46 protein-coding genes and 3 tRNA genes (1 of these 49 running past the window's edge) are annotated in these 45,172 nt (G+C 60.9%); 12 read left to right on the top strand and 37 right to left on the bottom strand.

Going from position 1 to position 45,172, the window contains the following annotated elements; all coding sequences use genetic code 11:
* The coding region (locus INT40_RS20615) for a hypothetical protein (RefSeq protein WP_226831087.1) at positions 1-270 on the bottom strand (270 nt) is incomplete at its 3' end.
* Between the two features lie 320 nt (positions 271-590).
* Between INT40_RS20615 and INT40_RS10505 the strand changes: the two genes are divergently transcribed.
* From INT40_RS10505 to INT40_RS10495, 3 genes are all read left to right on the top strand, one after another.
* Positions 591-806 carry a hypothetical protein gene (locus tag INT40_RS10505; RefSeq protein ID WP_193096042.1) on the top strand — a complete coding sequence of 72 codons (216 nt, stop codon included), beginning with the start codon at positions 591-593 and terminating at the stop codon, positions 804-806.
* A gap of 341 nt (positions 807-1,147) precedes the next feature.
* The gene (locus tag INT40_RS10500; protein WP_193096041.1) at positions 1,148-2,182 is read left to right on the top strand and encodes a DUF7007 domain-containing protein; all 1,035 of its coding nucleotides are present in this window, start codon (positions 1,148-1,150) and stop codon (positions 2,180-2,182) included.
* A gap of 121 nt (positions 2,183-2,303) precedes the next feature.
* Positions 2,304-2,975, top strand: coding sequence for a DUF2637 domain-containing protein (locus INT40_RS10495; protein WP_193096040.1), 672 nt, complete (start codon positions 2,304-2,306; stop codon positions 2,973-2,975).
* Between the two features lie 16 nt (positions 2,976-2,991).
* On the opposite strand, the gene INT40_RS10490 is transcribed toward INT40_RS10495, so the two are convergent.
* From INT40_RS10490 to INT40_RS10480, 3 genes are all read right to left on the bottom strand, one after another.
* Positions 2,992-3,195: a DUF5808 domain-containing protein gene (locus INT40_RS10490; protein ID WP_193096039.1), complete on the bottom strand. Its 204-nt coding sequence runs from the start codon at positions 3,193-3,195 to the stop codon at positions 2,992-2,994.
* 107 nt (positions 3,196-3,302) lie between these two features.
* Complete coding sequence (locus INT40_RS10485; protein ID WP_193096038.1) at positions 3,303-4,490, bottom strand: tyrosine-type recombinase/integrase; 1,188 nt, start codon at positions 4,488-4,490, stop codon at positions 3,303-3,305.
* 95 nt (positions 4,491-4,585) lie between these two features.
* Positions 4,586-4,659, bottom strand: a tRNA-Gly gene (locus INT40_RS10480).
* Positions 4,660-4,837: 178 nt separating this feature from the next.
* On the opposite strand from INT40_RS10480, the gene INT40_RS10475 reads away from it, so the two are divergent.
* Positions 4,838-4,911, top strand: a tRNA-Pro gene (locus INT40_RS10475).
* A gap of 310 nt (positions 4,912-5,221) precedes the next feature.
* Positions 5,222-6,358 (top strand): PQQ-dependent sugar dehydrogenase, encoded by a 1,137-nt coding sequence (locus tag INT40_RS10470; RefSeq protein WP_193096037.1) that lies wholly within the window; start codon positions 5,222-5,224, stop codon positions 6,356-6,358.
* On the opposite strand, the gene INT40_RS10465 is transcribed toward INT40_RS10470, so the two are convergent.
* The 3 genes from INT40_RS10465 to INT40_RS10455 all read right to left on the bottom strand — a co-directional run bounded on the left by INT40_RS10465 (position 6,339) and on the right by INT40_RS10455 (position 8,706).
* The gene (locus INT40_RS10465) at positions 6,339-7,451 is read right to left on the bottom strand and encodes an alcohol dehydrogenase catalytic domain-containing protein (RefSeq protein ID WP_193096036.1); all 1,113 of its coding nucleotides are present in this window, start codon (positions 7,449-7,451) and stop codon (positions 6,339-6,341) included. The genes INT40_RS10470 and INT40_RS10465 overlap by 20 nt on opposite strands.
* A gap of 39 nt (positions 7,452-7,490) precedes the next feature.
* Positions 7,491-7,964 (bottom strand): ribose-5-phosphate isomerase, encoded by a 474-nt coding sequence (locus INT40_RS10460; RefSeq protein WP_193096035.1) that lies wholly within the window; start codon positions 7,962-7,964, stop codon positions 7,491-7,493.
* A gap of 136 nt (positions 7,965-8,100) precedes the next feature.
* Positions 8,101-8,706, bottom strand: coding sequence for a DsbA family protein (locus INT40_RS10455; protein ID WP_193096034.1), 606 nt, complete (start codon positions 8,704-8,706; stop codon positions 8,101-8,103).
* A gap of 104 nt (positions 8,707-8,810) precedes the next feature.
* Here INT40_RS10455 and pepN point away from each other — a divergent pair, with 104 nt between their 5' ends.
* Genes pepN through INT40_RS10440 form a run of 3 tightly spaced genes read left to right on the top strand, consistent with a single transcriptional unit; the run spans position 8,811 to position 13,048 of the window.
* On the top strand, positions 8,811-11,507 hold the full coding sequence (pepN, locus tag INT40_RS10450; protein WP_193096033.1) for an aminopeptidase N: 2,697 nt from the start codon (positions 8,811-8,813) through the stop codon (positions 11,505-11,507).
* A 12-nt stretch (positions 11,508-11,519) separates the two neighbouring features.
* Entirely contained in the window at positions 11,520-12,644 is a 1,125-nt protein-coding gene (locus tag INT40_RS10445) for a mechanosensitive ion channel family protein (protein ID WP_226831083.1), read from the top strand.
* A 2-nt stretch (positions 12,645-12,646) separates the two neighbouring features.
* Positions 12,647-13,048, top strand: a complete 402-nt coding sequence (locus tag INT40_RS10440) for a globin (RefSeq protein WP_101572376.1) — start codon at positions 12,647-12,649, stop codon at positions 13,046-13,048.
* Positions 13,049-13,167: 119 nt separating this feature from the next.
* Here the strand turns inward: INT40_RS10440 and INT40_RS10435 are convergent, their stop codons facing one another.
* Both INT40_RS10435 and INT40_RS10430 read right to left on the bottom strand, forming a co-directional pair.
* Positions 13,168-13,842: a hypothetical protein gene (locus INT40_RS10435; RefSeq protein ID WP_193096032.1), complete on the bottom strand. Its 675-nt coding sequence runs from the start codon at positions 13,840-13,842 to the stop codon at positions 13,168-13,170.
* Entirely contained in the window at positions 13,839-14,381 is a 543-nt protein-coding gene (locus INT40_RS10430; RefSeq protein ID WP_193070634.1) for an acyl-CoA thioesterase, read from the bottom strand. Before INT40_RS10430 ends, INT40_RS10435 begins: the two co-directional genes overlap by 4 nt.
* Positions 14,382-14,475: 94 nt before the next feature.
* Between INT40_RS10430 and INT40_RS10425 the strand changes: the two genes are divergently transcribed.
* On the top strand, positions 14,476-15,384 hold the full coding sequence (locus INT40_RS10425) for an acyl-CoA thioesterase (RefSeq protein ID WP_193070635.1): 909 nt from the start codon (positions 14,476-14,478) through the stop codon (positions 15,382-15,384).
* The gene (locus INT40_RS10420) at positions 15,381-15,638 is read left to right on the top strand and encodes a hypothetical protein (RefSeq protein ID WP_319020821.1); all 258 of its coding nucleotides are present in this window, start codon (positions 15,381-15,383) and stop codon (positions 15,636-15,638) included. Before INT40_RS10425 ends, INT40_RS10420 begins: the two co-directional genes overlap by 4 nt.
* Before the next feature lie 102 nt (positions 15,639-15,740).
* On the opposite strand, the gene ettA is transcribed toward INT40_RS10420, so the two are convergent.
* From ettA to INT40_RS10375, 9 genes are all read right to left on the bottom strand, one after another.
* Entirely contained in the window at positions 15,741-17,423 is a 1,683-nt protein-coding gene (gene ettA, locus INT40_RS10415) for an energy-dependent translational throttle protein EttA (RefSeq protein ID WP_101572384.1), read from the bottom strand.
* Positions 17,424-17,489: 66 nt separating this feature from the next.
* The gene (locus INT40_RS10410) at positions 17,490-18,173 is read right to left on the bottom strand and encodes a DUF6993 domain-containing protein (protein ID WP_193070636.1); all 684 of its coding nucleotides are present in this window, start codon (positions 18,171-18,173) and stop codon (positions 17,490-17,492) included.
* Positions 18,174-18,313: 140 nt separating this feature from the next.
* Positions 18,314-18,967 (bottom strand): single-stranded DNA-binding protein, encoded by a 654-nt coding sequence (locus INT40_RS10405; protein ID WP_193070637.1) that lies wholly within the window; start codon positions 18,965-18,967, stop codon positions 18,314-18,316.
* Between the two features lie 210 nt (positions 18,968-19,177).
* Positions 19,178-20,758: a GTPase gene (locus tag INT40_RS10400; RefSeq protein WP_193070638.1), complete on the bottom strand. Its 1,581-nt coding sequence runs from the start codon at positions 20,756-20,758 to the stop codon at positions 19,178-19,180.
* Positions 20,755-22,452: a dynamin family protein gene (locus tag INT40_RS10395; protein WP_226831139.1), complete on the bottom strand. Its 1,698-nt coding sequence runs from the start codon at positions 22,450-22,452 to the stop codon at positions 20,755-20,757. Before INT40_RS10395 ends, INT40_RS10400 begins: the two co-directional genes overlap by 4 nt.
* Before the next feature lie 118 nt (positions 22,453-22,570).
* Positions 22,571-22,644: transfer RNA gene (locus tag INT40_RS10390), tRNA-Arg, on the bottom strand.
* 143 nt (positions 22,645-22,787) lie between these two features.
* Positions 22,788-22,994 (bottom strand): hypothetical protein, encoded by a 207-nt coding sequence (locus tag INT40_RS10385; RefSeq protein ID WP_101572392.1) that lies wholly within the window; start codon positions 22,992-22,994, stop codon positions 22,788-22,790.
* 129 nt (positions 22,995-23,123) lie between these two features.
* The gene (locus INT40_RS10380) at positions 23,124-23,438 is read right to left on the bottom strand and encodes an MTH1187 family thiamine-binding protein (RefSeq protein WP_101572394.1); all 315 of its coding nucleotides are present in this window, start codon (positions 23,436-23,438) and stop codon (positions 23,124-23,126) included.
* A 39-nt stretch (positions 23,439-23,477) separates the two neighbouring features.
* Positions 23,478-24,668 (bottom strand): acetyl-CoA C-acetyltransferase, encoded by a 1,191-nt coding sequence (locus tag INT40_RS10375; RefSeq protein ID WP_193070639.1) that lies wholly within the window; start codon positions 24,666-24,668, stop codon positions 23,478-23,480.
* 228 nt (positions 24,669-24,896) lie between these two features.
* Between INT40_RS10375 and INT40_RS10370 the strand changes: the two genes are divergently transcribed.
* Positions 24,897-26,465, top strand: coding sequence for a cell division protein (locus INT40_RS10370; protein WP_193096031.1), 1,569 nt, complete (start codon positions 24,897-24,899; stop codon positions 26,463-26,465).
* A 472-nt stretch (positions 26,466-26,937) separates the two neighbouring features.
* Positions 26,938-27,633, top strand: coding sequence for an endonuclease NucS (gene nucS / locus INT40_RS10365; protein WP_101572399.1), 696 nt, complete (start codon positions 26,938-26,940; stop codon positions 27,631-27,633).
* 20 nt (positions 27,634-27,653) lie between these two features.
* Here the strand turns inward: nucS and murA are convergent, their stop codons facing one another.
* The 19 genes from murA to INT40_RS10270 all read right to left on the bottom strand — a co-directional run.
* Positions 27,654-28,967: a UDP-N-acetylglucosamine 1-carboxyvinyltransferase gene (murA, locus tag INT40_RS10360; RefSeq protein WP_193070641.1), complete on the bottom strand. Its 1,314-nt coding sequence runs from the start codon at positions 28,965-28,967 to the stop codon at positions 27,654-27,656.
* A complete protein-coding gene (locus tag INT40_RS10355) occupies positions 28,967-29,434 on the bottom strand; it encodes a DUF2550 domain-containing protein (protein ID WP_009884056.1) in 468 nt (155 codons plus the stop codon). Before INT40_RS10355 ends, murA begins: the two co-directional genes overlap by 1 nt.
* Before the next feature lie 22 nt (positions 29,435-29,456).
* Positions 29,457-29,717: a F0F1 ATP synthase subunit epsilon gene (locus INT40_RS10350; protein WP_101572403.1), complete on the bottom strand. Its 261-nt coding sequence runs from the start codon at positions 29,715-29,717 to the stop codon at positions 29,457-29,459.
* A 3-nt stretch (positions 29,718-29,720) separates the two neighbouring features.
* Complete coding sequence (gene atpD / locus INT40_RS10345) at positions 29,721-31,169, bottom strand: F0F1 ATP synthase subunit beta (RefSeq protein ID WP_101572405.1); 1,449 nt, start codon at positions 31,167-31,169, stop codon at positions 29,721-29,723.
* Between the two features lie 27 nt (positions 31,170-31,196).
* On the bottom strand, positions 31,197-32,129 hold the full coding sequence (locus INT40_RS10340) for a F0F1 ATP synthase subunit gamma (RefSeq protein WP_101572407.1): 933 nt from the start codon (positions 32,127-32,129) through the stop codon (positions 31,197-31,199).
* Between the two features lie 31 nt (positions 32,130-32,160).
* Positions 32,161-33,795 carry a F0F1 ATP synthase subunit alpha gene (gene atpA / locus INT40_RS10335; RefSeq protein ID WP_101572409.1) on the bottom strand — a complete coding sequence of 545 codons (1,635 nt, stop codon included), beginning with the start codon at positions 33,793-33,795 and terminating at the stop codon, positions 32,161-32,163.
* A gap of 84 nt (positions 33,796-33,879) precedes the next feature.
* Positions 33,880-34,686: a F0F1 ATP synthase subunit delta gene (locus INT40_RS10330; RefSeq protein WP_101572605.1), complete on the bottom strand. Its 807-nt coding sequence runs from the start codon at positions 34,684-34,686 to the stop codon at positions 33,880-33,882.
* Complete coding sequence (locus INT40_RS10325; protein ID WP_101572411.1) at positions 34,686-35,237, bottom strand: F0F1 ATP synthase subunit B; 552 nt, start codon at positions 35,235-35,237, stop codon at positions 34,686-34,688. Before INT40_RS10325 ends, INT40_RS10330 begins: the two co-directional genes overlap by 1 nt.
* Positions 35,238-35,256: 19 nt before the next feature.
* Entirely contained in the window at positions 35,257-35,481 is a 225-nt protein-coding gene (gene atpE, locus INT40_RS10320; RefSeq protein ID WP_101572413.1) for a F0F1 ATP synthase subunit C, read from the bottom strand.
* Between the two features lie 79 nt (positions 35,482-35,560).
* Complete coding sequence (atpB, locus tag INT40_RS10315) at positions 35,561-36,373, bottom strand: F0F1 ATP synthase subunit A (RefSeq protein ID WP_319020823.1); 813 nt, start codon at positions 36,371-36,373, stop codon at positions 35,561-35,563.
* A 206-nt stretch (positions 36,374-36,579) separates the two neighbouring features.
* Positions 36,580-37,026 carry a hypothetical protein gene (locus INT40_RS10310; RefSeq protein WP_101572415.1) on the bottom strand — a complete coding sequence of 149 codons (447 nt, stop codon included), beginning with the start codon at positions 37,024-37,026 and terminating at the stop codon, positions 36,580-36,582.
* The gene (locus INT40_RS10305; RefSeq protein ID WP_101572417.1) at positions 37,023-38,132 is read right to left on the bottom strand and encodes an MraY family glycosyltransferase; all 1,110 of its coding nucleotides are present in this window, start codon (positions 38,130-38,132) and stop codon (positions 37,023-37,025) included. Before INT40_RS10305 ends, INT40_RS10310 begins: the two co-directional genes overlap by 4 nt.
* A complete protein-coding gene (locus tag INT40_RS10300) occupies positions 38,133-38,783 on the bottom strand; it encodes an L-threonylcarbamoyladenylate synthase (protein ID WP_101572419.1) in 651 nt (216 codons plus the stop codon).
* 54 nt (positions 38,784-38,837) lie between these two features.
* Positions 38,838-39,725 (bottom strand): peptide chain release factor N(5)-glutamine methyltransferase, encoded by an 888-nt coding sequence (gene prmC, locus INT40_RS10295; RefSeq protein WP_101572609.1) that lies wholly within the window; start codon positions 39,723-39,725, stop codon positions 38,838-38,840.
* A gap of 34 nt (positions 39,726-39,759) precedes the next feature.
* Positions 39,760-40,839: a peptide chain release factor 1 gene (gene prfA / locus INT40_RS10290; protein ID WP_101572421.1), complete on the bottom strand. Its 1,080-nt coding sequence runs from the start codon at positions 40,837-40,839 to the stop codon at positions 39,760-39,762.
* Between the two features lies 1 nt (position 40,840).
* Positions 40,841-42,949 (bottom strand): transcription termination factor Rho, encoded by a 2,109-nt coding sequence (rho, locus tag INT40_RS10285; RefSeq protein ID WP_101572423.1) that lies wholly within the window; start codon positions 42,947-42,949, stop codon positions 40,841-40,843.
* A 225-nt stretch (positions 42,950-43,174) separates the two neighbouring features.
* On the bottom strand, positions 43,175-44,077 hold the full coding sequence (gene thrB / locus INT40_RS10280) for a homoserine kinase (RefSeq protein ID WP_101572426.1): 903 nt from the start codon (positions 44,075-44,077) through the stop codon (positions 43,175-43,177).
* A gap of 2 nt (positions 44,078-44,079) precedes the next feature.
* Positions 44,080-45,168 (bottom strand): threonine synthase, encoded by a 1,089-nt coding sequence (thrC, locus tag INT40_RS10275; protein WP_101572428.1) that lies wholly within the window; start codon positions 45,166-45,168, stop codon positions 44,080-44,082.
* Positions 45,169-45,170: 2 nt separating this feature from the next.
* Positions 45,171-45,172, bottom strand: a 2-nt sliver of a protein-coding gene (locus tag INT40_RS10270) for a homoserine dehydrogenase (RefSeq protein ID WP_101572430.1). It continues 1,306 nt past the right edge of the window; a 2-nt sliver of its 1,308-nt coding sequence is all that appears in the window; its start codon lies off the right edge, out of view; the stop codon is cut by the window's right edge — 2 of its three bases fall inside, at positions 45,171-45,172.

Below are 45,172 nucleotides of genomic sequence, written 5' to 3'. Positions count from 1 at the left end.
CCTGGCGGCGTAAGAGAAATCATCAACGAACTGTCTCAAAAACTTGACGAGCGCACCCAGACTCGAGAGCCAACGATGCGCCCGCCACCTGGGAATACCCTTGAACAGGGATATGCCGGGAATGAGCCGACGACGCCGAACTGAACTCAACCGCTGAATATCCAGCGTGCCCTTTCCCCAGTCCCAATCCACCATCTGGGAATCGAGACAGAACTTCCACGCCTTAACCCCAGGATCGGCAACGACGGCAGTGATGCCCTCATCAGTCAAGTCATCACAACCAATGACCAAATAGTGTTGTGGATCACTACACCATCGAACCATGGGCCCGCCCAGAGGTCGGCACCTCTAAACGCGCGTCAGGTCAAGCAACACAGGCCGTTTTCGTGAAGGTAATCTTCAGAACAGTTTGGGTAAAGTAGGGCGCATCTCTACAGTTCGCGAGGATTAGCCCTGACATTGATCGCGTCCGACTCCGTGGTCCTGAAAGCGTCTTCGCTGATACCCCTTACAGGCTCGATGCTGTCTTTGATGCTCAGGGGCGCCCAGCCGACATATCGTCGAACGACCGAGCGCAGATCGATACTGTGTTGGCTACTGATATTGGTCTCAACGCCGAAAAGGCGGGATCGTGGATGGTTGCCGGCTACCTCGATGACTCCGATGACATGGACAACCGCCCCCACGATGCGATCCTCAATCCGCACGCTGTACGCGATGCCGAGGCTGTCAGGCTCGGTCAACCCCACGCAGATGGGCGCAATGGCGAACAGTGGTCGCAGATGCGTGAGTTCATCCGCAATTGAGACTCCGACGACAGCTACCGCCATCGTGAGGCACTCAGGATCCAGATCACCTCGGCGCGAGCTGACGAACTCAATTCCGAACGCCGGCCAGTCGATGGTCTGGCTAAAGGTGATGAGATCCGTGTCGGATCTGGGTATGAAACTTGGACGGTCACGAACATCTCCGATGACGGACAGACTGTCATCGCTCAGTCTCACGGAGGCGTGATCCGGCGCGGACCGCTTCGCGAGTTTCACCGTCAGGAGCAGGACCTCACGCTCGCCGCCACGAGTGGATTGGCCCAAGCACGGGCCGAGGTAGCCAGGCACGAATCCCAGATCGAAAGAGAGGAGTTTCCCTCGTGAGTAATCAATCCCGAGTCCAAGCAGGCATTCCTGAAGGTGGTCAATGGTCAGAATCCGCCAAGGCCAGACCAACCGTCACTGGTCTTGGCGGATTCTATGATGCCCTCGACGATCCCAGCGACCCACAGGCTCAGACCTTTACCACGAACGTATATGTCCGCGAAGGCTCGCAGTCACCGTGGGGCAAGGTCCAACACGCCGATCAGATTGCCACAGGCATCGCGTCAGTCTCGACTGCCTCCCACGGAGGAATGAAGCTATCACCAGAGCGCAACCTCAAGATCCCACGCGAGCTCCGCCAAGCCCGCGACCGCTGGTACGAGGAAGACGCACAGTGGGCTGTCGTTGCTAAGACATTCCCAGAGGAGTTCGACGATCGACAAGTCGAAATGGCGGATCGGTCCTTGCGATATTGGTCACCGAACGAATACGAGTCGGCCTACGGTGAACACGTCCCCGACAACGAACGCAGCCCCGAGTTCCGAGCCGATGATGATCCTGACAAGATCCGACTCTATGGAACGCGCGCCGAGCGGGAGGCCAAAGCTGATGAGTCAGCTCTCAAGCGCGACGCCGAAGCTGAGACTCATCGGGCCCGCCCGAAATATGCCGGGTTCACGCCTAAACTCACGACCAAGCAGGCACAGAAGTTGTTGCGCACTGGCGTCAACATTGATGGCACATCGAAGTCGCTGTATGCAGTCATCAGCGAAGGAGTCCCAGGCAAGGTCGCGTATTTCAACGGACGTAAGGTCGAGCACTACATCGAACACCCGACTGAACCTGACCGAGTCATCCCGATCAGCAAGCAGGTCTGGGACAAGTTCGACGCCCCGGATATCCGAACTCCACGCGAGAGGATCGAGCTGGATATCAGTGTGGAGCAGCACAGGGTCGACCAGCTGGAGCGTCAAGCGAAGTCGTTGTCATCAGTGTCCTACGACCGCGGACTCCAGCCTCACGACGAGCTGAGAGAAGCCACCGCCAGGGTCAACGAGCTCCGAGAGCAGAGAGACTCGCTGTCCGACTAGTTCTGAGCCGCGTAGGCCACATAGCCCCTGTTCACGTGAAAAACCGCCTGATTCTGTCTCATGTCAGGCGGTTTTGCTATTGTCTGCACACGTGCGGCGGATTAGACCTGAATCAGACTCGATGGCGGCCTCAGCGCTCTTGCTGGCCGTGCTTGTCGCTGTGGCCTCATTTGCTGTCTCTTTCACTGGACTCAATGCCGCTGCCGGTTGGGCAGGAATCCCGCGCCCGTTGCGCCCGGCCGTACCGATCGTCGTTGATCTCTCAATCCTCGTCCTCACGGTCGCAGCTGTCGTTGCCAGAGCACGAGGCGAAGATGTTCGGCTCGCATGGTCATCAGTAGGATTCTTCACTGTCGTATCGATGGTCACCAACGCCACTCACGCACTCAGCGATGGAAATTCAACGGCGACGACGTTTCCTGCTCTCGTCGTTGGATCGTTCATCGCCAGTCTCATGCCCTTGGCCTGCCTCATATCCACTCACACGGCGGTATCAGTTGCCGTGGCTCCCCCGCAAGGCTCCAAGGCCGCACGGCGCCGTGCCGAACGTGCCCGAGTCGACCAATCAACTCTGCTTGCCCCTGAACCTTCTCCAGCGTCCACGGTGGCCGCAATGGGTTCGCCGCGCAAGGCACCGGCCATCAAGGCCGCGGCTGATTCGTCCAGACCCGTTGATGTCGATGTTGTCGTCGAAATGAAACAGGCCGGCAAATCTCACCGGGAGATCGCCGACACCCTGGGCACCTCGAAATCGACCATCCAGAGGCTATTGTCGAAGTCGGTCGTTGCATAGATACGGTGAGCCAGGACTAGAGGAAAATCCCCCATGCGAGTGCACCAACGATGACGGCTCCCACAAGCCACACCCATGGGCTGCCAAAGTTGATGGTCCAGCCCCACCCGTAGCGCTTGGGAATGAGCGGCGCCGGGTCTTCCTTTGAGGTGTAGAGCAGCCCAAGCTTCCAGTTCTTGTCATCCGATCGGAGTCCGTCGCGATCAACGTCATGTGCCATACAGCTGGTAGTCCTTCCACTGTGTCCGGCAGACAGTCACCGGAGAGTCCTGCCGCCACCCTTTCAGATGGCGACTCACTACTGCAACAGTGTGACTGCCAGACCTTCTAGCTGCCGTTGAGGATGCTGTCGAGGAATGCCGACGCGTCATCCGACTGAGCAGCAGCACCAGGATCCACCGGCTCATTGTTGTCGCCCCAGATGCCGTTGAGAGCTTGCAACGTCTCGAAATCGGCACCGGGACGAAGGTGAGAGTACCTGTTGAGCGTGATCGTTGTGTCAGTGTGCCCGAGGCGCTGAGCGACCTTAATGGGGTCGACACCGGCCGCCACCAAGACGCTGGCGTGATAGTGGCGGAATGAGTGGCAGCGAATCGTCGAATTGACGTCAACATCTTTTCGCTCGACTGTCGGGATGAGGTACTTCGAAGTGAAGCCGAGGTAGCTCATTTTCCCTCCGCGCTTCATCGTGAACATGTGATCGTCGAGTGAGCGCAGCTTCACGTGGTTGACCAGCGCTTCTGCCAGGTCATCGTCGAGCGCGATGCTGCGATCGGCTGCCGGCGTCTTCGGCGGTCCGGGGTGACGACCCTTGCCCGTGCCTTTCATTGCTTTCGACACCCGAATGTAGGTCACGCCGTTGCGGTGGTAGAGGTCCGAGCACAGGAGCGCTTCACTCTCCGACCAGCGCAGGCCGGTACCTGCCAGAGTGCGAATGAGAAGCGAGAAGTGAGGGTCGATCGCTTTCATGATGGCGTCGATGTCGCGCTGAGCAATGATGGGCGGCTCGGTCTTGATCAGAGTCGGCAGTCTTACGCCAGTGCAGGGGTTGGCCTGAACGCGGCGATCTTGGACAGCCAAGTTAAATGCGGCCGAGACGATGGTGAAGATATTGCGAATGGTCTTCGGCGAGAGTTTCTTCGCCAACAGTGTCTTCACGTACTTGCGCAGGTCTTTGGCCTCGACGCTCGCTGCCGACTTCCAACCGATCTCATTCGTGATGTGGTTGCGTTGAAGCGCCTGATAGTCCTTGAGTGTTCGTGAGTCACCACGCGACTGAAAGGCAATGTATTCGGTGACGAGATCTTCGATGGTTTCGTCTTGAGACTGAGCCGCGTTCCACCGGCGTCCGGCTTCGATGACGTCAGAACCAGTCTCATCGAGCATGGTCTTCCACATTCGAGCTTCAGCTTCTGTATCGAATGTCATCGACGCTTTGTCCCGAGAACCAGGCTTACGCCAATCGACGCGCCACTTGTTTGCCTTCGTCGTGGAGTACTTTCGGATGCTTGCCATGCCCCGATCATACGGGTTTCATGCGGCCAAAATCCGAATCCATGCGGCCAAATCACCTTCTCGGTGACGTTTGCCCTGGTGAGAGGGCTAAAACTTGGAGGGGATGACGGGAATCGAACCCGCACCATCAGTTTGGAAGACTGAGGCTCTACCATTGAGCTACATCCCCGTGTTGCGTTAATGACTATAGTCGACATCCGCACCGGCCGCCAAATCGACCGAAGATGAGCTGAGTCACACCGCCTACTGCAACTTCACGTGCCGCCTGTGACCTGAATCCCATTCGCAATGAGGGGCCGAATCGATGTGCATCTTGACCCCTGCCTGTGGTTAGATTGTCTACGTCGCGGGATGTGGCGCAGCTTGGTAGCGCATCTGTTTTGGGAACAGAGGGTCGCAGGTTCAAATCCTGTCATCCCGACGATGGTGAAGCCGTTCGGACTGAATGTCCGGGCGGCTTTCTTCGTACCATTGCCGGATGCTCCTCGTGCTGAACTCAGTCTCATGATTCTTTCGCCTCCCATCTTTCCTCAGCACAGGGGACAATGGGAGGGCAGGCTCGCAGATTGCCGAGGCCGAAAGGTGCGCCGCCGATGCCGATCCGACGACACGACAGACCCGTCCTACACAAGGTGCCACCACACCCGGGTGCGCAACACTTCGCGCCACGGATCGGAGACCGAGCTGCAGGCACCGCTCGTAGACGCGCCGCTATCGCGATGACCCTCGCGATGACACTCGTGCTGGCGCTGAGTGGCTGCGGCTCCGATCAGGGAGATTCGCCCCACACGGGTTCGCCCTCGGCAAGCTCGGCGGCTCCCACTTCGCAGAACGGCAACGGGGCCGATGAGGACAGTCGGCCCGATGCCCAATCGGAGGTAGTGGCGCAGAATCTGGAGGCCCCATGGTCGGTTGCCTTCTATGAGAAAACGGCTCTGGTCAGTGAACGGGATTCCGCTCGGATCCTCGAAATCGACTCTCAGCGCCCCGCAGACGTCCGGGAGGTCGCCACGGTTGCGGGCGTCTCCGCCTCGGGTGAGGGTGGTCTCCTAGGGCTCACCGTGCACGATGACAGCCTCTATGCGTACTTCACCGCCGAATCGGACAACCGAATCCAGCGCTTTCCGATCACGCGCGGTTCCGATGGGATCGAACTCGGCTCGCCGGAGACGATCGTCGACGGCATCGCCAAAGCCGGATTCCACAACGGTGGGCGCATGGCATTCGGCCCGGACGGGATGCTCTATGCAACGGTCGGCGACGCCGGCGACCAGAGTGCCGCACAGGATCGTGAGTCGCTCTCAGGTTCGATCCTGCGGCTGGAACCTGACGGCAGTGTGCCCGAGGACAACCCCTTCGACGATTCCCTCGTCTACTCCTATGGGCACCGCAATCCGCAGGGATTGGCCTGGGACGAGGACGGCACCATGTATGCCAGCGAGTTCGGCCAGGACACCTGGGATGAGCTCAACATCATCGAGGCCGGCGGCAACTACGGCTGGCCGGAGGTCGAAGGGATCGCCGGAGGCTCCGCGGACGGAGACAGCAACGACGATCAGGCAGACTTCATCGACCCGGTGCAGCAGTGGCGCCCGGACGAGGCGAGTCCGAGTGGGATCGCCGTCAGCGACGGTTCCATCTTCATCGCCAATCTACGCGGAGAGATCCTGCGGACAGTCCCCACAGCGGATGTCTCCGACGCCGAGCTTGCCTACGCCGGAGAGTTCGGCCGCCTGCGCGATGTCGTGACGACACCGAGTGGCGAGGTCTGGATCCTGACAAACAACACGGACGGGCGCGGCGATCCGGCCGACGGCGACGACCGGATCCTCCGCATTCCCTCCGACCTCAGCGCTGGAAGTCGATGACCTGCCGCACGACGGTGCCGTCGGCCAGGGCGTCGAAGGCCGCGTTGAGGTCCTCGAGACCGATGGTGTCGGAGACCAATTCCTCGACCGGCAGCTTCCCCTCACGCCACAGGTCTGCGTAGACCGGGATGTCACGGCTGGGCACCGCCGACCCCAGATAGGATCCGATGACGGTGCGTGCCTCAGCCGTGAGCGTCACCGGTGTGATATGTGACTGGGCATCGGGTGCGGGCAGTCCCACTGTGACGGTCGTCCCGCCGACTGCTGTCGCGGAGAACGCGGTTTCGAATGCGCGCGGATGGCCGACGCATTCGATGACAATCGGGGCCCGTCGCTGGCCCAGCTGCTCGGGAGTGTAGACCTCGGCGGCACCGAGTTCCTTGGCGCGGACCAATTTGTCGGGGTTCGCATCGACCCCGATCACGCCCGCAGTCTCGATGGACAGCGCTGTGATCAGAGCGGCCATACCGACTCCGCCGAGGCCGACGATCATGATCTCATCCTCGGGCCCCGGAGCTCCCGCATTGAGCACCGCTCCCCCGCCGGTGAGCACCGCGCAGCCGAGAACGGCCGCGATCGATGCGGGGACGTCGGAGGCCACCGGAACGACGGAGGCGCGATTGACCACGGCATGAGAGGCGAAGACCGATGCGCCGAGGTGGTGCAGCACCTCGGCGCCCGAATCGTCGTGCAACCGGACTTTGTGTCCGTCGAACGGCAGCGTTCCCGCCCCATTCGTCGCGCTGCCCGGTGTGCACGGGAGTTTGCCCTCGGTGCGGCAGTTCGCACATTGCCCGCAGCGAGGCAGGAAGACGGTCACGACCTGATCGCCGATCTCCAGATCATCGATACCTTCGCCGAGCTGCTCGACGATGCCGGCGCCTTCGTGTCCGAGCAGCATCGGCAGGGGTCGCGGGCGGTTGCCGTCGACGACGGACAGATCGGAATGGCACACCCCGGCAGCAGTCAGGCGAATGAGCACCTCACCGGGGCCGGGCCCATCGAGTTCGAGATCTTCGATCGACATCGGCTGCGTCTTCGCGAAGGGGCGCGCAGCGCCCATGTCCCGAAGCACGGCTCCACGGATCTTCACAGCGCCTCCCCTATCGTCACAGCGATTCCTTGTCGGGCGTCACAGTGCCGCCTGGCCCTCGGACTCGTAGGCGTCCATGATCCGAATCCGGCGTTCGTGACGCTCTTCGCCGGAGAAAGGCTCCGCCAGGAAGGCATCGACGATGGCCAGGGAATCGTCTTGCGAATGCTGTCGGGCACCCACGGATACGATCTGGGCGTTGTTGTGCTCGCGGGCGAGTTTGGCGATCTCCGGGTTCCACGCCAGCGCCGTGCGGGCGCCTTTGACCTTGTTCGCAGCGATCTGTTCGCCGTTGCCCGATCCCCCGATCACCACGCCGAGGGCTTCCACGCCCGCGGCCTGATCGTCGACGACGGCCTGGGCCGCAGCGATGCAGAATGCGGGATAGTCATCTTGTGCGTCGTATTCGAGCGCCCCGTGGTCGACGACCTCATAGCCCGCCTCGCCGAGGTGGGCCTTGAGAACCTCTTTGAATTCGAATCCTGCGTGGTCTGTGCCGAGGTGAACCTTCATATGATCATTCCTTCGAGTTGTCCGATACCGCGTGTCCGGGAAAATCGGGGCATGGGGTGGAGCATGTTGTCAGTGCGGTCTGGTGCCGGTGGTGACTCGGGTGAGAACCGGTGGTGACTCAGATGAGAACCGTGTCTCAGTCGAAGATCGGATCCTGATTGCGTGTGCGCTTGAGTTCGAAGAATCCTGGTGTCGAGGCGACCGCGAGGACTCCGTCGAAGAGGCGACCCGCGTCCTCTCCCTTCGGCGCCGGCGTGACGACGGGACCGAAGAAGGCGGTCCCGGCCACACGGCAGATGGGCGTGCCCACCTCGTCGCCGACGAGGGCCAGAGCTTCATCATGCGATTCCTGCAGTGCGGCGTCGTAGTCATCGCGTTCGCCGTACTTCATCAGATCCGCAGGCAGTCCTACCTCCTCGAGAGCTTCGGAGACAGCTTTCTCGAAGTCCTTCTCTCCACCGGGGTGGACCCGGGTGCCAATCGCGGTGTAGAGGGGTTCGGCGATCCCCTCACCGTGTTCGGCGATGGCAGCGGTGACGATGCGCATCGGGGCCAGCGCGCGATTCATGAGCTCCCGATAGTCGGCAGGAATGTCCTTATCCCGGTTGAGGATGTTCAGGCTCATGACGTGGAATTTCACATCGATGTCGCGGACCTTGGCGACTTCGAGGCCCCAGCGCGACGTCATCCATGCCCACGGGCAGGCCGTGTCGAACCACAGGTCAAGTGTCTCTCTGCTCAATTTCACTCCTCGTTAGGGTGGGCACCGGCACGGGCGAAACGCCCGCAATGTCCGAGGCCAATTTATCAAGCCTTGGCACCGAAGAGGAATGCGTCCATGAAAGAATGGCGAAGTACACCCGGACCCGAAGCGGAGGTCACCTCAAAGTGCCCCAATATAACCTCACTCGCGAGGAAGCTCGCAGACGTTCATCCCTCGTCGACGTCTCGAGCTACGAGAACACCCTGATTCTCTCCGGAGAGGGTGAGAGCTTCCGGGTTCGCTCCCGCATCCGCTTCACCGCAACGCCGGAGTCCACCACCTTCATCGATGCCATCACCGCCAGCGTCGAACGCATCCGGCTCAACGGACTCGATCTCGAGATCGCCGAGGTCGTCTCTGCCTCCCGGATCACCTTGCCCGGCCTCGCCGCTGAGAACGAGCTCATCATCGATGCTCACTTCTACTACATGAATACCGGTGAGGGCCTGCACCGTTTCGTCGATCCCATCGACGGTGAGGTCTACCTTTATTCACAGTTCGAGGTTCCCGACGCCAGACGCGTCTTCCCTGTCTTCGAACAGCCCGATCTCAAGGCCCCGTTCTCCTTCACCGTCGTGGCCCCTGCACGCTGGGCCATGGTGTCGAACTCCCCCACTCCGGCTCCCGGTGATCCCAGCGAAGTCTTCACCGAGCTCGACGAAGCCCCGATCGACGACACCGCGGTATGGCAGTTCGCCCCGACAACTCCGATCTCCTCCTACATAACTGCCATCGTGGCCGGACCCTACCGCAGTGTGCATTCAGAGCTGATCTCCTCCGACGGCTCACCCGTCCCGCTGGGCCTGTACTGCCGCGAGTCGCTCTTCGAACACCTCGATGCGGAGAACCTCTTCGCCATCACACGAGCAGGGTTCGAGTTCTACGAACGCGAGTTCGGTGTGTCCTATCCGTTCGAGAAATACGATCAGCTCTTCGTTCCCGAGTTCAATGCCGGTGCGATGGAAAACGCCGGCGCCGTGACCATTCTGGAGAACTACGTCTTCAGATCACGACCCACAGAGGCCCTTGTGGAGCGACGTGCTGTGACCGTGCTCCATGAGTTGGCGCACATGTGGTTCGGAGATCTGGTCACCATGAAATGGTGGAACGACCTGTGGCTCAACGAGTCCTTCGCCGAGTTCATGTCGACGCTGGCCACAGCCGAAGCCACCGAGTACTCCGACGCATGGACGACGTTCGCCACGATTGAGAAGTCGTGGGCCTACCGACAAGATCAGCTGCCGAGCACACACCCGATCGTCGCCAGCATCGAAGACCTGGCAGATGTCGAGGTCAACTTCGACGGCATCACCTACGCCAAGGGCGCTTCGGTGCTCAAACAGTTGGTGGCGTGGGTCGGTCGCGATGAGTTCTTCTCCGGGCTCAAACGCTATTTCGACAAACATGCGTGGTCGAACACAGAGCTGCCGGACCTCCTCGGTGAGCTCGAGGCGACCAGCGGACGAGACCTCGCCACCTGGTCGAAATTGTGGCTCGAGGAATCCGGAGTCAACCTCATCGAAGCCGAGGTCGACACCGCAACCGATGATGACACCGAGGTGGTGTCCGAGCTGCGCGTGACTCAGAAGCCCTGGATCATCGAAGGGCAGCCGGTTCCGTCGCTGCGTCCCCACCGTCTGGCCATCGGGTTCTACTCCGACAACGGACTGGGCCGACTGGTTCGGACCCACAGCTTCCCACTCGACATCGATTCGGAGTCGACCATCGTCGAGGAAGCTCGCGGTCTGCCGAAACCCGACGCCATCATCGTCAATGACGAGGACCTGACCTATGCGAAGGTCCGTTTCGATACCGAGAGCATGGACCTCGCATCCAAGCGTCTCGGTGACTTCGATGACTCCCTGACTCAGCTGCTCATCCTCGGCACTCTCTGGGACACTGTCCGCGACGGTCAGCGCCCGGTCCAGGACTACATCACCACGGTCTTGGACAACTGTGCGTCCGTGACACATTCCTCGGGACTGCTCACCCAGATGCGTCAACTCGACGCCGCTGTCGGAACCTATCTGGTCCCCGCGGCACGAGCAGAGGCTCATGCTGCTGTCGCCGACCGGTTCACACAGCTTCTCGACGCGGTTCCTGGCGGTACTGACCAGGCGTTCCAGTTCCTCCGCGGGTTCATCAAGCATGCGTCGACTCAAACGCAGATCTCAGTGCTGCAATCCTGGTTGGATGCGGCCGGTGACACGGTCTACGGAATCACCATCGACACCGATCTCACCTGGGAGATCATCATCGCACTCGCGGCACACGATGCGATCGACGACTCAGCAATCGAGGCCATGGCCAAAACGGACCCTTCGGCAACCGGAGCACGTCAGGCGGCGACGGCGCGCAGCGCACGCCCCACCTCGGCGGCGAAGTCGAAGGCATTCACTCGCATTCTCGACGAAGCCGACCTTCCGAACTCTGAACTCAGTGCTCTGGCTCTGGGCTTCGCCTCCGGTCTGCAGACGGACACCGGTGCGATCCTCGCCTCAGAAGCCCCCTTGCGAGACTTCTCCACCGAATACTTCCAGCGGGTCTCAGGATGGTGGGAGACCCGGACCCTGGAGATGGCACAGACCATGACGTTGCGACTGTTCCCCCCGGTCAGCGAGCACACCGTCAAGGCCACCCAGACATGGCTGAGCGATCATCCAGCGGCCCCCAAAGGACTGGTGCGCCTGATGCGGGAGAATCTTGCCGACGCCCAGCGGGCGCTGACCGCTCAGGAAGTGTCCAGCAATTCCAAGGGCACATTGACCTTCGGCAGTTAGGCTCGTGGCATCATGACTTTCGATGCTTTGCAGAACGACCTCTTGTCCGCACCCAAGATCGATTGGGACTTTCTCCTCGACGCTCCGCTGCGGATCGTCATCATCATCATCATCGCGATCGGGCTGAACATAGTGATGCGCTTGTTCATCCGACGATTCTCCACCGCGGTGGCCAAGGGCACCGTCGGCAGCGAGAAGGCGGAAGGGCACGGCAGCGGCAAGTTCTCGAGCTCTGTCATCGAGTCGCAGCGCACCGGCATCGAACCGGTCATCATCCGTGAACGTCGTGCTCAGCGTGCGAAGACCGTGGGGCGAATGCTGTCGTCGGTGACGACGATCATCATCAGCGTCATCGCCGTGCTCATGGTCCTTGACCAATTGAACTTCAACATCGCACCTATTCTGGCCTCAGCGGGCATCGTCGGTGTGGCACTGGCCTTCGGTGCCCAGGAACTCGTCAAGGACTACCTGTCCGGGTTCTTCATGGTCATCGAGGACCAGTACGGCATCGGAGACACCGTGGACCTGGGCGAAGCCGTCGGCGAGGTCGAGGACTTCGGTCTGCGCAAGACAGCGGTACGTGACCTCACGGGAACTCTCTGGCATGTGCGCAACGGCGAGATCATGCGCGTCGGCAACCTGTCGCAGGGATGGGCGCGTGCCGTCCTCGAGATCCCGGTCAACTACTCCACCGCAATGGACACCTACCGAGAGATCACCGAATCGGTGACGAACTCCATGCTGAAGGACAAAGAACTGGCATCCGCCATTCTCGAACGTCCCGAGATCGCAGGAGTCCAGTCCCTGTCAGCCGAGTACAGGGTCATCCGAACAATGATCAAAACCAAGCCCAACCTGCAGTGGATGGTCGAACGTGCCTTCCGTGCGGAACTCACGCACGAGTTCGACACGCGCGGCATCACTATCCCGATCATTCAGGAGACCATGCTCCGGACCCTGCCGGACACCTCCGATGCTCCCGGACCCGCCACGACGGGTGCGGCCCGCGATTCCGCTCGCCCCTCGGCTGCGGACCGGAGGAACAGCGACGAGTCGCCGTCACCGTTGCCCAGCGACGATGAGATCCGGGCGACGACCGATGAAGCCGGATCCGACACCACAGACGGAGAGAATTGACCATGACGCAGACATCGAACGAGACGATCTTCGACGCCGTCGGTGGCCATCCCACCTTCACCCGGCTCATCGATGTCTTCTACGATCATGTGGATCGGGATGAAGTGCTCATTGCCATGTACCCGGAAGGGCACGACCTGACAGGAGCCAAGCACCGCCTGCAGATGTTCCTGGAACAGTACTTCGGTGGTCCCACGACCTACCAACAGGAACGGGGGCACCCCCGGCTGCGGATGCGCCACTTTCCCTTCCCCGTCGACTTCGACGCACGTGACCGGTGGCTGGCCTCGATGCGGGCAGCTCTCGATGATGTGGCGCTCCCACCGCTCTATGACGAGATCTTCTGGGACTATTTCCAGCGGGCGGCCACGGCTATGGTCAACACGAACAGCAACCCGGTCTGAGAGACCGGCACTGACCGGTCAGGTGCGGGCAGTCAGCTCTGACCGGTCAGGTGTGCTCGGTCAGCTGTGATCGGTCAGTTGTGGGCCAGCACAGCTGTGGGCTCGCACCGCTGAGGGGTTCATCGTGCCCGGGTGAGCAGATGCCCGCCCGGCGTCGAAATTCGCAGCCATCCAGAGCTCGCGAAGACATCGTATTCCTCGTTCTCCGCAGCCGAGGCAGTCTCCGCTTCAGGTACGAACCGAAGTGCACTCGCCGCGAACCCGAGCCCACCGGGCAGCTCGGTGCCCCCTGTCGCGGTCATCGGCTTCGACCACACCCGCGATCGCATTGCTTTGACCGCATGCGAGCCGGCACCCTCAGGGGCGCCGTCGCTGATCTCTGCAACCCCCGCCTCGGCGGCGGAGCGCAGGACATCACCGGCGATTCTGTCGTGGGCAGTCCATTGTCCCTTTGGGGGCGCTATCCCGGTCCAGGACACCAGCACCGAGTTCGGCGGCACCGGCAGGCGTGTGGCATTCTCTGCTCTGGCGAACCGGTCCTTGAGGTTGGCCAAGGGAACGACCTCGTCGAGTCCATCCATTTCAGGGCCGTTGAGACGCAGCATGCGCATCGCTAACACCAGTGGTGTGGAGTCACCGATCCCATGCGGATACAAGGGGGCAATGGTGACGACAAGTACGGTCGATGACACGTGCAGGCGCATGGCTCCATCGGGATCCAATTTGTGAGCCAAAGAGGTGAACGCGGCCAGGTCCTTCATCGCCAGCGGATCGGCGATCTCAAGTTCGGTCATCGGCGACGCCCCCGCATCGGTACGGCAGGCCGAATGACGTCTTCCATTGCTGCTGTCTCCTCCTGGCTCATGCGCCGTGGTCGGGAACTGGTTCGGTCTACGAAGACGATGACCGTCTCTGCCAGCGTATAGGCGACCGCGCCGTCGGGTTCGGCGATGACGTAACCGATGGTCACAGACGCCGGTTTGACCTCGCTGATGACCAAGTCGATGGCGATGGGTCCCGCGCGGTAGAGAATCGGCCGACGATATTCGATCGCATGCGAGGCCACGAGCAACTCAGTGGTCTCCGAGGCTGCGCCGAAGATCGGGGGGATCCTAATTCCCGATATGGTGTCCGTTATTCCGAACTGCCCAGGCGTTGTGGGTGCGTCCACACTGTGTGTCGGTGACCCCAGTGCTCGGACACGCGCCTCTTCGAGCAGGCGCAGCTGGGTGACATTGTTGACGTGACCGTAGGCATCCATGTCACCCCATCTCAGCTCCAGCAGTACTCGCGTGAATTCGTCCAGCAGGGGGTTTGTGGTGCCATTGTGCATATGACCCATCATGCCACTTTCACTGCGGCAGTGACGGCCACGATAGAATCATGAACACACGCACGAGATTCATTGTCGCAGGCTGGAGGCCCATATGAGCGATGTAGAACCCACGACTGCAGAGGCGAACATCGACACCTTGCGCAGAGTGCTCGAACTCGAGAGCCTGAGCTTCACCTCGGATTCCCGAGAGAGCGACTATTTCGTCGGACAGAACCAATACAAACCCGACGGACGTGTCTTCGGCGGTCAGGTGGTGGCGCAGTCCGTTGTGGCTGCAGCAGCGACCCTGCCCGATGAACGCCTCATCCATTCACTTCACGGGTACTTCCTGCGCGCCGGGGATGTCAGCGAACCGATTGAGTTCGGTGTCGAACGACTCCGTGACGGACGCTCGTTCTCTGCCCGTCGTGTCCACGCCTATCAGAAGGGTGCGCCGATCCTGTCCCTGATCGCCTCGTTCCAGGTCGAACAGGAGGGCCTTGAACACGCTGAGGCCATGCCGTCCGGCCTGCCTGGACCGCTGGAGTGCCCGGAACTGCGCGAGATCCTGGCAGGACAGAACACACCTCAGGTCACCGAATGGCTGAATAAACGCCCTTTCGAGATTCGCCCAGTGGAGGAATCCCTGTACAGCTTGACCACCGATGATCGACAGCGCGAACAGCAGCACGTATGGTTCCGTGCCAGTTCGACCTTCGGCGATGATCCTGTACTCAATGCGGCGGCTCTGGCCTATGCCAGCGATTTCAACCTGTTGGAACCGGTGCTGCGCCGTCAGGGGCTGAGCTGGACGAGCCCGGGGCTACGGGTCGCGAGCCTGGATCATGCCATGTGGTGGCATCGTCGGGTCAGAGTCGATGAGTGGATGCTCTACGTTCAGGAATCGCCTGCAGCCCAGGGCGGCCGCGGTCTCGGGTACGGGCGCATCTTCGCCCAGACCGGCGAGTTGCTGGCCACAGTGGCGCAGGAGGGCATGGTCCGAATCAAGGCAACTCAGTGAACCAAGACACCGCGATGATCGAGATCCTCGGGAAGATCATCTCTCGACTGGTCAACGTCGCTCTCTTCATCATCATCACCATCCTTGCCCTGGTCTTCATTCGTGAAGGCGCAGACATGAACCTGGCCCTGATTGCGCTGATATCGATCATGATCGGGATCGTCGGCACCATCGTGTTGAGATATCTGTTGAAGCTTGTGCTGCGCATCGGCAATCTGTTCTCACCAGATCAGCATCAGCCGCCTGAAAGCTGATGCCCCCGCCAATAGCTGATGCCCCGGTCGACGACCGGGGCATCAGCTATTGGTATTCGGCTCTGTGCGCTGCGCTGACTGCACGCAGAGCACAGAACTCAATCAGTCACGGGTAAGGCGACGGTGGGTCACACGGTGAGGGCGAGCTGCGTCTTCACCGAGGCGGTCGACCTTGTTCTCCTCGTAGGACTCGAAGTTGCCTTCGAACCAATACCAGTTCGCAGGATTGTCTTCTGTGCCCTCCCACGCAAGGATGTGGGTCGCCACCCGGTCGAGGAACCAACGGTCGTGCGAGACGACCACGGCACAGCCGGGGAACTCGAGGAGGGCGTTTTCCAATGAACCCAAGGTTTCGACGTCGAGGTCGTTAGTCGGCTCATCGAGCAGCAGCAGGTTTCCGCCCTGTTTGAGTGTCAACGCCAGGTTGAGGCGGTTGCGCTCACCACCGGAGAGCACGCCGGCCTTCTTCTGCTGATCGGGACCCTTGAAACCGAAGGCGGAGACATATGCTCGTGAAGGCATCTCAACATTGCCCACCTGGATGAAGTCGAGTCCATCGGAGACGACCTCCCACAGATTCTTGTTCGAGTCGATACCGCCACGCGACTGGTCGACATATGAAGTCTTAACGCTGTCGCCGATCTTGAGATCTCCGCCGTCGAGCTCTTCCTGCCCGACGATGGTCTTGAACAGAGTCGACTTGCCGACACCGTTGGGGCCGATGACACCGACGATGCCGTTGCGCGGCAGGGAGAAGCTGAGACCGTCGATGAGGAGACGACCGTCGAAGCCCTTCTGCAGTTTGGAAGCCTCGATGACAATGTCGCCGAGGCGAGGACCGGCAGGAATCTGAATCTCTTCGAAATCCAGCTTCTTGGTCTTCTCGGCTTCTGCGGCCATCTCTTCATACCGAGCCAGACGAGCCTTCGACTTCGTCTGTTTGGCCTTCGGGTTCGACCGGACCCACTCGAGTTCGTCTTTGAGGCGCTTCGACAGCTTCGCGTCCTTCTTGCCCGCGACCTGCAGACGTTCCTGCTTCTTCTCCAGGTAGGTCGAGTAGTTGCCCTCGTAGGGGTAGAGGTGTCCGCGATCGATCTCGGCGATCCATTCGGCAACGTGGTCGAGGAAGTACCTATCGTGAGTGATCGCGATGACGGCGCCGGGGTAGGACCGCAGGTGCTGCTCCAACCACAGCACGGACTCGGCGTCCAGGTGGTTTGTGGGCTCATCGAGCAGGAGCAGATCGGGCTTTTCGAGGAGCAGCTTGCACAGCGCCACGCGGCGGCGCTCACCACCGGAGAGCACACTGACTTCGGCTTCTGGCGGTGGGCAGCGCAGAGCGTCCATCGCCTGCTCCAGCTGAGAGTCCAGATCCCAGGCATCGGCAGCATCGATGGCTTCCTGTAGCTTGCCCATCTCTTCCATCAGGGAATCGAAGTCCGCGTCAGGGTTGGCCATCTCCTCTGAGATGGCGTTGAAACGGTCAAGCTTGGCTTTGATCTCACCGACGCCCTCTTCGACGTTGCCGAGGACAGTCTTGTCCTCGTTCAGGGGCGGCTCCTGCAACAGGATGCCCACGGTATAACCGGGGCTGAGCCGAGCCTCACCGTTGGAAGGCTGTTCGAGCCCGGCCATGATCTTAAGGATCGTCGACTTACCGGCACCGTTCGGACCGACCATGCCGATCTTCGCTCCGGGATAGAAGGACATCGACACGTCATCGAGAATGACTTTGTCGCCGTGCGCTTTACGCGCCTTGTGAAGGGTGTAAATGAATTCGGCCATAATAACCTCAGGTTATCGGTTCGGCACGCTCAAGTGCCAATTTGACCACTCCCTGTGGCGCTGCGTTCAGCCGCCGCCCAGGGACGGTGCTTCACCGGATGATGAGCCCTCGGAGGAGCCGCCTGCTGACGAGGAACCTTCGGTTGAGGATCCCTCTGACGTAGAGCCATCTGATGATGTCCCCTGCGAGGAGGTGTCTTCCGATCCCCCGTCAGGCGATGGGCTTTCAGACGGACCGTCCTTGCCGTTGATGTCCTCGCCAGGCATGTGCCCGGCCCCGTTGGAGTCGCCGTCCTTCTCACGTTTGTCTCCTTCAGGTGCTTTGACACCCTTCGGACGTTCGACTTCGCCGAACAGACATGACCCCGTCGACTCGGTCGGCGGCATCAGATCCGCGTTTGCCTTACCCTTCCGAATCTCGCCGATGACGCACCCTTTGGCGGTCTTCACACCGAACATCTTCGAGGGAACATCATTGCCCAACGGCGAGTCATCGATGGTGGCTTCGAGCTGCTTCGGCTCATAGCCGGCATCGATCATGGTTTTGAAGAACTTCTTCGTTGAAGGAACCTTGTCCTCGTCGCCGGTCAGCGGCTTGAGAGCTGCTACGACTTTGTCGACCTCCGCGACTGGCTTGGCCGGGGTGCGGTCCGGCGTTGGCTGAGCATCTTCACCGCCTATTCCCAGCAGTGAGCAGCCCGACAGAGAAATGGTCAGAACTCCGAGACTCAGGAGCGGAACGAGACGCATCAACAACCTCAGCAGGTGGGAACGATGAACAGTCTCACTTTAGCCGATCGTCGGCCCAATAGAGTTCAGATCTGACGTGTGCGAGTCCCAGTCTCAACTGTGATCTGTGCAATGACACAGCACCGGCCCAAGGACCCGGCTCAGAAAGGCGCCGCTGCGCTCACCGTGTCTCGCGCGATTGCGTCATCGAGGCTTCCGGAGTCTCCCCCACCTGGTTCGGACTCATCGGCGTCGGCGACCGCAGTGTCTGCGGTGTATTGTCCGGTGTCTTCTGCGTCGTCGTTGTTCGCAGATCTCAGACCGAATCTCGACCCGTCCGAGACATCGGACCCACCATTTTCAGGGCCATCCGCAAACGAGCCCCATCCCGCTTCGCTGCCTGCCGACGTCTGCTGCTGACCATCCTGTTGCTGGCCATCCTGTTGTCTGCTCACACCGCTGGCCTTCTGATAATTGGCGGTGCCATATCTCAGATCTGGGCCGATGTGCTCGGCTATGACGGTCGGAGCAATGCCTTTCTTCTCCTCCGTCGACCATTCGCGAATCTTCAGGGTTCCCTGCACGACGACGGACATTCCCTGATGGATGCTCATCGACGCATTGCTGGCCAAGGGCCCATAGCAGTCGATGCTGAACCACGAAGTCGTATCGGCGGCGTATTCTCCCGTCCCCTTGTCGAGACGCCAATGATTCACGGCCAGACGGAACGAGGCACAGGCCCTGCCCGAGGGCAGCGTCCGGCTCTGCGGATCGGCGGCAACAGTACCGCTGAGGGTGATCGGAATGATGGACATCGTGTTACCTCACTTCTGCTGAGCGTTACGTGATCGGACTTGCCGGATCACCCATCGGGGACGAATCAGCCTGAAACCGTTCGATCACGTCAACCATCATTGAGCACATCTGGCGCCGCCGTCTGCCAGGCATGAGAAATGCCCTGTGGACGGTGATTGACCGTCCACAGGGCATTCGCACATGAGTCGCCGCTCATGTGCACAGAAGTGTCAGCGCAGTGTTTCGTAGGCGCGTCGGTGTTCGTCGATCACGGCGTTGACTGGCTCAAGATAGGAACTCTGAGCCGCACTGCCCACGGCCTCGCGGAGTGTGCGATCGACGTCTCTGGCTGCCTCATCGGCTCCCTTCGCGCGTGCAGATTTAGCGATCACCGACGTCACAACAGATCCGATGATGCCTACCGCCAGGAGCCCGATGCTCACGATCCAGCTCCATCCCGGAAGTGTTCCCGGCATAACGATGGCAAGGATCGCGGTGGCGATGACACCCAACAGGCCCAGGATCGTGGCGATGAAGAAGATGATCTGCAGAATCTTGGCCACGGACCACCAGCCGGGAGTCTGCGGTTTGATATCCACAGCTGTGACGGCCGAGTCGAGGGCTTCGGAGAGCTCGGTGGTGCTCTCCTTCTCGGCTTCCGCGACTGCACTCTGCCATGGTCGCGGCATGGACGACACGGATTCTGCGATCAGTTCGTGAGCCATCAGACGCACCTGAGAGCTTTGAGCTTTGCTCGTCGCCGGCACAGACGCGCGAATCAGTTCGTCTCGGCCCTGGCCGTGTTTGGCGCCCAACGGGTCGGGAGCGTTCCGCTGCATCCATGCCAGCACCGGATATCCGGTCTTGCGATAGGCACGGCGAATGTAGTCATCGTGGACTGTCTGTGCGACGGCTTCTACACCTGCGGCGTCAGACATGGTCTCCACCAGCTTTGAGGCTCCCGGACGCTCATCAGGTGGAACCACGGGCTCGCCGAGTTCGTTCTGCATCCGTTTAGCCATGGCCTGCATATCGGCCAACAGCCTCTCAGAGGCTGCCTGCTTGGAGTCGACCGTGTCGGCCAAGATCGACCTGACCTGGGGAATCCCTTCACGGGTGAGGGCGGAGGTCATGTGCACCTTCGTGTCGGTGAGCCCGTCCTCAACGAGAAGCTGCTGCAGGTGGTCGGCGGCAGCTTTCTGCTCTTCGTCACTGAGTTTGTCGACCTGGTTGAGAACGACGACCATGTTCGAGCTGTTCTCTGCCAGTTTCGCCAGGTATTCGGAGTGAAGTGAAAAGTCAGCGTACTTCTGTGGATCAACGACCCAGAACACAACGTCGACGAGCCCCACCAGTCGATCGGATTCGACACGGTGCTTGACTGCGGTCGAATCGTGGTCAGGCAGATCGAGCAGGATCAGCCCATGGAGCTTGCGCTGATCGTCACCGTCGAGCGCCGATTCGCGCCAGGTCCGGCTGCGTTCGGGCACATGCAGCCAGTTGAGGATGTCGTTGCCGCCTTCGCCCCAGACGCATGCGGTGGGGCGCGACGTAGTCGGGCGACGAACGCCGACCCGAGCGATGTCCAGTCCGGCGACGGCGTTGAACAATGAAGATTTTCCAGACCCCGTGGAACCAGCAAAGGCCACGACGGTGAACTCCTCCCCCAAGCCGAGGCGATCCTCGGCGCGGTTGAGCAGGTTCTGTGCATCAGCGCGAACTTCGGAACTCAGTTTCTCGGGTCCCAGAGACAGGGTCTGCCGGATGCCTTCGGCCCGACGTCTGATCTCGGACTGTGCAGGATCGTTCACAATGCCACCTCAAGTCGATCACCGGAGGCGCGAAGTGCGCCCGCTTGCCGCGCCGGTACCGCGGATAGTCGTAGTACGTTGTCAAAGGGCGCACGGCAACCGCCGACGATTCCCGCCGCTGTGGTCAGGAAGCGATCCCTGATCGAGCCGATGAGATTCACGGCCTCCTGCTCACCGAAGATCGTGCCGGCGAGGCTGAGGGCGACATTCGCGTCATTGCGCGAAACGTGATTGTTCTCAGAAGAGTATTTCGGATCCCAGAATGCCGCGTATTCGACAACGGCACAGACTCCGCCGACTCCGAACGAAAGAATTCGAGCCTTGGACTTCTTGCCCTGCCCGATGTCACGCACCAGCGCATTCACTTCGCTGGACCATCCGCTGACGGCGGACTTGACCGAGTCTTCGAGGTCCCTTGCGCTCTGGCGGAGTTCAGGATGGGCATCCAGCAGCGCAGAACCGGCCGGGTCACGCAGCCACTGAGCACCGACCTCGTCAACGACGCCGATTGCCTGCTCCCGCAGTGAGATCGCGGCGCTGCGCAGGATCGCAATGTGCAGAGGCGAGGCAGCATCGTGTTTGCCGGTGACTGCGGCAGAGATTCTGTCGCGCATGCGCGCCATTGTGGGCTCCAGACCGCGGAAGAGCTGCCCCGTACCAACGAAGTCCTGCCACCTGGCATTCACCTCACCGTGCAGAACCCGGCCGTCGGAGAACACCTCGGCAAGGCCTGTGTCTGCAGCCTGGAAAGTCTGATCAAGGCTGAGCTGCAGGCGGTCAAACGTGGACTCCTGCGACTCGGCGTAATCGGCCAAAGACTTCACCTGAGCAGGTAGTGCACCGATCGAACCGGTGAGGGTCCGCTGACGAATCCGCTCCTGTGAAAGGCCCTCCGAACTCACCTGGCTGGTCCAGGACCGGATCGGATAGATCGCGGAGTGAGGAAGCAGACCCTCTTCCAGTTCGAGTTCGGCCACTGCGAAGATCGGGGAGTTCTCCAGTCCCGCTTCCGAAAGCAGGCTGGAGAGGTGGTGCCTGACCTCACGGTTGGCTTCCGGCGGTACCCGGTCGAGCACGATGGCTACCGAGGTGTTGCGCACGGCGGCATCCTTGAGCAGTACCCAGGGTGCTGCATCGGCATAGCGGTTTGCTGTGGTCACAAACATCCATAGGTCGGCACTCATCAGAATCCGACGGGCCAGATCACGGTTCGATTCGGCGATGGAGTCGATATCTGGGCAGTCGAGCACAGCAGTGCCCGGTTCGATGCCCTCATCTTGGATCAGCACAACAGAGGGAGTCGAAGTCGTGGGGTCCGTGCTGCGTGGCAGATCGGACAGAAATACCTGTGATTCGAAGAACTTGGCGTCGGCCGGGTTGTGAACCACGATCGGGTTGCCTGTCGTGGGTCGACGTATACCGGCAGGACTCACCGTTCTCCCCACCAGAGAATTCACCAAGGTGGATTTGCCTGCACCGGTTGACCCGCCGACTGCGATCATGAAGGGCGTCTGTGTCCGATTGATCCGGGGCAGCAGGTAATCCGTCAGCTCTGAGGAGAGCTGTCGGTGCAGGTTGCGACCATCAGAGCAATCATCGGTCTGCAGGGTGAAGCGGGTTTCTGAGACTCGCTTCGCGATATCGCTCAGCGCCCCTCCCACTGGTGGCGTCACGGCACTCTTACTGTCTGTCATCACGCATCCACTCTCTACGTTTTCCCAGCTGTGCACCAATTGCCACGCCGTAAGAGGAGGTAATTGCTGAGTGCAGGGAAAAACCGGAGAGTCATCGGAGCCGTCAATAGATGAGAAGTACCCCCGGCGGGGCTCGAACCCGCGACCTACCGCTTAGAAGGCGGTTGCTCTATCCAACTGAGCTACGGAGGCTCAAATATCCTAACCGATGCCCGCGGCAGAACAGAAAGTGGTCCTCGTTGTCGTCCCGGAGATCGAACTCCGGGACGACAACGAGGACCACTGTGTTCGGGCGGTCACTCTCACCTCGATTCACGAGGCGTTTGACATGTGGGTCAGTACTGACGAGCGACACGCTCCAGTGACTTCCGCACCGTCACGAACGAGACCATCACCAGCCCGATCAGGGCGAGGATGACGGCCACAGCTTCGATGGCGAAGGCGAAGTCGACGATGATCGGAAAGAACCCGGCAGCCATGAAACCAAGCAGGGCGACCATCGTCAGTGCTGTGGCTGTAGTGAAATACGTGGAACCATTCATTATTCATCTCCTTCTTCCTTACAGAAAGAGTAGACCCGAATGAGACGTACGTCACTAGGAATTTCCCGAAAGTTTCCTCTGCACCGCACTTACCCTTCGGTATCGATCAGATGTGGGACCGCAGGCTGGTCACGCGTCACCGCGTGCGTCGATGGCTTCCTCTAAGCGTTCGAGTTTGCCGTCGATCTCTCCGGTGTAGCCCGGACGAATATCGGCCTTCAGGACCAGGGCCACTCGCGACCCGAACTCGCCGACGACGTCGGTGGCCTCTTTGACCACAGCGAATACCTCATCCCACTCACCTTCGATCGTGGTGAACATCGAATCGGTGCGGTGCGGCAGGCCGGAACGCCGAACGACTTCCACGGCTGCGGCGACCGCGTCGTGGACCGACGCGTCCGCGTTGTCACCCCCGCTGGGAGCGACGGAGAATGCAACGAGCATGATGCTCTCCTCTCGGATCTATCTCGGATCAGATCTATGTCAGTTCTGTGCAGGTACGGTCACGATGAGTGAGTCACCCTGGCCGCCGCCACCGCAGAGAGCGGCGACACCGGTGCCACCACCTCGGCGCTGGAGCTCGAGTGCAAGGGTCAGCACGATACGGGCACCGGAGGCCCCGATGGGGTGGCCGAGTGCGACCGCGCCGCCATTGACGTTGACCTTGTCCGGGTCGACTCCCAGGTCCTTCGAACTTGCCAGCCCGACTGCGGCGAAGGCCTCGTTGATCTCGTAGAGGTCGAAGGAATCGGCAGCGATGCCTTCCTTCTTCGCAGCAGCCTGGATCGCCTGCGAGGGCTGATGCTGGAGCGTGGAGTCGGGACCTGCCGTCCAACCATGGGATCGGATCTCAGCGAGAATCGGGGCACCGAGCTCTTCGGCCTTCTCCCGAGACATGACGACGACTGCACACGCACCGTCTGAGATCTGGGAGGCGCTTCCTGCTGTGATCGTGCCGTCCTTGCGGAAGGCAGGGCGCAGCTTGGCCATCGACTCAGGTGTGGTTTCGGCACGCACGCCCTCATCGGTGGATACAGTCACGTCGCCCTTGCGACCGGAGATGGTGACTGCTTCAACTTCGTCGCCGAATTTGCCCGATTCCCAGGCCTGGGCCGCACGCTGATGCGAACGGGCCGCGAAGGCATCCTGCTCTTCACGGGAGAATTCGAAGTCACCCGCGTTGGCCTCTTCGGTCAGGCCGCCCATGGCCTGATCAGTGAAGGCGTCCCACAGTCCGTCGTAGTCCATATGGTCCTTGACGACGACGTCACCGTATTTGTACCCCGTACGCGACTTCTCCAGCAGGTGGGGAGCCAGACTCATCGACTCCTGTCCACCGGCGACGACGACATCATATTCGCCAGCCCGTACCAGCTGGGCCGCTTGTGTGATCGCATTGATGCCCGACAGGCACAGCTTGTTCACGGTGACACCTGGTACGTTCATGGGGATGCCGGCTTCGACTGCGGCCTGACGCGCGGGTCCCTGACCGAGCCCGGCCTGCAGGACCTGGCCCATGATGACGTACTCGACGTCCTCACCCTTGATGCCCGCACGATCCAATGCACCTGCGATGGCCTTGCCGCCCAGCTGCACAGCAGTCAACGATGACAGGCCTCCCTGCAGACGTCCGAAAGGCGTGCGGGCACCCGCGACGATCACTGCTTCAGTCATATTCTCTCCTCAGATATTTGCACCCCGCCAACGAGCAGGGAAGTCAATGGAATGCTGCCTGTTCCAAGGGTAGTCCAGCTGTCTGTGGCCTCAGTCACGGGGGCTGTGTCACATCGTGCCAGGACACGTCCACACTTGGGAATTCGCACCCAACACTCATAGTGAGTCCGTTAGAGTAGGGGGTGGACGATTTGACCACATCCCTTGACACGACAGGAGTCCGCTTCAGTGACGCCCACCGAAGAATTCCGCACAGCGATGCGCGGCTACGAAAAAAGTGAAGTAGATTCTCGCCTGCAGCAGCTGCGAACCGAGGTCGAGTCCGTTCGTAAGGCCCTCTCCGATGCCCGCAGTCAGGTCATCAACGCTGATCGCGCGAAACTTCAGATCGCCGGGGAGCTCTCCGAAGCGAAGGCTCAGCTGAAGAAGGCGGCCAATGACAGCGCCGAGGCTGCCGGTCCTCCCGGAAGCCGCATCGACCATCTGCTCAAGATCGCGGAGTCGCAGGCACGCGAGACGCTGTCTCAGGCGAACTCCGATGCAGAGACCATCCGCAACAAGGCACGCGCCGAAGCTGCGTCTGCCCGTGCCCGGATGCACACAGAGAGCAACGACACGCTGTCCAATGCCCGCTCGGAAGCCGACGCGATCATCAGTTCGGCCGAGCTGCGCGCCGACGAGACGGTGAAGGCCGCCGAGAAGCGTGCTGCTGAAATCAAAGCGACCGCGGAACGTGAGTACAACCAGGCCAAGGAAGCCAATGAGGCGGCCACGAAGGAAGCCCGCGAGAGCCTCGAGCACGAGCTCGCTGAACTCAAGGCCACCTCGGAGAAGCAGGCTGCTGACCTGCGCGCCGAAGCCAAGCTTCAGGCCGATGAGTCGATCAGCACCGCGCAGGCCCAGGCCGATGAACTTCTCGCCGCAGCCAAGGCTCGTGATGAGGCATCGACGAAGGCTGCCGACGAACTCGATGTCGAGCTAGCTGGCAAACGCCAGGCCGCCGAGACCGATCGCAAGAAGCGCTACGACTCCGCCCAGATTGAGAACAAGAAGCTCATCGACGAAGCCCAGGCGCGTGCTGCCAAGGCAGATGCCGAGGCTAAAGAAGCTGCAGAGCGGGCGGAGACGACCCGCTCGGATGCGGTGAAGAAGGCCGACGACATCATTGCCGACGGCAAGACTCGTGCGCAGACTCTCATCAGCGAAGCCCGAGCAACGGCCGAGGCCACAATCGAGGAGTCCGCAGCCGAAGCCAAGCGCAACGTGGCATCGGCACAGTCTCAGGTCGATCTGCTGACCAAACAGCGCAAGACGATCACAGCCCAGCTCGATCAGCTCCGCTCGCTGTTCGCGATGCCCGGTGTCATGGGCGGCGATTCCGTCGATCCGGCCAAGGCAGAATCCGCATCCCACGCCACTGAACAGATCGCCGATGAGGAGGAGCTCGCCGACCTTCTGGCCGAGGATCCCGAGGAAGCAGACGAGGCGGATGACATCGCTGCCGACGACGCAGATGCCGGTGCACAGGGCACGGACGGTTCCACCGACGCAGCTGCCTCGGCGATTTCCACGAGCACCGAGGAAGCCCCAGGCAAGGACGCCACAGCAGCATCTGAATCTCAGGCAGCCGAGTCTGAGACTGATGCAGCCGACTCAGCTGAAGAGGACGAGGACGCAGAGGACTCCGAGCTGCCTAACGGAGCCACCGACGCTGACACGATTGCAATCGACGCTCAGGTCTCAGGAGCGAAGAACAAGAACACCAAGGCGTCGCGGTCGAAGAACTCGCTGCGCTGAGGTCTAAGCTCTCAGAGCACCCGTTCTATTGAAAAAGGGGCCAGTTCACAATGAACTGGCCCCTTTTCAGATCCCAATTTCGGCCTTAGAAATCCCGCCCGCAGGCCTTGAGATCACTCCGCCTACAACTGAGCCCAGTACTCCGTCATCGGAATTTCTGAAAGCATCTCGAGTGCCAGTGTCGACGCGAGTCCACGCCCACCTCGGTGCCATATCTTGCGGTCTGTCGCCAGGCGACGATATGCGGAGTCGAAGATGCCACGTCCTGTCCGCACCCAGGACAGACATAGATCTTGTCCTGCGAATTGCCGGCGACGTTCTGCACCGACCATGTGCCATCAGGCAGATCTCGGCTTGTGCGCAGCCCATTGACGGAATCGGAGAGCTCTCGTGGGGTCTGCTGCCATTTGTTTTTGCGACGCGAGGAGGTAGATCGTGGCATCTGCCCATTCTCTCACGTAGGGTAAAGCGCGTGCGTCTCGTCATTGCTAAGTGTTCCGTAGATTATGCTGGTCGTCTGACCGCCCATCTGCCCATGGCCACCCGTCTCATCATGATCAAGGCCGACGGCTCGATCCTCATCCATTCGGATGGCGGATCGTATAAGCCTCTGAATTGGATGACTCCCCCGTGCTCGATCAAAATCACTGATCCGAGCCAAGAGCAGGCAGATGCGGGTCTGGTCGAGCTATGGACAGTCTCGCAGGCTAAGACCGGTGACAAGCTCGTCATCTCCATCGCCGAGGTGATCGCCGATGACCAGCATGAGTTCGGCATTGACCCCGGACTGGTCAAAGACGGAGTCGAAGCCCATCTGCAAGAGCTGCTGGCAGAGCACATCGAGACTCTCGGGGACGGCTACAGCTTGGTCCGGCGTGAGTACATGACGGCCATCGGTCCCGTCGACATTCTGGCCCGGGATCACGGTCACAAGTCGGTGGCAGTGGAGATCAAACGCCGCGGTGACATTGACGGCGTGGAGCAGCTGACCAGGTATCTGGAGCTGATGAATCGCGACCCGCTGCTCACCCCTGTACAGGGAGTGTTCGCCGCTCAGGAGATCAAGCCCCAGGCCAGGACCTTGGCCGAGGACCGTGGCATCCGCTGTGTCGTTCTCGACTACGATGCGCTGCGCGGCATGGACGACCCAGACTCGCGACTGTTCTGAGTTCTGCTCGAAGCCGAACTCTATTCGAAGCTGAGGATGTCGGCTTTTTCGACGCGTTCGATGTTGGCGCCAAGAGTGCGTAGATTCGACACGAAGTTCTCGTAACCTCGTTCGATGTGGTCGATGCCGGAGACCTCAGTGATTCCCACGGCCCGCAGACCCGCCATCACCAGACCGGCACCGGCGCGGATGTCTGAGGCTTCCACCTCGGCGCCGGACAGACTCTCAGCACCGGTGATCAGAGCATGGTTTCCGTCAATTCGCACCTTCGCACCCAATCGGGCAATTTCCTGGACGAACCTCCAACGAGCTTCGAACAGGTTCTCCGAGAGCAGACCGACCCCGTCGGCCACGGAGTTCAGTGCGATGACGAATGGTTGGAGATCTGTGGGGAACCCGGGGAACGGCATCGTCGCGACGCGAATCGCGTGTGGCCGTTCGGCACCGACGACGCGGAATCCTTTGCCACGGGTGCCATCTCCCAATTCGATCTCGCCGAGGTCGTCGACCGTGGCACCCGAATCGCAAAGCTTGATGGCGATGTTGGGCATCAGATCGAGTCCAACGCCTTTGACGGTCACATCTCCGCCGGACAGGGCAGCACCGAAGGCATAGGTCCCGGCGACGATCCGATCCCCCACCGTTCGGTGGTCGACTGGCCGGAGTTCGTCGACACCGGTGATGGTGATGTCGGCGGTTCCGATCCCATTGATCTGGGCGCCCATGTCTACGAGCATTGAGCAGATGTCGACGATCTCTGGCTCTTTGGCCGCGTTCGAGATCGTCGTCACGCCGTGAGCCAGCGTCGCTGCCATCACCAGGTTCTCTGTGGCCCCGACGGAGGGGAATTCGAGCACGATGTCAGTCCCACGAAGACCATTCGGGGCTTCCGCGACGAAGTAACCGTGGTCCAGGTGCACCGTTGCACCGAGGGCTTCGAGGCCGGCCTGATGCATGTCCAGACCGCGGGAACCGATCGCATCGCCACCGGGCAGCGCCACATGTGCCGAACGCATCCGTGCGGTCAGGGGTCCAAGCACGGAGATGGATGCACGCATGGCCCGTACAAGTTCGTAGTCGGCCTGGATTCCGACCTCGGCGGGAACGTCGATGCTGACGACTCCCCGATCGGCGTCGTAGTCAACGTCGCAGCCCAGCCGGATGAGCAGCTGGACCATGATGCGCACATCGAGGATCGCCGGCACATTGGTGATCGTCGTCTTGCCGACGGCAAGGAGACTGGCCGCCATCAGTTTGAGAACGCTGTTCTTAGCTCCCCTGATATCGACTTCGCCTAGCAGTCGACTCGGACCGGTCAAGCGAAAGACATCCATCAGGTGAACCTTCCCATCGTCGGGTTGAAGCCGGGGGGCGATGATTCCAGCCAGGAGGCCATCGTGGACAGCGATTCGGTGTCCATGGCCAAAGATACGGAACGGGGTCGACCGTCGGCCTTCCCATAGGAGCAGTCCACCACAACGGCATCGGGCAACACGGAGTACTGTTCACCGGACGTGGGTTTGCGGCGGACGAGGATATCAAGATCGGCGCGCGGGAGACGGACTGCGGCACGACGAGTCAGTGCGAATACGGGGTACCAGTCCAGTGAGGCCACTGAGAACACTGCTACACCCAGACGCCAACGTGGGCGAGAAGAGGATTCCTCGCCCACGTTGATGGAACAATCAAAAGCACCGGACAGCTTCGAAATCGACCGACGTCGAATCGTCACAACAACGATCAGCGCGAGGGCGAGTCCTACTAACGAGAGCAGAACGATCAGCAGGACGGAAGGGTTCACAGTTGCCAGTTTAATTGACGGATCAGAGAAGTTCGGCCTGATCAGCGGCAATGATGACGCGATTATTCTCAACAGACAGGAAACCACCATCGGCCTTAACCCGAATGGTCTCCTCATCTGTCGTGAGAATACGCGCCTCACCATCGGCTACGACACCCAATACAGGCTCGTGGCCTGGAAGGATACCGATATCGCCGTCCGAGGTACGGGCGATGACGCGCTTGGCCTCACCAACCCATACCTCTTGGTCGGCTGCTACGACGTTCACATCGAGGACAGCCATGGCTTACTTCTGCATCTCTTCGTAGTTGCGCATGACATCGTCAAGCCCACCCACGTTGAAGAATGCCTGTTCCGGAATGTGGTCGACTTCTCCGGAGCAGAGCTTCGAGAACCCTTCGATGGTGTCGGCCAGCGGAACGGTCGAACCGGGAACCTGAGTGAACTTCTCAGCGGTGTAGGTGTTCTGCGACAGGAACTGCTCGATGCGACGAGCACGGTGGACGACGAGCTTGTCCTCTTCACCGAGTTCATCAACACCGAGGATGGCGATGATGTCCTGGAGCTCCTTGTTCTTCTGCAGAATGGCCTTGACTTCGTTGGCGACACGATAGTGCTCTTCGCCGACGACCAGCGGATCGAGAATGCGCGACGTCGAGGTCAGAGGGTCAATAGCCGGGTACAGACCGCGTGAGGCGATGTCACGGCTGAGCTCGGTCGTTGCGTCCAAGTGGGCGAACGTGGTTGCCGGAGCCGGGTCCGTGTAGTCATCAGCAGGAACGTAGATCGCCTGCATCGAGGTGATCGAGTGACCACGCGTCGAGGTGATTCGTTCCTGCAGGAGGCCCATCTCGTCAGCCAGGTTGGGCTGGTAGCCCACGGCCGATGGCATGCGGCCCAGCAGGGTCGACACCTCGGAACCGGCCTGGGTGAAACGGAAGATGTTGTCGATGAACAGCAGCACGTCCTGGTTCTGCACATCGCGGAAGTATTCCGCCATGGTCAGTGCCGATAGTGCGACACGCAGACGGGTGCCTGGTGGCTCATCCATCTGGCCGAAGACTAGGGCAGTGTCCTTGAACACTCCTGCCTCGTCCATTTCCATGATGAGGTCGTTGCCCTCACGGGTGCGCTCTCCCACACCGGCGAACACGGATGTGCCGCTGTGGTTGTGCGCGATGCGGTAGATCATCTCCTGAATCAGGACTGTCTTGCCCACACCTGCGCCACCGAAGAGGCCGATCTTTCCACCCTGCACGTACGGGGTGAGCAGGTCGATGCTCTTGATGCCGACTTCGAGCATCTCAGTCTTCGACTCGAGTTCGTCGAAGGCAGGTGCGGTGCGGTGGATTGGCCAGCGCTCGCTGATCTCGAGCTGCTCGCCCTCTTCGAGGTTGAGGCAGTCACCGGTGGTGTTCCACACGTGGTTCTTGGTGATGTCCCCGACTGGCACCGTGATGGGTGCACCGGAGTCGGTGACTTCCTGTCCGCGGACCAGACCGTCGGTGGGCTGCAATGACACGGCACGGACGATGCCGTTGCCCAGGTGCAGTGCGGTCTCGAAGGTCAGCTTGCGCGTGCCCTCTGAGAGTTCCACCGAGGTGGACAGGGAGTTGTAGATCGCTGGCACGGAGTCGAGCGGAAACTCGATGTCGACAACCGGGCCAATGACTCGGGAAATCCGGCCGAGGGCTGTGCCCTGCGCCGGGGAGGTATCCGTAGCTGTGGCAGTCATGGTCTCTTTCTTCTCTGCTCTCGCCGGTCAGTCGCCGGCTGATGATGCCGCAAGGGCATCGGCCCCACCGACGATCTCGGTGAGTTCCTGGGTGATTTCCGCCTGGCGAGCCGTGTTGGCCAACCGGGTGTAGGTCTTGATGAGGTCGTCCGCGTTATCGGTCGCCGTCTTCATCGCAGCCTGACGCGAGGCCTGCTCGGATGCCGATGCACTCAGCAACGCTGCCAGGACTCGAGAGTCGATGTATCGCGGCAACAGCGAGTCCAAGACGGCCTCGGCGCTGGGTTCGAACTCATAGAGTGGGAACGCAGCCGCATCGTTCGCGGGTGCGGACTCGCCGCCGGTGGCGACTTCGTCCGCGTCAACGACCTCAAGCGGAAGCAGACGCCGGTATTCCGGATCGTGCTTGACGCTCGAGACGAACTTCGTGAAGACGATGTAGATCTCATCCACACCGTTCTCAGCGGATTCGGTATTGAAGCTCTGCAACAGGGCCTCACCGATCTCCCGGGCTTTCTCAGCCGTCGGAGTCTCGGAGATTCCAGTCCAGGCCTGAACAATCGCTCGGTCGCGGAAGGTGTAGTAGTTCTCAGCCTTCCCGCCGACGGTGAAGAGCGAAACGTCTTTGCCTTCGCTGTGCAGAAGCCGAATGAGTTCCTCGGCTTCGCGCAGCAGGTTCGCGGAGTAGGCTCCTGCGAATCCGCGATCCGGGCCCACGACGAGAACAGCAGCACGGCTGACGTTCTCAGGCTCGGATGTCAACACGTGGTCGACGTTGGACTCGCTGGCCACCGCAGAGACCGCGCGGGTCAATGCATTGGCGTAGGGGCTGGCAGCCTGCGAACGGGCAATGGCCTTCTGAATCCGTGAAGCAGCGATGAGCTCCATGGCCTTGAAGATCTTCCTCAAGGACGACGTAGAGCGGATCTTCTGTTTGAAGACCCTCTGCTGGGCTCCCATCAGTTCTTCCTTTCGCTGTTACGGATCAGGTTCAACGCTTCTGCCGAACGATCTTTTCCTGCTCGACCTCGTCCGAAGACGCAGTGGCGGTTTCTTCGCTGCCGGCCTGGGATCCGCTGGAATCGGAGGTGACGAAGTTCTTGGTGAACTCGGCCAACACGTTCTCCAGCTCAGCCGAAGTGTCATCATCGAGCTTGAGCGTCTCACGAATGGTCGTGAAGATGCCGGTCTTGCGCTCGAGGTGATCGTGAAGCTCCGATTCGAACTTCAGCACATCGGAGATCGGAATCTCGTCGAGGTAGCCGTGGGTACCGGCGAAGATCGACACGGTCTGCTTCTCAAACGACATCGGCGAGAACTGAGACTGCTTGAGCAGCTCGGTCAGACGAGCACCGCGAGCCAGGTCGCGCTTGGTCGTCTCGTCGAGGTCCGAGGCGAACATCGCGAACGCTTCGAGGGAACGATACTGAGCCAAGGAGATCTTCAGAGTACCGGAGACGCTCTTGAGCGCCTTCGTCTGAGCGGCACCGCCGACGCGGGAGACGGACACACCGACGTCGACAGCTGGACGCTGACCGGCGTTGAAGAGGTCCGATTGCAAGAAGATCTGACCGTCGGTGATCGAGATCACGTTGGTCGGAATGAAGGCGCCAACGTCGTTGGCCTTGGTCTCAATGATCGGCAAGCCGGTCATTGAACCGCCGCCGAACTCATCGGAGAGCTTCGCGCAACGCTCGAGCAGACGCGAGTGCAAGTAGAAGACGTCACCTGGGAATGCCTCACGGCCCGGCGGACGACGCAGCAGCAGAGATACCGCACGGTAGGCCTCAGCCTGCTTCGACAGATCGTCGAACACGATGAGGACGTGCTTGCCCTCGTACATCCAGTGCTGGCCGATGGCCGAACCGGAGTAGGGAGCGAGGTACTTGAAACCTGCGGAGTCAGAAGCAGGCGAGGACACGATCGTGGTGTATTCCAGTGCGCCCGCTTCTTCGAGCGAACGACGGACACCGGCGATGGTGGAGCCCTTCTGGCCGATGGCAACGTAGATGCAGCGAACCTGCTTCTTCGGATCGCCGGTCTCCCAGTTGGCCTTCTGGTTGATGATCGTGTCGATGGCCAGAGCTGTCTTACCCGTCTTGCGGTCACCGATGACGAGCTGACGCTGGCCACGACCGACAGGGATCATGGCATCGATGCTCTTGTAGCCGGTCTGCAGAGGTTCGCGAACCTCCTGGCGATCCATCACACCTGCGGCCTGGAGCTCAAGCTCACGACGACCGACGGTCTCGACCTCGCCGAGTCCGTCGACCGGGTGACCCAGAGGATCGACCACGCGACCGAGGTATCCGTCACCGACTGGAATGGAGAGTACCTCACCGGTGCGGTAGACGTTCTGCTCCGCGGCGATTCCGGCGAACTCGCCGAGGATGACGACGCCGATCTCGCGCTCGTCGAGGTTCTGTGCCAAGCCCAGTGTGCCATCTTCGAACCGAAGGAGTTCGTTGGCCATTGTGCCGGGCAGGCCCGAGACGTGGGCGATTCCGTCACCTGCGGTGACAACCTTGCCGACCTCGGACTTTACCGAGCTCTCGGGGTTGTACGAGTCAACGAACTTCCCGAGAGCGTCCCGGATCTCTTCCGGGCGAATTGTCAGTTCCGCCATCTGGTTTCCCTGCTTCCTTTACTCAAAACTTGCGTCCGACGACCGATGGGCCGCCTGTGCTGCCGGACTGGCCGGCACCTCAATTTAACTTGCGAGCTTACGCTGAACTTCGGCCAGACGATCAGCCACTGTTGAGCTCATCATCTCATCGCCGACCTGAACGCGGACTCCCCCGACGACTGCGGGGTCGACCTGGACGTTGAGTACAAGGTCGCGTCCATAGCTGGCGGACAGAGCGGCCGTCAGTTTCTGGGTCTGAGCTTCGCTCAACGGTTTGGCAACGGTGACTTCGGCGACTGAGCGCTGCTGTCGTGCCGCGAGGATATCGCTGTACTGATCCAGGGCCTTCGCCACGCGGAGTCCGCGCGGGAACAGAACGGCCTGCTCGATCAGCGTGATGGTGTCGGCCTGTGCCTTACCTGCCAGCAAGTCTGCGATGAGCGCACGCTTGGTCGACGCAGAGGCATCGGATTCCAAGGCGCGCGCCAGTTCATGTTCGCTTTCGCACAGACGGGCGAAGCGGAAGACTTCCTCTTCCACCTGACCGAGTTGACCGGATACCTGAGCGGCAGCAGCGATGGCTGTCACTCCGGCAACCTCAAGGCTGGTCACCAAGTCCTGAGTCCTGGCCCAGCGCTGGCTCACTGCCAGTTCACTCAGACGCAGGACCGTCTCGGTGGTCCGAGTCGAGAACAGAGTCCGCAGCAGCTGCTGCTTCTTCTCAGCCGACTCGGACGAGTCAGCCAAGGCCTTACGCAGCGTCACATTCTCAGCGAGAACAGCAACGATGGCCAGCTCACCCGCACCGATTTCACGCGCGTCGCCGCGGGAGATCTCGGCATTGGCGGTTTCAAGTACGGCCTGCAGGGACAATCTGCTCGACTGGAGCATCACGCCCCCTTGACAGGCTGTGCTGAAGACTGCGACTCAAGATCGGAGATGAAGCGATCGACCACGTTGGCAGAACGCTGGTCATCGGTGAGTGATTCGCCGACGATGCGTGATGCCAGGTCGGTGGCGAGCGTTCCGACTTCCGAGCGCAGCTGCACCATGGCGGTCTGACGCTCGGCTTCGATCTGCGTCTGAGCCTGAGCAACGATGCGCTCGGACTCTGCATGAGCCTGGGTCTTCATATTGGCGATGATCTGGGCGCCTTCTTCCTGAGCCTCGGCGCGCAGTCGTGCAGCTTCTGCACGGCCGTCGGCGAGCTGCTTCTGATACTCGGCCAGAGCCTGATCGGCTTCGGCCTGCACCTTCTCAGCCTTTTCAATTCCACCTTGAATGCGCTCTGCGCGCTCATCGAGGGTCTTATTGAAGGCCGGGAGGACGTACTTCCAAACAACCAGGAAGACGATCAGCAGACAGATGGCACTCCAGATGATGTCATACCAGGCGGGGAGAAGCGGGTTCTTCGCCGAGGCAAGAATTAGTTCCGGAGTCATCGATTAGTCCTCTTCGTGATCAGGGCAGGAAGAACGGGGTGGCGATGCCGATCAGGGCCAGTGCCTCGATCAGCGCAATGCCGAGGAACATGTTTCCGCGCAGTGCGCCGGCCATCTCAGGCTGACGTGCGGTTCCCTCGATGGTCTTGCCGATAACAATTCCGACACCGATGCCAGGGCCGATAGCGGCGAGGCCGTATCCGATCGTCGAAACGCTACCTTCAACTGCGGCGAGCATATCCATAGGATGCTTTTCCTTTCATAATGAAGCCGGGTGGTTGGCCCGACCGTGCAACTCGTGAGTTACGGTTCTGGGTGTTAAATCAGTGGTCTTCTGAAATGGCCGCGTTGATGTAGACGCAGGACAACAGAGCGAAGATGTAGGCCTGGAGGACGACGATCAGCATCTCGAGGATGAACACGAAGAATCCGCCGGCGAAGGTGACGATCGAGAAGAACTGGAAGCCGTTCGCGGCGTCGACCAGGAAGAAGGTCGTCGCGGAGAAGCAGAGCACAAGGAGGAGGTGGCCGACCATCATATTGGCGAAGAGTCGGATCGCCAGCGTGAACGGCTGGGTGATGAACTTCGTGATGAACTCGATCGGGATGAGCAGAATGTGCATCGGCCAAGGCACACCGGGCAGGATGAGCGAATCTTTGAGGTAGCCGCCGAGTCCCTTCTCAGCGATACCGGCCCAGTGGTAGGTGACATATACCGTCAGCGTGAGGACGATCGGCAGACCGATGACGCCGGTGCCGGGCATGTTGAGGAAGGGAATGAGCTTCGTGACGTTCCAGAACAGGATGCCGAAGAAGATCGCAACGATCAGCGGCATGAACTTCTTTGCACGTTCTTTGCCGAAGGTGTCCTCGGCGATGCCGACTGTGACGAATTCCATCGCCAGCTCCATAGCTGACTGGAAACGACCGGGAACGAGCTTCATGCGCTTGGCCCACACAGCAAGCAGAACAACGACTGCCACGGTGGCGATGACGCGGATGAGCATCACGCGGTTCATCTCAAAGGGCGTGCCTTCGAAGAGGAACGCAGCGGGGAAGAACTCCTCCATTGACGGACCGTGATAACCACTTTCAGCGGCTTGGATCATTGTGTTCGCAGCGTTGAGTGTTCCCACGTTTCCTTAACTCTCCCATGGTCAAAAGCCTTGATGGCCTGGCCTTTGCCACGCACGAGTTGCGTGGCTGTAGGTTCAGGAGCGACATGGAGCAACAAATGGCTCCAGCACCGCAACAACTCTACCAATTGTAGAGAGCTGCCGACAAATTCATCACCTTTGACTGTACATCTCCTGGCAGGGGCTGGCGCAAGCGCAAAGTTCGCCTATTTCGCTTCAGGATCTACGTAGGGCACACGACCTTTGACCACCGTCAGCGCCTCCACGAGCGAGGAACCGAGCACAGCAACCACAATTGTGAAGAACGCCACAGTTCCGTCTAGCCAGGTGGCGTCTTTGAGCCTCCAGATGACGATCATGAAGATGAACGCCTTGAAGAGGAAGCCCATGCCTAAGAATCCGGCGATCGCAGTCAGTCCCATGTTTCGTCCGGCATACATGATGACCAGCGTGATGATGATGAACACCGCGGCCAGACCCCCACCGACAGCGCCGCCGTTGAGTCCCTGGGCACCCGAAACTAGGTAGCCGATACCCATTCCGAGCACGGCGACAGCCACGACGAGAATGATTCCACGGACCAGCATGGTCCTCCAGACTCTCGTCCACGCTGCCTCAACGTAGGTTTCCTGACGCGGTGACTCATCGGTCATGAGATTTCCTCTCTGGCTTTCTGGCGGACCCGCAGGGGGTAGAACGTGAAGATAAGGGTGATGGCGAACAGCCCGCCGACAATACAGACCACGTAGATCCAGGGCATCAGCAGGAGCATGACGGATCCGAATGCGATGAGTGCGGTCCATGTGTAGAGGATGAGCACGGCTCGAGCATGAGAATGGCCCAGGCTGAGCATTCTGTGATGGAGGTGCTTCGCATCCGCGGAGAAGGGTGATTGGCCCGCCATGAGACGGCGGACCACCGCCAGGCCCAGGTCGAGCAGCGGCAGGAACATCACGGCGACAGGCAGGATGATGGGCAGGAAGGTCGCGAATACGCGTTCTTCTCCGAGCAGAGCCGGGTCGACCTGACCGGTGACGCGGATGGTGGATGCTGCCAGCAGCAGACCGATGAGCATTGATCCCGAATCGCCCATGAAGATCCGTGCCGGGTTGAAGTTATGCGGCAGGAAACCGACGCAGGCACCGACGAGGATTGCGGTGATCAGCGACGCGAGGTTCGCATAGGAGTCGGGAGAGGCGTCGCGGGCCAGGCCGTAGGAGTAGATGAAGAAGGCGCTGCCGCCGATGGCAACGACCCCCGCAGCCAATCCGTCAAGTCCGTCGACGAAGTTCACAGCGTTGATCGTAACCAGCACCACCAGGATGGTGATGATGATCGACATCCGCGGAGAACCGATGATGACTCCCCCGAAGGGAATCGACAGCAGAGCCACGCCATTGATGGCCATGAAACCGGCGGCCAGTGCCTGTCCGGCAAGTTTCGTGATCCAATGGAGATCCCAGATGTCATCGATGATGCCCAGCACACACAGCACTGTGGCGGCGCCGGCGATGCCGATGATCGGGGCCATGTCGACGAAGATCCGCTGCAGGAACGGTGTCTGTGAGGCAAATACGAGGCCCACGATCACCGCGCCGAACATCGCGACTCCACCCAACCTCGGCGTCGGAACGGAATGCACATCTCGTTCACGGAGGGGCGAGAATATCTGGCCTCGTTCTGCCACCCGCTTGACCATCGGGGTCAGCAGATAGGCCACGAGGGCCGAGATGATGAGGATGAAGAGGTAGGCGCGCACTCAGCCGTCCAGGTCGATGACGTCGGGGACGATTTCGTGGAGTTCATCGATGGTCACGGGGCCCTCGCGCACAACGCGGGGCACATCGGCGGTCAGGTCGACGATGGTCGAGGAGACTCCCGATGCCCGCACTCCCCCGTCGACGTAGATGTCGACATCGTCACCGAGCATCTCCATCGCTTCGTCCGCCGAGGTGGCGGCCGGCTTCCCGGATATGTTGGCACTCGACACGGCCAGTGGCCCGGTCCGAGCCAGCAATGCGAGCGCGTATTCGTCGTCGGGCATCCGCACCGCCACGGTGCCGTGGGTGTCGCCGAGGTCCCAGTCCAGTGACGGCTGGGCGTTGGCGATGATCGTCAGCGGGCCGGGCCAGAAACGAGCGGTCAGAGACAGCATCCTCTCATCGACGCCGTCGACGAGGCCGAAGACGGTTTCCGCGCGCGGGACCAGGACCGGCGGCGGCATATCGCGTCCGCGGCCCTTTGCCGCCAGGAGTGCGGAGACCGCTGAAGCGCTGAAGGCGTCTGCGGCGATCCCATACACGGTGTCCGTGGGGATGACGAGCAGATTGCCCGTTTCGCTGACCCTGGCGCATTCGTCCAGGACAAGGTCACGGATGTCGCTTTGGGTGACGTCGAATCGTCTCGACACGAATTCTCCGTTTCGAATCGTGGTGGGCAGTGTCCCGAACTGGGAGGTCCGTGGTCATAGGTCGACCTCTGTCACACGATGAGCCACCGTGTAGCGGTCGCGTCCAGTGTAGTCCGGGTAGGTGGCGGCCTGCCTGAGACTGGCCGTCTTCATGATGAGTTCGCAGGCGTGTGGGCCTTGTTCTTCGGAGTGTTCCATGATGAAGAATCCGCCGGGACGCAGCAGCTTCTCTGCCTGTCTCATGATGAGCGCTGGGATCTCCAGACCCGTGAAACCGCCGTATAGAGCGGCAGCTGGATCGTGCTCCCGAACCTCCGGGTCGCGGGGTACAGCCTCATCGGGCACATAGGGAGGGTTGGTCACGACGACATCGGCCAGGCCCCACAGGTCAGGACGGTCATCGGCGAATGTCGTTGCGTCACCAGAGATGAGTTCAACAGTGGAATCGCCGAGGTTGACCGCCGTCAGATTCTTCAGCGACCAGTTCAGGGCCTCAGTTTCACGCTCGACGCCGACGATGGACAGCTTCGGATGTTCGGTGGCCAGGGAGAGCGTGATCGCTCCCGAGCCCGAGCACAGATCAACGACGAAGGGCTCATGGGCGTTCCGCTGCCGCTCCAACTCGTCGAGAACCTCGGTGACGAGAAGCTCTGTCTCGGGGCGGGGCACGAAGACTCCAGGACCTACCTTCAGTTCGAGGTGGCGAAATGCTGCGACACCGGTGATGTGCTGAAGGGGGACGCGCTGGCGTCGCAGGTCGAGGAGTTCCACGAATATTTCGGTGACTCCAGCAGGAACGGACTCGCCGAAGAGACGTCTGCGTGCGAGGTCCGATGCCTCGATTCCCCACGCATGGGCGAGCAAGGCTGCGGAATCTAGGTCGGGATTGGGCACGTGGGCCTCGGCCAGCAGTCGCGTCGCCCCGAGCAGCACCGTCGACACGTCCTCTTCGAGACCGGGCGGGCGCGGATTCAGGTCAGTCCCCCAGCGCGTCGAGTCGAGCTGCTTTGTCAGCCTCCCGGCAGGATCCGACCACAGGATCGAGATCACCGGCGAGAACCTGGTCAAGGTTGTAGGCCTTGTAGCCTGTCCGATGGTCGGTGATCCGGTTTTCGGGGAAGTTGTAGGTGCGGATGCGTTCCGAACGGTCAACGGTGCGAACCTGGGACCGGCGGATGTCTGCAGCTTCGGCAGCCGCTTCCTCAGCCTGCTTGGCCAGGATGCGGGCGCGGAGCATGCGCAGTGCGGCTTCTTTGTTCTGCAGCTGCGACTTCTCGTTCTGGCAGCTGGCAGTGATGCCTGTGGGCACGTGGGTGATGCGCACAGCGGAGTCTGTCGTGTTCACCGACTGGCCGCCCGGCCCCGAGGATCGGTAGACGTCGATGCGCAGATCGTTGTCGTCGAGGGCGACTTCCTCCGGCTCGTCAACTTCGGGAAATATGAGCACTCCGGCGGCCGAGGTGTGGATGCGTCCTTGGGATTCGGTCACGGGCACACGTTGGACCCGGTGGACTCCACCTTCGAACTTCACCCACCCGTAGGCGCCATCGTCCTTAGCCTTCACGGCCAAGGTCACGTCCTTGTACCCGCCCAGATCAGAATGCGTAGCATCCAAGATCTGCGAGGACCATCCGCGTGAGTCGATCCAGCGCTGATACATGCGCAGGAGGTCGCCTGCGAACAGCGCGGACTCGTCGCCACCCTCACCAGCTTTGATCTCGATGATCGCATCACGTGCATCGTCGGGATCGCTGGGAACCAAGAGGTCTCTGAGTTCGGCCTCGACGTCCGAGGCTTCTTCATGCAGGCGCTTGGCCTCGGCCGCGAATTCGGCGTCGTCGGCCGCGAGTTCTTCCGCGGCGACAGCGTCGTCTTCGAGCTGATCGAATCGACGGGCGGTCACAGCCACCTTGTCGAGTTCTGCGTAGCGCCTGGTCAGCTTCTTGGCTCGGCCAGCGTCAGCGTGCACGGCAGGATCGGAGAGTTCCGACTGCAGACGTGCATGCTCGTCGAGCAGTGCGCTGACGCTGGCTTTGAGGGTGTCATCGTCTGCCATCTCAGTGGTTGTCGGTGGCAGACTTTTGCAGTGGTGTCGTCTTCTGCACCTGCATCAGGAACTCGACGTTCGAGCCGGTTTCCTTCAGCTTCGACATAAGGAGTTCGACAGCTTGCTGCTGTTCGAGTCCGGACAGCACACGACGCAGCTGCCACATGACCTTCATCTCTTCATTGGTCATCAGCATCTCTTCGCGACGGGTGCTCGACGCGTTGACGTCGACAGCCGGGAAGATGCGCTTATCAGCCAGCTGGCGCGACAGACGCAGCTCCATGTTGCCGGTGCCCTTGAACTCTTCGAAGATGACCTCGTCCATCTTGGATCCGGTCTCGACGAGGGCGGTGGCCAGAATGGTCAGCGACCCGCCGTTTTCGATGTTGCGGGCGGCACCGAAGAAACGCTTCGGCGGGTAGAGCGCGTTCGCGTCGACACCACCGGAGAGGATACGACCCGAGGCTGGCTGCGCAATGTTGTAGGCACGGCCGAGACGTGTGATGTTGTCCAGAAGCACGACGACGTCTGAACCCATTTCGACGAGACGCTTAGCGCGCTCGATGGCGAGTTCTGCGATCGTCGTGTGGTCATCTGCGGGGCGGTCGAAGGTCGAGGCGATGACTTCGCCCTGCACCGCACGCTGCATGTCCGTGACTTCCTCGGGACGCTCGTCGACGAGGACGACCATCAGGTGAACTTCCGGATTATTCTCGGTGATGGCGTTGGCCACCTGCTGCATGATCATCGTCTTGCCCGCCTTCGGGGGCGCCACGATGAGGCCGCGCTGGCCCTTGCCGATGGGCGTCACAAGGTCGATGAGCCGTGTCGAATGCTGCTTCGAGGTGGTTTCGAGGCGCATCCGCTCCTGCGGGTAGAGCGGAGTCAGTTTTGAGAATTCGACGCGGTTGCGTGCATCTTCAACGGTCAGTCCGTTGACGGAGTCCAATCGCACCAGGGCGTCGAACTTCTCACGCTTGCTGTTGCGGTCGTTCTCACGAGGCTGCCGAATGGCACCGGCGACAGCGTCGCCCTTGCGCAGTCGGTTCTTGCGGACCATCGAGGCCGAGACGTAGACGTCGTTGGGGCCGGGCAGGTAACCGGAGGTGCGCAAGAACGCGTAATTGTCGTGGACGTCGAGGATACCGCCGACGGGGATGAGCACGTCATCATTGCGAATCTCGGGCTCGTCGTTGCCACGTCCGCCGCGACGTTTGCGGTCACGGTCACGACCGCGTCCGCGACGGTTGCCGCGATCGTCGTCATCGTTGTTGTTGCGACCCCGACGATCGTTGTTGCGATCGTTGTTACGGTCATTGCCCCGGTCGTTGTCGTCGCTCTGACGGTTGCGCCCATTGCCGCGGTCATTGTTGCGGTCGTTGCCACGGTCGTTGTTGCGGTCGTTGCCGGAGTCGTTGTCGTCGTTCTGACGATTGCGCCCGTTTCCACGATCGTTGTTGCGGTCATTGCCGGAGTCGTTGCCGCGGTCGTTGTTACGCCCGTTGCTACGATCGTTGCCACGGTCGTTGTCGTCAGTCTGACGGTTGCGGCCATTGCCACGATCATTGCGATCCGAGCGCTCGGCCGAGTCATCGGCGTTGTGTCCGTTGTCGTCGTTCTGGGCGTCGCCGCCACGAGAACGTGAACGACTACGTCGCGAACGCTGCTTGTCGGGCTCACCAGCGGAATCAGACGAATTGTCGTCTGCAGCGGATGCCTCGGCGACGATGGAGGACTCAGCAGTAGACGATGCGGCGGGCGCGCCCTGCGAAACAGCGGCGTCATCGGACGTCGCAGCTGCACTGCGACGAGCGGGACGACGCTTGGCCTCGACGGGTACATCGTCGGCACCCTGGTTGTCTTCCTTTGCTGCCTTCTCGGGAGCTGCGGAAGCGGCTGGTGCGGAAGCTGCCGGTACGGTCTTCGAGGCTGCTTGAGCCTGCCCCGAACCGCCCTGGGCGCCATTGTGGTTGTTGATGGCGTCGATCAGTTCGCCTTTGCGAAGTCGACGGTACCCTTTGATCCCGAGTCCCGCTGCCATTTCCTGGAGCTGGGGCAGACGCAAAGCGGTCAGACTGCCGGTGCGTGTGGTGGAATCTTGAGTAGTGGTTTCAGACACGAAGGTCCTTCTCCCTCTTTCGGCCGTGCGGCAAGAGCCGTTTACTCACGGCGACGGAAACACCATTGACGGTGCATTGTGAAAGATAACCTGCCTAAGAATGAGCAGGAGACGTTCCAGAATTTGTGAAAAAATCAGCGGAATCGCGATGCGTATCGCAGAATCCGATCACTGACGGAACACTCATAGTTTACGTGCTCAATGGCTTTCACGCGAATCCGGTGACTAATTTTTTTCCTTGACGCGATATCCGCCGAGGTCAATGGTGGTATGTATGAGTGTCACCGCGTCGGGGACCAGCTCGGGGGGAACTGCACTTGCGAGAACGAGGACGGTGGGTCCGGCGCCGGAGATCACTGCGGGCAGGCCCTCGGCGCGCAGCGCGTCGACGAGCGCCATCGACTCCGGGTATGCGTCACGGCGGAATTCCTGATGCAGACGATCGGCGGTGGCCTCGAGCAGCACCGAGTCATCGGTGACGAACCCATGGATGAGAAGTGCCGCAAGGGCAGAGTTCTCTGCGGCGACCTCATGTTCGACGGATACGGGGATCACGCTGCGAGCGATCTCCGTGTCCAGACGCATGTCGGGGACCATGACGGTCACCTCGGCGATGGTGTTGGCTGGAATCTGCCACGAACGCGCAGGCTCCGGCAATGCAATGGTCAGTCCCCCGTAGACAGCGGGGGCCGCATTGTCCGGGTGGCCCTCGAGTTCGGATGCGAGCTCGAGCACACGTTGTCGGCTCAGCTTCGCACCACCTGCGTAGGCGCCGACCTCACCGGCCAGAGCAATGGCACCCACGTTCGCAGCCGCGGAGGATCCGAGTCCGCGTGAGTGCGGTATCCGATTGACACATTCCAGGCTGAGCCGCTCCCCCAGATCTGCAGGGGCCTGCGGATACTCTGCAGAGAGCACATCAGAGATCACTCGCATGATGAGATGGGTGCGATCCGTCGGCAGCGTCTCTGCGCTCTCCCCTGTCACGCTCACGCAGATGCTGGGGTCCACGGGGTCGTCGTGGATGGTCAGAGTTAGAGTATCGAAGATCCCCAGAGCAAGGCCGAAGGCATCGTAACCAGGGCCCAGGTTCGCCGAGGTGGCCGGAACCTCGATCTGAATCCTCACACTCACCTGTCTTCGAGCCCGAGAGCCCGTGCCGCGCTGACCGCGTCGACGGAGACCCGTTTCGGCTCGATCTCGGAGCCGTCGGCTGTGTGCAGTGCCCAGCTGGGGTCCTTGAGTCCGTGACCGGTCACGGTTACCGCAATGCTCGCACCGGACGGGACCTTGCCCGCTTCGGACATCTTGAGCAGACCCGCCACTGAGGCCGCCGAACCGGGTTCGACGAAGATCCCCTCGTCCCGGGACAGGACTTTGTGTGCGCGCAGGATTTCATCGTCGGTGACGGAATCGATGACTCCGCCGGACGAGTCACGGGCCTCGATTGCCTGCTCCCAGCTGGCTGGATTGCCGATCCGGATGGCCGTGGCGATCGTATCGGGCTCGTCCACGGGGTGGCCGAGGACAATCGGGGCCGATCCTGCGGCTTGGAAGCCCCACATATGCGGCAGACGGGTCGAGGCTCCGATCTCCTGGTATTGGCGGTAGCCCTTCCAGTAGGCGGTGATGTTGCCGGCGTTGCCCACGGGCAGCACGTGGATGTCGGGAGCGTCGCCCAGGACGTCGACAACCTCGAAGGAAGCCGTCTTCTGTCCCTCGATACGATCCGGGTTGACGGAGTTCACGAGGTGGACAGGGTAGGACTCGGAGAGCTTGCGACAGAGCGTCAGGCAGTCGTCGAAGTTTCCGTCGACTTCGAGCAGCGTGGCCCCGTGGGCGATGGCCTGGCTCATCTTGCCCGGCGCGATCTTGCCGGTGGGCACGAGCACAGCACAGGTCAGTCCGGCCTTGGTGGCGTAGGCGGCTGCCGAGGCTGAGGTGTTGCCTGTCGAGGCACAGATGACGGCCTTAGCACCCTGAGCCACGGCCTTCGTGATGGCCATCGTCATACCCCGGTCCTTGAAGGACGCTGTCGGGTTGAGGCCTTCGTACTTCACCCACACATCGGCACCGGTGAGTTCGCTGAGCTTCTCCGCGTGGATGAGCGGCGTGCCGCCTTCGCCCAAGGTCACGGCCGGTGTAGTTTCGGAGATATCGAGGAGGGTGCGGTATTCCTCGACGACGCCCTGCCACTGTTTTTTGGGGAATTCGGTCATTCTC

This window comes from Brevibacterium sp. FME17, assembly GCF_014897515.1.
Taxonomy (GTDB): Bacteria; Actinomycetota; Actinomycetes; order Actinomycetales; family Brevibacteriaceae; genus Brevibacterium.
Note: the sequence above shows the minus strand (reverse complement) of the source record. Positions and strands in the feature narration are given on the sequence as shown.

Bases quoted from the DNA above. Each gene is read 5' to 3' on its own strand.
- INT40_RS10495 (WP_193096040.1), top strand. From the start codon at position 2,304: ATGGCGGCCTCAGCGCTCTTGCTGGCCGTGCTTGTCGCTGTGGCCTCA.
- INT40_RS10490 (WP_193096039.1), bottom strand. From the start codon at position 3,195: ATGGCACATGACGTTGATCGCGACGGACTCCGATCGGATGACAAGAAC.
- INT40_RS10485 (WP_193096038.1), bottom strand. From the start codon at position 4,490: ATGGCAAGCATCCGAAAGTACTCCACGACGAAGGCAAACAAGTGGCGC.
- INT40_RS10470 (WP_193096037.1), top strand. From the start codon at position 5,222: ATGACACTCGTGCTGGCGCTGAGTGGCTGCGGCTCCGATCAGGGAGAT.
- INT40_RS10460 (WP_193096035.1), bottom strand. From the start codon at position 7,964: ATGAAGGTTCACCTCGGCACAGACCACGCAGGATTCGAATTCAAAGAG.
- pepN (WP_193096033.1), top strand. From the start codon at position 8,811: ATGGCGAAGTACACCCGGACCCGAAGCGGAGGTCACCTCAAAGTGCCC.
- INT40_RS10445 (WP_226831083.1), top strand. From the start codon at position 11,520: ATGACTTTCGATGCTTTGCAGAACGACCTCTTGTCCGCACCCAAGATC.
- INT40_RS10440 (WP_101572376.1), top strand. From the start codon at position 12,647: ATGACGCAGACATCGAACGAGACGATCTTCGACGCCGTCGGTGGCCAT.
- INT40_RS10435 (WP_193096032.1), bottom strand. From the start codon at position 13,842: ATGACCGAACTTGAGATCGCCGATCCGCTGGCGATGAAGGACCTGGCC.
- INT40_RS10430 (WP_193070634.1), bottom strand. From the start codon at position 14,381: ATGCACAATGGCACCACAAACCCCCTGCTGGACGAATTCACGCGAGTA.
- INT40_RS10425 (WP_193070635.1), top strand. From the start codon at position 14,476: ATGAGCGATGTAGAACCCACGACTGCAGAGGCGAACATCGACACCTTG.
- ettA (WP_101572384.1), bottom strand. From the start codon at position 17,423: ATGGCCGAATTCATTTACACCCTTCACAAGGCGCGTAAAGCGCACGGC.
- INT40_RS10410 (WP_193070636.1), bottom strand. From the start codon at position 18,173: ATGCGTCTCGTTCCGCTCCTGAGTCTCGGAGTTCTGACCATTTCTCTG.
- INT40_RS10405 (WP_193070637.1), bottom strand. From the start codon at position 18,967: ATGTCCATCATTCCGATCACCCTCAGCGGTACTGTTGCCGCCGATCCG.
- INT40_RS10395 (WP_226831139.1), bottom strand. From the start codon at position 22,452: ATGACAGACAGTAAGAGTGCCGTGACGCCACCAGTGGGAGGGGCGCTG.
- INT40_RS10385 (WP_101572392.1), bottom strand. From the start codon at position 22,994: ATGAATGGTTCCACGTATTTCACTACAGCCACAGCACTGACGATGGTC.
- INT40_RS10380 (WP_101572394.1), bottom strand. From the start codon at position 23,438: ATGCTCGTTGCATTCTCCGTCGCTCCCAGCGGGGGTGACAACGCGGAC.
- INT40_RS10375 (WP_193070639.1), bottom strand. From the start codon at position 24,668: ATGACTGAAGCAGTGATCGTCGCGGGTGCCCGCACGCCTTTCGGACGT.
- murA (WP_193070641.1), bottom strand. From the start codon at position 28,967: ATGGATGTCTTTCGCTTGACCGGTCCGAGTCGACTGCTAGGCGAAGTC.
- INT40_RS10350 (WP_101572403.1), bottom strand. From the start codon at position 29,717: ATGGCTGTCCTCGATGTGAACGTCGTAGCAGCCGACCAAGAGGTATGG.
- atpD (WP_101572405.1), bottom strand. From the start codon at position 31,169: ATGACTGCCACAGCTACGGATACCTCCCCGGCGCAGGGCACAGCCCTC.
- INT40_RS10340 (WP_101572407.1), bottom strand. From the start codon at position 32,129: ATGGGAGCCCAGCAGAGGGTCTTCAAACAGAAGATCCGCTCTACGTCG.
- atpA (WP_101572409.1), bottom strand. From the start codon at position 33,795: ATGGCGGAACTGACAATTCGCCCGGAAGAGATCCGGGACGCTCTCGGG.
- INT40_RS10330 (WP_101572605.1), bottom strand. From the start codon at position 34,686: ATGCTCCAGTCGAGCAGATTGTCCCTGCAGGCCGTACTTGAAACCGCC.
- INT40_RS10325 (WP_101572411.1), bottom strand. From the start codon at position 35,237: ATGACTCCGGAACTAATTCTTGCCTCGGCGAAGAACCCGCTTCTCCCC.
- atpE (WP_101572413.1), bottom strand. From the start codon at position 35,481: ATGGATATGCTCGCCGCAGTTGAAGGTAGCGTTTCGACGATCGGATAC.
- INT40_RS10310 (WP_101572415.1), bottom strand. From the start codon at position 37,026: ATGACCGATGAGTCACCGCGTCAGGAAACCTACGTTGAGGCAGCGTGG.
- prfA (WP_101572421.1), bottom strand. From the start codon at position 40,839: ATGGCAGACGATGACACCCTCAAAGCCAGCGTCAGCGCACTGCTCGAC.
- thrC (WP_101572428.1), bottom strand. From the start codon at position 45,168: ATGACCGAATTCCCCAAAAAACAGTGGCAGGGCGTCGTCGAGGAATAC.